Annotated in this window: 62 protein-coding genes (2 of these 62 running past the window's edge); 32 read left to right on the plus strand and 30 right to left on the minus strand. The window is 52.5% G+C overall.

The features are described from left to right. Positions 1–39: the final stretch of a secretin N-terminal domain-containing protein gene (locus tag EJE49_RS10635; RefSeq protein ID WP_124950605.1), read on the plus strand. The gene continues 795 nt to the left of window position 1, outside the view; the window shows 39 of its 834 coding nt (coding positions 796–834); its start codon lies off the left edge, out of view; the stop codon is at positions 37–39. Here the strand turns inward: EJE49_RS10635 and EJE49_RS10640 are convergent. The 4 genes from EJE49_RS10640 to EJE49_RS10655 all read right to left on the minus strand — a co-directional run bounded on the left by EJE49_RS10640 (position 20) and on the right by EJE49_RS10655 (position 3,244). Then, a complete protein-coding gene (locus EJE49_RS10640; protein ID WP_124950607.1) occupies positions 20–310 on the minus strand; it encodes a hypothetical protein in 291 nt (96 codons plus the stop codon). The genes EJE49_RS10635 and EJE49_RS10640 overlap by 20 nt on opposite strands. Positions 311–351: 41 nt before the next feature. Next, positions 352–876, minus strand: a complete 525-nt coding sequence (locus tag EJE49_RS10645) for a TlpA family protein disulfide reductase (RefSeq protein ID WP_124950609.1) — start codon at positions 874–876, stop codon at positions 352–354. Continuing rightward, positions 873–1,490 carry a hypothetical protein gene (locus EJE49_RS10650; protein ID WP_124950611.1) on the minus strand — a complete coding sequence of 206 codons (618 nt, stop codon included), beginning with the start codon at positions 1,488–1,490 and terminating at the stop codon, positions 873–875. Before EJE49_RS10650 ends, EJE49_RS10645 begins: the two co-directional genes overlap by 4 nt. 140 nt (positions 1,491–1,630) lie before the next feature. After that, complete coding sequence (locus tag EJE49_RS10655) at positions 1,631–3,244, minus strand: diguanylate cyclase domain-containing protein (RefSeq protein WP_124950614.1); 1,614 nt, start codon at positions 3,242–3,244, stop codon at positions 1,631–1,633. A 701-nt stretch (positions 3,245–3,945) separates the two neighbouring features. Between EJE49_RS10655 and EJE49_RS10660 the strand changes: the two genes are divergently transcribed. After that, positions 3,946–4,266, plus strand: coding sequence for an Hpt domain-containing protein (locus tag EJE49_RS10660; RefSeq protein ID WP_124950616.1), 321 nt, complete (start codon positions 3,946–3,948; stop codon positions 4,264–4,266). 154 nt (positions 4,267–4,420) lie between these two features. Here the strand turns inward: EJE49_RS10660 and EJE49_RS10665 are convergent, their stop codons facing one another. Further along, positions 4,421–5,047: an arylesterase gene (locus EJE49_RS10665; protein ID WP_124950618.1), complete on the minus strand. Its 627-nt coding sequence runs from the start codon at positions 5,045–5,047 to the stop codon at positions 4,421–4,423. Between EJE49_RS10665 and EJE49_RS10670 the strand changes: the two genes are divergently transcribed. Both EJE49_RS10670 and EJE49_RS10675 read left to right on the plus strand, forming a co-directional pair. Next, on the plus strand, positions 5,046–5,735 hold the full coding sequence (locus EJE49_RS10670) for an ABC transporter ATP-binding protein (protein WP_124950620.1): 690 nt from the start codon (positions 5,046–5,048) through the stop codon (positions 5,733–5,735). The two genes, EJE49_RS10665 and EJE49_RS10670, sit on opposite strands and share 2 nt — an antisense overlap. After that, positions 5,732–8,218: an ABC transporter permease gene (locus EJE49_RS10675; protein WP_124950622.1), complete on the plus strand. Its 2,487-nt coding sequence runs from the start codon at positions 5,732–5,734 to the stop codon at positions 8,216–8,218. The genes EJE49_RS10670 and EJE49_RS10675 overlap by 4 nt, the downstream gene beginning before the upstream one ends. Positions 8,219–8,230: 12 nt before the next feature. Here the strand turns inward: EJE49_RS10675 and EJE49_RS10680 are convergent, their stop codons facing one another. Then, positions 8,231–9,130: a diguanylate cyclase domain-containing protein gene (locus EJE49_RS10680; RefSeq protein ID WP_124950624.1), complete on the minus strand. Its 900-nt coding sequence runs from the start codon at positions 9,128–9,130 to the stop codon at positions 8,231–8,233. Positions 9,131–9,358: 228 nt separating this feature from the next. Beyond that, positions 9,359–9,625 carry a hypothetical protein gene (locus EJE49_RS10685; RefSeq protein ID WP_124950626.1) on the minus strand — a complete coding sequence of 89 codons (267 nt, stop codon included), beginning with the start codon at positions 9,623–9,625 and terminating at the stop codon, positions 9,359–9,361. A gap of 97 nt (positions 9,626–9,722) precedes the next feature. Here EJE49_RS10685 and prfB point away from each other — a divergent pair. Both prfB and lysS read left to right on the plus strand, forming a co-directional pair. After that, positions 9,723–10,827, plus strand: a protein-coding gene (prfB, locus tag EJE49_RS10690; protein ID WP_124950628.1) for a peptide chain release factor 2 whose coding sequence is annotated in 2 segments (ribosomal slippage) — positions 9,723–9,803 and positions 9,805–10,827 — 1,104 coding nt in all. Because the reading frame shifts where the segments join, the coding sequence is not laid out codon by codon here. A gap of 2 nt (positions 10,828–10,829) precedes the next feature. Continuing rightward, on the plus strand, positions 10,830–12,332 hold the full coding sequence (gene lysS / locus EJE49_RS10695) for a lysine--tRNA ligase (RefSeq protein ID WP_124950630.1): 1,503 nt from the start codon (positions 10,830–10,832) through the stop codon (positions 12,330–12,332). A gap of 3 nt (positions 12,333–12,335) precedes the next feature. Here lysS and EJE49_RS10700 read toward each other — a convergent pair whose 3' ends face one another. The 3 genes from EJE49_RS10700 to EJE49_RS10710 are packed head-to-tail and all read right to left on the minus strand — an operon-like array spanning position 12,336 to position 13,771. Then, complete coding sequence (locus EJE49_RS10700; protein ID WP_189941851.1) at positions 12,336–13,100, minus strand: DUF3025 domain-containing protein; 765 nt, start codon at positions 13,098–13,100, stop codon at positions 12,336–12,338. Further along, complete coding sequence (locus EJE49_RS10705; protein ID WP_124950634.1) at positions 13,097–13,363, minus strand: SemiSWEET family sugar transporter; 267 nt, start codon at positions 13,361–13,363, stop codon at positions 13,097–13,099. Before EJE49_RS10705 ends, EJE49_RS10700 begins: the two co-directional genes overlap by 4 nt. A gap of 6 nt (positions 13,364–13,369) precedes the next feature. Next, on the minus strand, positions 13,370–13,771 hold the full coding sequence (locus EJE49_RS10710) for a hypothetical protein (protein ID WP_124950636.1): 402 nt from the start codon (positions 13,769–13,771) through the stop codon (positions 13,370–13,372). A gap of 54 nt (positions 13,772–13,825) precedes the next feature. Here EJE49_RS10710 and EJE49_RS10715 point away from each other — a divergent pair, with 54 nt between their 5' ends. From EJE49_RS10715 to EJE49_RS10725, 3 genes are read left to right on the plus strand one after another with little or no spacing between them, the layout of a single operon-like run. Continuing rightward, positions 13,826–14,500, plus strand: a complete 675-nt coding sequence (locus EJE49_RS10715; protein ID WP_189941853.1) for an ERCC4 domain-containing protein — start codon at positions 13,826–13,828, stop codon at positions 14,498–14,500. Then, complete coding sequence (locus EJE49_RS10720; RefSeq protein ID WP_124950640.1) at positions 14,500–15,621, plus strand: FIST signal transduction protein; 1,122 nt, start codon at positions 14,500–14,502, stop codon at positions 15,619–15,621. The genes EJE49_RS10715 and EJE49_RS10720 overlap by 1 nt, the downstream gene beginning before the upstream one ends. 19 nt (positions 15,622–15,640) lie before the next feature. Continuing rightward, positions 15,641–15,886, plus strand: coding sequence for a hypothetical protein (locus EJE49_RS10725; protein ID WP_124950642.1), 246 nt, complete (start codon positions 15,641–15,643; stop codon positions 15,884–15,886). Positions 15,887–16,191: 305 nt separating this feature from the next. On the opposite strand, the gene rfbA is transcribed toward EJE49_RS10725, so the two are convergent. The 4 genes from rfbA to clpS form a co-directional block, all read right to left on the minus strand. Next, positions 16,192–17,076, minus strand: coding sequence for a glucose-1-phosphate thymidylyltransferase RfbA (gene rfbA, locus EJE49_RS10730; protein ID WP_124950644.1), 885 nt, complete (start codon positions 17,074–17,076; stop codon positions 16,192–16,194). Beyond that, positions 17,073–18,137, minus strand: a complete 1,065-nt coding sequence (gene rfbB / locus EJE49_RS10735; protein ID WP_124950646.1) for a dTDP-glucose 4,6-dehydratase — start codon at positions 18,135–18,137, stop codon at positions 17,073–17,075. The genes rfbA and rfbB overlap by 4 nt, the downstream gene beginning before the upstream one ends. A 71-nt stretch (positions 18,138–18,208) precedes the next feature. Beyond that, on the minus strand, positions 18,209–20,464 hold the full coding sequence (clpA, locus tag EJE49_RS10740) for an ATP-dependent Clp protease ATP-binding subunit ClpA (protein ID WP_124950648.1): 2,256 nt from the start codon (positions 20,462–20,464) through the stop codon (positions 18,209–18,211). After that, positions 20,465–20,773, minus strand: a complete 309-nt coding sequence (gene clpS, locus EJE49_RS10745) for an ATP-dependent Clp protease adapter ClpS (RefSeq protein WP_124950650.1) — start codon at positions 20,771–20,773, stop codon at positions 20,465–20,467. A 246-nt stretch (positions 20,774–21,019) separates the two neighbouring features. Here clpS and EJE49_RS10750 point away from each other — a divergent pair, with 246 nt between their 5' ends. Continuing rightward, positions 21,020–21,223 carry a cold-shock protein gene (locus EJE49_RS10750; RefSeq protein ID WP_087447540.1) on the plus strand — a complete coding sequence of 68 codons (204 nt, stop codon included), beginning with the start codon at positions 21,020–21,022 and terminating at the stop codon, positions 21,221–21,223. A 107-nt stretch (positions 21,224–21,330) separates the two neighbouring features. On the opposite strand, the gene icd is transcribed toward EJE49_RS10750, so the two are convergent. Beyond that, positions 21,331–22,572, minus strand: a complete 1,242-nt coding sequence (gene icd / locus EJE49_RS10755; protein WP_124950652.1) for an NADP-dependent isocitrate dehydrogenase — start codon at positions 22,570–22,572, stop codon at positions 21,331–21,333. A gap of 38 nt (positions 22,573–22,610) precedes the next feature. On the opposite strand from icd, the gene EJE49_RS10760 reads away from it, so the two are divergent. From EJE49_RS10760 to mnmA, 5 genes are all read left to right on the plus strand, one after another. After that, entirely contained in the window at positions 22,611–23,195 is a 585-nt protein-coding gene (locus EJE49_RS10760; protein WP_124950654.1) for a pseudouridine synthase, read from the plus strand. 86 nt (positions 23,196–23,281) lie between these two features. After that, the gene (locus tag EJE49_RS10765) at positions 23,282–23,491 is read left to right on the plus strand and encodes a hypothetical protein (RefSeq protein WP_124950656.1); all 210 of its coding nucleotides are present in this window, start codon (positions 23,282–23,284) and stop codon (positions 23,489–23,491) included. 111 nt (positions 23,492–23,602) lie between these two features. Then, a complete protein-coding gene (locus tag EJE49_RS10770) occupies positions 23,603–24,049 on the plus strand; it encodes an NUDIX hydrolase (protein WP_124950658.1) in 447 nt (148 codons plus the stop codon). Next, the gene (locus tag EJE49_RS10775) at positions 24,046–24,585 is read left to right on the plus strand and encodes a hypothetical protein (protein ID WP_124950660.1); all 540 of its coding nucleotides are present in this window, start codon (positions 24,046–24,048) and stop codon (positions 24,583–24,585) included. Before EJE49_RS10770 ends, EJE49_RS10775 begins: the two co-directional genes overlap by 4 nt. Beyond that, complete coding sequence (gene mnmA, locus EJE49_RS10780) at positions 24,578–25,690, plus strand: tRNA 2-thiouridine(34) synthase MnmA (RefSeq protein WP_124950662.1); 1,113 nt, start codon at positions 24,578–24,580, stop codon at positions 25,688–25,690. Before EJE49_RS10775 ends, mnmA begins: the two co-directional genes overlap by 8 nt. Here the strand turns inward: mnmA and orn are convergent. Next, positions 25,674–26,222 (minus strand): oligoribonuclease, encoded by a 549-nt coding sequence (gene orn / locus EJE49_RS10785; RefSeq protein ID WP_124950664.1) that lies wholly within the window; start codon positions 26,220–26,222, stop codon positions 25,674–25,676. The genes mnmA and orn overlap by 17 nt on opposite strands. Positions 26,223–26,267: 45 nt before the next feature. Between orn and EJE49_RS10790 the strand changes: the two genes are divergently transcribed. Together EJE49_RS10790 and EJE49_RS10795 are read left to right on the plus strand one after the other, a co-directional pair. After that, positions 26,268–27,515, plus strand: coding sequence for a M48 family metallopeptidase (locus EJE49_RS10790; RefSeq protein WP_124950666.1), 1,248 nt, complete (start codon positions 26,268–26,270; stop codon positions 27,513–27,515). A gap of 25 nt (positions 27,516–27,540) precedes the next feature. After that, on the plus strand, positions 27,541–27,849 hold the full coding sequence (locus tag EJE49_RS10795) for a c-type cytochrome (protein ID WP_124950668.1): 309 nt from the start codon (positions 27,541–27,543) through the stop codon (positions 27,847–27,849). Positions 27,850–27,939: 90 nt separating this feature from the next. Here the strand turns inward: EJE49_RS10795 and EJE49_RS10800 are convergent, their stop codons facing one another. Next, a complete protein-coding gene (locus EJE49_RS10800; RefSeq protein ID WP_124950670.1) occupies positions 27,940–28,425 on the minus strand; it encodes a DUF302 domain-containing protein in 486 nt (161 codons plus the stop codon). A 61-nt stretch (positions 28,426–28,486) separates the two neighbouring features. Between EJE49_RS10800 and EJE49_RS10805 the strand changes: the two genes are divergently transcribed. Beyond that, positions 28,487–28,849 carry a winged helix-turn-helix domain-containing protein gene (locus EJE49_RS10805; RefSeq protein ID WP_223246922.1) on the plus strand — a complete coding sequence of 121 codons (363 nt, stop codon included), beginning with the start codon at positions 28,487–28,489 and terminating at the stop codon, positions 28,847–28,849. On the opposite strand, the gene moaE is transcribed toward EJE49_RS10805, so the two are convergent. From moaE to EJE49_RS10830, 5 genes are all read right to left on the minus strand, one after another. After that, a complete protein-coding gene (gene moaE / locus EJE49_RS10810; RefSeq protein ID WP_124950672.1) occupies positions 28,824–29,294 on the minus strand; it encodes a molybdopterin synthase catalytic subunit MoaE in 471 nt (156 codons plus the stop codon). The genes EJE49_RS10805 and moaE overlap by 26 nt on opposite strands. Continuing rightward, the gene (gene moaD / locus EJE49_RS10815; RefSeq protein ID WP_124950674.1) at positions 29,295–29,552 is read right to left on the minus strand and encodes a molybdopterin converting factor subunit 1; all 258 of its coding nucleotides are present in this window, start codon (positions 29,550–29,552) and stop codon (positions 29,295–29,297) included. After that, positions 29,552–30,751: a molybdopterin molybdotransferase MoeA gene (locus tag EJE49_RS10820; RefSeq protein WP_124950676.1), complete on the minus strand. Its 1,200-nt coding sequence runs from the start codon at positions 30,749–30,751 to the stop codon at positions 29,552–29,554. The genes moaD and EJE49_RS10820 overlap by 1 nt, the downstream gene beginning before the upstream one ends. A gap of 87 nt (positions 30,752–30,838) precedes the next feature. Next, positions 30,839–31,396, minus strand: coding sequence for an elongation factor P (gene efp / locus EJE49_RS10825; RefSeq protein ID WP_124950678.1), 558 nt, complete (start codon positions 31,394–31,396; stop codon positions 30,839–30,841). Positions 31,397–31,539: 143 nt separating this feature from the next. Beyond that, positions 31,540–31,992: a NanQ anomerase/TabA/YiaL family protein gene (locus EJE49_RS10830; RefSeq protein WP_124950680.1), complete on the minus strand. Its 453-nt coding sequence runs from the start codon at positions 31,990–31,992 to the stop codon at positions 31,540–31,542. A 160-nt stretch (positions 31,993–32,152) separates the two neighbouring features. Here EJE49_RS10830 and EJE49_RS10835 point away from each other — a divergent pair, with 160 nt between their 5' ends. Then, positions 32,153–32,590: a DUF4426 domain-containing protein gene (locus EJE49_RS10835; RefSeq protein WP_124950682.1), complete on the plus strand. Its 438-nt coding sequence runs from the start codon at positions 32,153–32,155 to the stop codon at positions 32,588–32,590. 47 nt (positions 32,591–32,637) lie between these two features. Here EJE49_RS10835 and earP read toward each other — a convergent pair whose 3' ends face one another. The 5 genes from earP to EJE49_RS10860 are packed head-to-tail and all read right to left on the minus strand — an operon-like array spanning position 32,638 to position 38,899. Further along, positions 32,638–33,744: an elongation factor P maturation arginine rhamnosyltransferase EarP gene (earP, locus tag EJE49_RS10840; RefSeq protein ID WP_124950684.1), complete on the minus strand. Its 1,107-nt coding sequence runs from the start codon at positions 33,742–33,744 to the stop codon at positions 32,638–32,640. Positions 33,745–33,748: 4 nt separating this feature from the next. After that, entirely contained in the window at positions 33,749–36,493 is a 2,745-nt protein-coding gene (locus EJE49_RS10845) for a valine--tRNA ligase (RefSeq protein WP_124950686.1), read from the minus strand. Between the two features lie 31 nt (positions 36,494–36,524). After that, positions 36,525–36,977, minus strand: a complete 453-nt coding sequence (locus EJE49_RS10850) for a hypothetical protein (protein ID WP_124950688.1) — start codon at positions 36,975–36,977, stop codon at positions 36,525–36,527. Between the two features lie 2 nt (positions 36,978–36,979). Beyond that, positions 36,980–37,402, minus strand: a complete 423-nt coding sequence (locus tag EJE49_RS10855; protein WP_124950690.1) for a DNA polymerase III subunit chi — start codon at positions 37,400–37,402, stop codon at positions 36,980–36,982. After that, positions 37,403–38,899 (minus strand): leucyl aminopeptidase, encoded by a 1,497-nt coding sequence (locus tag EJE49_RS10860; RefSeq protein ID WP_124950692.1) that lies wholly within the window; start codon positions 38,897–38,899, stop codon positions 37,403–37,405. 79 nt (positions 38,900–38,978) lie between these two features. Here EJE49_RS10860 and lptF point away from each other — a divergent pair, with 79 nt between their 5' ends. Both lptF and lptG read left to right on the plus strand, forming a co-directional pair. Further along, positions 38,979–40,061, plus strand: a complete 1,083-nt coding sequence (lptF, locus tag EJE49_RS10865) for an LPS export ABC transporter permease LptF (RefSeq protein WP_124950694.1) — start codon at positions 38,979–38,981, stop codon at positions 40,059–40,061. Beyond that, the gene (gene lptG / locus EJE49_RS10870; protein ID WP_124950696.1) at positions 40,058–41,131 is read left to right on the plus strand and encodes an LPS export ABC transporter permease LptG; all 1,074 of its coding nucleotides are present in this window, start codon (positions 40,058–40,060) and stop codon (positions 41,129–41,131) included. Before lptF ends, lptG begins: the two co-directional genes overlap by 4 nt. Here lptG and EJE49_RS10875 read toward each other — a convergent pair. Beyond that, on the minus strand, positions 41,109–41,555 hold the full coding sequence (locus EJE49_RS10875) for an RDD family protein (RefSeq protein WP_124950698.1): 447 nt from the start codon (positions 41,553–41,555) through the stop codon (positions 41,109–41,111). The two genes, lptG and EJE49_RS10875, sit on opposite strands and share 23 nt — an antisense overlap. A 101-nt stretch (positions 41,556–41,656) precedes the next feature. On the opposite strand from EJE49_RS10875, the gene dusB reads away from it, so the two are divergent. Genes dusB through prmC form a run of 10 tightly spaced genes read left to right on the plus strand, consistent with a single transcriptional unit; the run spans position 41,657 to position 53,789 of the window. Next, on the plus strand, positions 41,657–42,691 hold the full coding sequence (gene dusB, locus EJE49_RS10880) for a tRNA dihydrouridine synthase DusB (protein WP_124950700.1): 1,035 nt from the start codon (positions 41,657–41,659) through the stop codon (positions 42,689–42,691). Between the two features lie 20 nt (positions 42,692–42,711). Then, complete coding sequence (locus EJE49_RS10885; RefSeq protein WP_124950702.1) at positions 42,712–42,948, plus strand: helix-turn-helix domain-containing protein; 237 nt, start codon at positions 42,712–42,714, stop codon at positions 42,946–42,948. Between the two features lie 38 nt (positions 42,949–42,986). Next, positions 42,987–44,549 carry a bifunctional phosphoribosylaminoimidazolecarboxamide formyltransferase/IMP cyclohydrolase gene (gene purH, locus EJE49_RS10890; RefSeq protein WP_124950704.1) on the plus strand — a complete coding sequence of 521 codons (1,563 nt, stop codon included), beginning with the start codon at positions 42,987–42,989 and terminating at the stop codon, positions 44,547–44,549. Between the two features lie 12 nt (positions 44,550–44,561). Continuing rightward, a complete protein-coding gene (purD, locus tag EJE49_RS10895) occupies positions 44,562–45,836 on the plus strand; it encodes a phosphoribosylamine--glycine ligase (RefSeq protein ID WP_124950706.1) in 1,275 nt (424 codons plus the stop codon). A 9-nt stretch (positions 45,837–45,845) separates the two neighbouring features. Beyond that, the gene (tsaC, locus tag EJE49_RS10900; protein WP_124950708.1) at positions 45,846–46,367 is read left to right on the plus strand and encodes an L-threonylcarbamoyladenylate synthase type 1 TsaC; all 522 of its coding nucleotides are present in this window, start codon (positions 45,846–45,848) and stop codon (positions 46,365–46,367) included. A 24-nt stretch (positions 46,368–46,391) separates the two neighbouring features. Then, on the plus strand, positions 46,392–47,297 hold the full coding sequence (hemF, locus tag EJE49_RS10905; RefSeq protein ID WP_124950710.1) for an oxygen-dependent coproporphyrinogen oxidase: 906 nt from the start codon (positions 46,392–46,394) through the stop codon (positions 47,295–47,297). Positions 47,298–47,300: 3 nt separating this feature from the next. Continuing rightward, complete coding sequence (locus tag EJE49_RS10910) at positions 47,301–50,594, plus strand: transglycosylase domain-containing protein (protein ID WP_124950712.1); 3,294 nt, start codon at positions 47,301–47,303, stop codon at positions 50,592–50,594. A gap of 13 nt (positions 50,595–50,607) precedes the next feature. Continuing rightward, positions 50,608–51,858, plus strand: a complete 1,251-nt coding sequence (gene hemA, locus EJE49_RS10915; protein ID WP_124950714.1) for a glutamyl-tRNA reductase — start codon at positions 50,608–50,610, stop codon at positions 51,856–51,858. After that, on the plus strand, positions 51,855–52,931 hold the full coding sequence (gene prfA / locus EJE49_RS10920) for a peptide chain release factor 1 (RefSeq protein WP_124950716.1): 1,077 nt from the start codon (positions 51,855–51,857) through the stop codon (positions 52,929–52,931). The genes hemA and prfA overlap by 4 nt, the downstream gene beginning before the upstream one ends. Positions 52,932–52,934: 3 nt before the next feature. Further along, the gene (gene prmC / locus EJE49_RS10925; RefSeq protein WP_223246923.1) at positions 52,935–53,789 is read left to right on the plus strand and encodes a peptide chain release factor N(5)-glutamine methyltransferase; all 855 of its coding nucleotides are present in this window, start codon (positions 52,935–52,937) and stop codon (positions 53,787–53,789) included. Positions 53,790–53,814: 25 nt separating this feature from the next. Here prmC and EJE49_RS10930 read toward each other — a convergent pair whose 3' ends face one another. Beyond that, positions 53,815–54,504 carry a Bax inhibitor-1 family protein gene (locus tag EJE49_RS10930; RefSeq protein ID WP_124950718.1) on the minus strand — a complete coding sequence of 230 codons (690 nt, stop codon included), beginning with the start codon at positions 54,502–54,504 and terminating at the stop codon, positions 53,815–53,817. A 171-nt stretch (positions 54,505–54,675) separates the two neighbouring features. Here EJE49_RS10930 and EJE49_RS10935 point away from each other — a divergent pair, with 171 nt between their 5' ends. Beyond that, positions 54,676–55,494, plus strand: a complete 819-nt coding sequence (locus EJE49_RS10935; RefSeq protein ID WP_124950720.1) for an HDOD domain-containing protein — start codon at positions 54,676–54,678, stop codon at positions 55,492–55,494. On the opposite strand, the gene rlmD is transcribed toward EJE49_RS10935, so the two are convergent. Next, positions 55,491–55,646: the 3' end of a 23S rRNA (uracil(1939)-C(5))-methyltransferase RlmD gene (rlmD, locus tag EJE49_RS10940; RefSeq protein ID WP_124950722.1), read on the minus strand. It continues 1,176 nt past the right edge of the window; only the last 156 of its 1,332 coding nucleotides appear in the window; its start codon lies beyond the right edge, outside the window; the stop codon is at positions 55,491–55,493. The two genes, EJE49_RS10935 and rlmD, sit on opposite strands and share 4 nt — an antisense overlap.

Below are 55,646 nucleotides of genomic sequence, written 5' to 3' on the forward strand. Positions count from 1 at the left end.
ACGCGACGCAGTATCTGGCTCAAGGTCGAGGCGGAGTAACCGCATCATCAAATGCGGCATCGATGGCTTCAATAATCTGATTTAATCGCAGAAAATCCTGTGCCGCACCTTCACCCGCCATAAAACGCCGCCGCAACGGCCCTAATGCATTGACCACCGCAGCTCGCTCTACCGCTGAATGGGGGCTGCTGAGTGCACACCAGTTGTAGATCATGCTGACGACTTCCGCTAAGAAATCATCTGCAGGGATGGGGGTTAGCTGAAACTGGGTACGATGTTGCAGCGCGTTAAGCAGTTCAATATAAGTCATATTGTTGTTTCTTTATCTGAATTCTGGTTACGTCATGCGCGTTAGTGTGAGGGCAGAGATTGCAGAAATGCGAAGTATTCAGCCGATGCCCAGTCGCGCCCCCCTAATGCCAGATAACGCAGATGTCCGGTGGGATCGACAATGAACGTGGAGGGTAATCCCCGTGGCTGCCAGCGTTCTGTCGTCAGGCCGTCTCTGTCCATCAGCGTGTTCAGTTCCGGTGCGACGGTAGGCATGAAGCTAAACACTTCATCATCACTTTCTGCTGTATTCACCAGTACCAAGGCAATGCGCGACCCTTTCAGCTTGTGTTGCAAGGCTTGCAATGTGGGCATCTCACGCCGGCAGGGGCCGCACCATGAAGCCCAGAAATGCACCAGTACCCATTTGCCTCGCAGTGCTTGCAGATTCGTACTCCGGCCATCCATGTTGGATAGCACCAAAGCAGGCGCGGCGCGGCCATCCAGCGTTACCAGTCCTGCGGGGCGTGCGCTGTCCTGAGCCCAGAGTGTCACCGGCAAGAGCCAGCTGATCAATAATAATGTCCAGTTCTGGTATGTTTTCATTTCTGTGCCTCCGGCAGGTCAGTGCATGTTAATGGGCTGCTTTGCAGTGTGACAGGGGTGCCTTGCTTATCTGTGCCTGTGGCAAAGCGCACCGTAACGGTGAAAGCTTCCCCCGGCGGTACCACGACGATATTGCCGCCAGCTGTTTCACCGGGGTAAAGGTCCCGGCTTTCCGGTAATTGTGTCCAGCCAAAGGTGGCGCGGCTCGCTAATGGTATGTGCAGCGCTTCCCAGCGTGCAGCCAATTCATCACGGCTAACGCGTGCTACCCTGGCACCATGCTCTGTTATCAGCTGCCAGTTTGATGGTTCCAGCCAGGCGATGTCCTGACGGTTATTCTGTATGCCAACGGTCAGCAGGCATCTGGATTCCAGTTCACGTATCGCTGCCTCTGGAAATCCCCGGCCAGTATAAAAAGCACGGATCTGATCCGGTGTACGCACTGAAATCGAGAAAGTGATGCCGTTGTTCTGATATGTGTTGCGCTCGGCGGCCCAGGCAGCCGGAACCGACAACAAGTTGCAACAGAGCGCCATGCCGGTAATCGCTGTGTAGCGCGGCCAGTGTTCGATTTTGCGGGAAAGGTGAGTATGTCGCAGGGTGGTCAGGTTCATAATCAATGGGGTCAGGCGCGTGATTGATTTATGTCATCCATACCGAAATGCTGATGACGAATTTGCCCATTATACAAATGAATCTGCGTAGTCCAACACTTCTCTACTGTGGCTGTTTGAATCCTGCCTGTGTGTATTGCTCAGGCTGCTTCAATGATGGAGGGCGTATTTATGGTTTTTTCGGGTGCATTGTAGAGGCGATAGTTGTTTCGGCCATTCATTTTTGCCAGGTACATTGCCTTATCCGCCTGGATCACCAGTGTGGCAGCATCATGGCCATGTTGCGGGTACAGGCTGATGCCGATACTGCAGCTAATCTGCCGGGGTTTCCCTTCCAGTTCAAACTCCCCGGAAATGTCGTGCAGAATTTTGGCTGCAACTTTCTCACAATCGCTTACGCTGCTGATATCCAGGATAATCAGTACAAATTCATCTCCCCCTAGCCGTGCTGCGGTATCACCTTCGCGGATACATTGTTTCAACTGGCTGGCGACTTGTTTGAGTATGGTGTCGCCCGCATGGTGGCCATATTCGTCGTTGATTGGTTTGAAATTGTCCAGATCGATAAACATCACCGCAAACATTTTTCCGTGACGATGGGCCTGGGCAATGCTTTGCGTTAACCTGTCGATCAGCAATAACCGGTTAGGTAGCTGGGTAAGCGCATCGTGCTCGGCCTGATAATGGAGTTGCTGTTCCTTCTTGCTGCGTTCGGTAATATCGATAATCTGCAGTATGAATAACGGATTACCGTCTTGTGTTATGTCGCTAATGTCTATGTCTACAGGAAAGCTTGAGCCATCTGCGCGTAGGCCTAGCGAGCAGTCTTGCGACTGTCTAACTAATTGCATGGCATGGCTGCCTGTCAGGCTGGAGGCGGAATAACCAAACATGCGTTCAACGGCTGGATTGCAGTTCAGGATCTCGCCTTGTGCATTAACGGTAATAATGCCGCTATCCAGACTGCCTAATACAGTTTTGAGCATGGTCTCGCTATTTCTCAGGTGTTTAAACGTTTCCAGAAAAACATAAGCCGCATAGCCTAGGGACAGACTATAGGCGGCGAGGCGCAATAAATGCCAAATCCACCACGTCGCATTCCATATGCTTGAGTAAGGGAAAGCCAGGCCGGCAATTCCGAACATAAAGCTCATTAATGTGAATAACAATGCTTCAGGTGTCCGGTTATCCTTGTAGTGACCGTAAAAGCGTCGCGCTGCGATTAGAAACATGCTCCCCCCGAGCACATTTACCAGCAAAATTTCAGGCGCAAACTGATCGTTCTTAAACGCGTTCGGTAAAAACCCGGTGAAACGGATCAGCAATAAGCCAGTTATGGCAGCAGTAGTGCCGGATATGATTGGCAGCACAAATTGCATATTTTTACCAAAGCGCAGTCTTGACAGATAAACACCCATAAACAGCAGTCCACCAAAAAGCATGGCAAAACCATGTAGCCAGATGAATGTGCTTCCGGGGGCGATTGCTGCATGGAACAGATCAAGCACCCCCATCGCAGAGAGCCCCATGGCAGTGGTAATGCGGTAATTAAACGTGTTGTTGCTATGTAATGCGGATAAAAGTGCAGCAAGCATCCAGGCAGCAAAGACCCCCGCGGTTTCGATAACGGCATGCAGAGGGATGTTTACCCAGCCCCGCTGATTTTGTCCAGAAACAAGCAGCACTGTGATGAAGAACAGTCCCAGCATGATTGCCAGTGTCCAGCATGCTATTTCAGAGCATTTGCGTTTCATGATGCATCCTTGGTGAAATGCCCATCCAGATTCGGCCCGCTAAATAGCGCTATCGCTGCATCATCAAGTTGATCTCAATGGCTAGCGTAGCGACTGCGATAGAAAGATAAGCGTCTGCCGTTTTAGCATTTACTGGAAGATTGTGCTTGCTAGTAATTCTGTGCCCGTTAAGGTTTAAGAAGCAAAAATACTGCCAAACGTAACATGAGCGTCTGTTTGAATTTATATTATTTATAATCAATATGTTATGTTTATTCTGGTTGTGTATGGCCGGCGCTGAACTACATGCAGTGTGCTTTCTGGCGCGCCATGACAAGTTGCCGCGCATTGTTGGTGCATTAACTACTGCCGATTTGGCTGGGCATCGTGTTTTGGCATTCAAGTGGCAAATCCAGCATGCACTATCGTCGTGGTGCTGCAGGTATGACCTGCTTATTGCAGAGATTTCACATCCTTGAGTGTTAATTGAGCGGATTGAGTCATTCTTGAAAAGCAAAGTTAACAATGTTTAACATTTGAACGTACAGTAAAAAATTCAGCATGGGATAATCGCAACGGCGAGGTTCAAGTGCGAGACAGCAAGGATGCCGATGGTGCGTGCTGACTATGCCCGCGCTTACAGGCGCTAACAGATTATCCAAATTGATTTAGCTTGTTCGTAAAGCAACTACACTCAGTGCTGCTATTTTAAAAGGTGTGATATGGAATCAGCTAAAATTATTATCCATGCAGATCCGGATTTGAAAAAACTGATGCCGTTGTTTCTTGACTACTGCCAGCGTGATGTTGACCTGATCAGAGCTGCTTTACCACAAGGGCAATATGAGGCTATTTATGTCACCGGACATAATATGAAAGGCGTCGGCGATAGTTATGGGTTTGCATTTGTGACTGAAATCGGTAATGCGATGGAATTGGCTGCCAGGCAGGAAGATCAAATGAAAATTGGCGATTTGCTGGAACAGCTTGCCGATTATCTTAAACGGGTCGAGGTGGCGTATTCCGGTGATGAAAACGGTTAATTCAGGTCATCACTAACTCGAAAAACTGATTCTGAAAAATCCTGCATACGTTAGGCTGGCATTTCTATTATTTGTATGCAGTCACTGTACTGAAACATCACTTTATCCAGCGCGACGATGTGCTGGCGTGGATGTTGCCTTTTTTACACAAGCGTTAATGCTTCCTGTTTGCTGCCGTTAACAGCGGCAGCAATTCTCTCCATACGTTTTCCATCACTGCACTTTCAGCTGAAGCAACCGGGTGCAGGCCATCGGTCTGGAACAGCTCGGATCTGGTTTCTATGCCGGCTAACAGTGATGGCACTAAGGCGATATGATGGCGTTGTGACAGCGTCACAAATGTCTGCTGGAACTTTACTGTGTAGCTTATGCCATAATTGGATGGCAGGCGTACGCCGACCAGCAGGGTGCGCGCGCCCGATTTGCGGATGAGGGTGATCATCGCGTCGAGATTGGTTTGCATGCTGTTCAGGGGTAAACCGCGTAGCCCGTCATTGGCGCCGAGTGCGAGGATGACGATAGCCGGACGATATTGGGCGAGGGCGGCTGGCAGCCGGGTAAGTCCACCGGCTGTGGTTTCACCGCTGATGCTGGCATTCACTACCCGCCATTTTTGCTGCGAGGCGCTGAGGCGTTGCTGTAATAAATCTGGCCAGGCCTGATGAGCGGCGAGACCATAGCCTGCCGAGAGGCTGTCGCCGAACACCAGTATCACCGGTGCAGCATGTGCCGTACCGGATAGGATGAAGCACAACAACAGCAATAACTTTCTAAAGCCCATGACTACTCCTGCCCATAATTCTATTCTGCATGTCGTTAATCTTGCCAAACAAGTGGTGTTGAACGACGCTGCGCTGACGATATTGCATCCTACCAGCTTCGCCATCCAGCGGGGCGAATCTGTCGCCATCGTGGGTGCGTCCGGCTCCGGTAAATCGACTCTGCTTGGCTTGCTGGCGGGGCTGGATCTGCCGAGCAGCGGCGAAGTATGGCTGGCGGGGCAGTCACTTGGGGCGATGAATGAGGATGGGCGCGCCAGATTGCGCGGTGAATTGATTGGTTTCGTATTTCAGTCGTTTCAGTTATTGCCGACCCTGACCGCGCTGGAAAATGTGATGTTGCCGCTGGAGCTGAATGGCTTGCCTGATGCCAGGAAAAACGCACAACACTGGCTGGAGCGGGTTGGGCTGGCTGATCGTCAGCAGCATCGTGCACAGCAATTATCCGGCGGCGAGCAGCAGCGCGTTGCCATCGCGCGTGCCTTCGCTGTCAATCCGGCGCTGTTGCTGGCGGACGAACCCACCGGCAATCTGGATGCAGATACCGGTGCGCGGGTGATTGATTTGTTGTTTGAGCTTAATCGCGAACAGGGTACTACGCTGGTGCTGGTAACTCATGACAGTCAGCTGGCCGCCCGCTGCAGCCGACGTCTGGCGTTGCATGCCGGGCATCTGGAAGGTCAGGCATGAATATCGTGCGGCTGGCGCTGCGTTTGCTGCTGCGCGATTGGCGGGCGGGTGAACTGCGGGTGCTGGTGCTGGCAGTGCTGATAGCTGTGGCTGGCCTGGCTTCAGTAAATGCCTTTACCGCACGCATGCATCTGGCGCTGAGTCAGGAGAGTAACCGCTTACTGGGGGCGGATCTGGTATTGGCATCCGATCATGCGCTGGCTCCGGCACTGAGCGTTGCGGCACAACGGCGGGGGCTGGTTACGGCACAAACAGCCCAGTTTCCCAGTATGGTGAGTACCGCCAGCGCCAGCAATCTGGCTGAAATCAAGGCGGTAAGCAGCGGTTACCCATTGCGCGGCACGTTACGTATCGCGGACAGTGCATTCGGTGCGGATCGTCCCGTCCGTGATATTCCCCGTCTCGGTACGGTATGGCTGGAGGCGCGGCTGGCCAGTGCGTTACAGCTCAAGCCGGGCGATGCAGTGCAACTCGGTTATAGCCAGCTCAAGGTGGCGGCTATTCTGACCAGCGAGCCGGATCGTGGTGGCAATTTTTTTAATCTGGCACCGCGTTTACTGATGAATCAGCTCGATGTGCCGGCCACCGGTTTGATTACGCTCGGCAGCCGGGTCAATTACCGTTTGCTAATTGCCGGTAAGGGTAATGCGGTAGAGGCTTACCGCACTACGCTGGCAGCGCAGTTGCAGCGTGGTCAGCGCTTGTTGACGGCACGTGATGCCCGACCGGAAATTCGCGATGTGCTCGACAAGGCGGAACGTTATCTGGGGCTGGCGGTATTGCTGGCCGCGCTGCTGGCAGCGGTGGCGATTCTGCTGTCGGCACGGCATTTTTTGCGCCGCCATCTGGATGCATGTGCTTTGCTGCGCTGTTTCGGCGCCAGTCAGCGCACTATCGTTACGCTTTATGCGTTGCAGATTGCGGGGCTGGGCGTGCTGGCAGCAGCGGCGGGGATGGCATTAGGCTATGCCGGGCAAGCGGTATTGGCATCCATACTGGGGCGGCTGGCGCATCTGGATTTGCCGCCAGTTGAACTGCTGCCTTTTTTGCAGGCGGCATTGGCCGGTCTGGTCTTGTTGGCGGGGTTCAGTCTGCCTACCTTATTTATGCTGCGGCGCACGCCGGCATTGCGTATTCTGCGGCGGGATGCGGTGGCAGTTGATGCGCTTGGTGCTGTCAGTTATGTGGCGGGTTTGGCTGCGATGACTGCGCTGCTGTTCTGGCAGGTACGCGATGTGCGGATGACCTTGCTGGTGCTGGCGGGGCTGGCGGCAACTTTGCTGGTGACGGTGTTGTTGTCATGGTGGCTGGTGCTGGCGTCAGGCTGGTTGGGTGCGCGGGGTCATGGCAGCTGGCGGCAGGGCTTGCTTAACTTGCGTCGGCGTTCCGGCAGCAGCGTGATTCAGGTGGCGGCGTTCACGCTGGGCATGCTGGCATTGCTGTTGCTGACAGTGGTGCGTGGGGACTTGTTGAATAACTGGCATTCGACGTTGCCGGCTAACGCACCTAACCGTTTTGTGATCAATATTCAGCCCGATCAGGTAGCGTCGTTACAAGCGTTCTTACGTCAGCATGATTTGGCTGATGCCGAGCTGTATCCGATGATACGTGGGCGCCTGATGGCGATTAACGGGCGGGAAGTGAATAGCGCGAATTATGCTGATCAGCAGACGCAGCGGTTGCTGGACCGGGAATTTAATCTGTCCTATGCCAAACAACTGGATGCTGCGACTGATTTTGTCAGTGGCAGTGGCTGGCGTGAGGCGACTGCTGTACCGCAGTTCTCGGTAGAGCAGGGCATTGCTGACAAGCTGCATCTTAAGCTGGGTGATACATTGCGTTTCGATGTGGGTGGTATGCCGATATCGGCGCGCATTACCAGTTTGCGTAAAGTGAACTGGGATAGTTTTAAAGTGAACTTTTTTGTGGTCGCTAATGCTGCATTATTGCAACATACCTCGGCCAGCTACATCACCAGTTTTTATCTGCCGGCAGCAAAAGTCAGCCTGTTGAATGAGATGGTGCAGGCTTATCCGAACCTGACCGTGATTGACGTCTCAGCCATTATGCAAACCGTACAGGATATGCTGGATCGGGTGAGTGCAGCGGTGCAATTCGTGTTTGTGTTCAGTCTCGCTTCGGGGCTGGTGGTGTTGTATGCCGCACTGGCGGCGACGCGGGATGAGCGTGCGCTGGAAACTGCATTGTGGCGAGTGCTGGGTGCCCGCCGTCAGCAATTGTGGCTGGCGCAGGTCACTGAATTTGCGGCGATTGGCATATTGGCAGGTTTGCTCGCTGCTGCGGGTGCCAGCGCGATCGGCTGGGGGCTGAGTAGCGAGGTATTCAACTTGCCCTATCATGTTGATCCGTTGCTGTGGCTGGTGGCCATGGGTTTGGGAGGCATTGGTGTGGCTGTTGCCGGAGTGGCCGGGTTGTGGGGCATAAGTCGGGTGCCGCCACTGGTGACCTTGCGCGACATTTAGATAGCGGGCGCGTTAGTCGCTGGCGATAGTAGTGTCCCAGATGCGCGTGCAGTTACGCCCGGCTGATTTTGCCGCATACATGGCCTGATCCGCTTGCTGAACGGTTTGTTCCGGGCTGGCATCAGCTTCGAGCAATGCCAGTCCGAAAGAGCCGGTGACGAATATCGGTTTGGGGCCATCATAGGCGACGGCCAGCGTTTGCAGCTTGTGGCGTATGCGTTCTATGGCAGCATAGCTGGTCTGCAGGTCTGTGCCGGGCATGGAAATGAGGAATTTTTCGTGATTTAAGCGGAATACCCGGTCATAAGGCCGTAGCTGATCAACGACATAGCGCACAGCGACTGACAGCGCGCGGTCGCCAATGTCATGGCCGTATGTGTCATTGAGGTGTTTCATGTGATCGAGATTCATCACCGCGATACTGCAGGTTTGAATGTTGCTACGCACTTGTTCTGACAGCTTATGCAGCTCGGTGGTCATCGCGTGTTGTGTTTCAGCACCGGTCAGCGGGTCGCGGTTGTAGAGTATGCCTTCGATTTCCCGTTCCAGGGTTTTGACTTCCAGACGGAACTGTTCCAGACCGATATTGAATTTATCATAGTCGGACAGGGTGATGGTTGCTTCGGTGGTCAGTTTGGTAAGCAATAGCGCGGCTGATTCATGGATATGTTTGTGCGCGGCTCGTAACGGTGCGAAATCTGGATGGTCGCGCAGCGTGGCGGGTGCTTGCTGATAAAACCATAAACCCAGACAGCAATAATGGTGCGCATTGTGCGCCAAATCCCGTTGCTCGCAGGGCAGACGGCCAATAATTGTACGAGTGAGTTCCTTGTGCCATAACTCATGGTTGTACACAGCTTGCTTGAGCTGTTTAAGTGCTGCCTGAAGGACGTCTTCATCAATGTTTAGCATCGCACTCTCTAATTGTTTTAATCAGGTACGTGATGGGTTGCCAACGTTGTTATCATTATTGGATGTAAGGTTTTAATTAAATACTTTATTTTTGTTTTTTACAAGCAGAGTTTGCTTAAACCCGTTCTTGCTATAGATGGATGCTGCGGAATGAGGCTGGGTAGGTTGGCTCAGATTTTGGCGGTGGGCGATGCGGCTAAGTACATGACGACCTTGGTCGTCATATGCTTATTTAGCCAGTGCGCTGCGCAGTAATTCAGCGGTCAGTTCGTTGATGCTGATTTCGCGGGTTTTCGCTAATGTGTTTAATTCGGTAACGAGATCAATGTTGAGTTTGACGGCAAAAGGTACCAGGCCTTGTGCCTGATCAAGCTTGCGCTGCTCACGACGGTCAGGCAATGCGGCATCTGCTGCGGAACGTGTTGGCACCCCGGCTTTTTTCATTTGGTCGTTGATTTTGATGCCGAGGTTTTTGTAGAGGTCGGTTTTTTTCATGATTTTGCCGGTAACGGGGGTAAAGTCGGTATTCTACTCGTGAAGTGTGGGCCATGACGATGTTATAATTCACGGTTTTAAGCACATTGCCCCTATTATGGAAGCCGAACGCCTTAATCAGATAGACTCCCTGTTGACCGACCTGGCTCAACGTACCGTAGAACTTCGGAGGTATCTTTGACTTCGATACCAAGTCAAATCGCTTAGAAGAAGTTAATGTCCTCGCCGAAGATCCGGCGATCTGGAATGATCAAAAGCGCGCCCAGGAACTGGGTCGCGAGAAAAAATCCCTGGAAAACGTCGTATTGACGATACAAAGTCTGGAGCAAGGCTTGCGTGATGGACGCGACCTGTTCGACATGGCGCGCGAAGAAAATGACGACGATACGCTGGAAGCGGTCGGCGAAGATGTTGCCGCGCTGGAAAAGACAGTCGAAGGCATGGAATTCCGCCGCATGTTCGCTAATCCGATGGATCCTAATAACTGCTTTATCGATATTCAATCGGGCGCTGGTGGTACCGAGGCTTGCGACTGGGCGTCGATGTTGTTGCGCCAGTATTTGCGCTATTGTGAGCGCAAAGGCTTCAAGACAGAAGTGCTGGAAGTTTCCGACGGCGATGTGGCTGGCGTGAAGTCGGCCAGTATCAAGGTGGATGGTGAATATGCCTACGGTTTCCTGCGCTCCGAAACAGGTGTGCACCGGCTGGTGCGCAAGTCGCCGTTCGATTCGTCCGGCGGTCGTCATACTTCGTTTGCCAGCGTGTTCGTGTATCCCGAAGTGGATGATTCGATCGAGGTCGATATCAATCCGGCGGATTTGCGTGTGGACACTTACCGCGCCAGTGGTGCTGGTGGTCAGCACATCAATAAAACCGATTCCGCTGTGCGGATCACGCATATTCCGACCGGTATCGTGGTGCAGTGCCAGAACGACCGTTCGCAGCACAAAAACCGTGCCGAAGCCATGTCCATGCTCAAATCGCGCATGTACGAAGCTGAACTGCGCAAGCGTCAGGCCGAACAGGATAAGCTGGAAGCAGGCAAATCCGATGTGGGCTGGGGGCATCAGATCCGCTCTTATGTGCTTGATCAATCACGCATCAAGGATTTGCGTACCAACGTTGAAATATCCAACACCCAGAAAGTCCTCGATGGCGATCTGGATGAATTTATCCAAGCCAGTTTGAAACAAGGGGTGTAAGCATGACTGACAATATTCCAGCCGAACATCAGGACGAGAATCAGATTATTGCCGAGCGGCGCGCCAAGCTGGCTGCGCTGCGCGAGGCGGGAGTGGCGTTCCCTAATGATTTCGAGCGCACCGATTTTGCCGGTGATATTCATGTGAAATATGCCGAGGTCAGCAAGGAGGCGTTGGCCGAGCAGGCGGTTACTGTGCAATTTGCCGGGCGCATGATGCTGAAGCGGGTGATGGGCAAGGCCAGTTTCGCTACCTTGCAGGATATGAGCGGGCGTTTGCAGATTTATCTGAGCAACGATCTGGTTGGCGAGGATATTCACCAGTCCTTCAAACACTGGGATCTGGGCGATATCGTCGGTGCAACCGGCGTGCTGTTTCGCACCAAAACCGGTGAACTGACGGTGCAGGCGCATAGCGTGCGCTTACTGGCGAAATCCCTGCGGCCATTGCCTGAAAAATTCCATGGCCTGACGGATCAGGAACAGAAATATCGCCAGCGTTATGTTGATCTGATGACCAATGACGATTCGCGTCATGTGTTTATTACTCGTTCCAAAATCGTGCAGGCGATCCGTCAGTTCATGATGGGGCATGGCTTCCTCGAGGTGGAAACCCCGATGATGCACCCTATCCCCGGTGGTGCTGCAGCCAAGCCTTTCGTTACTCATCATAACGCGCTGGATATGGAGATGTTCCTGCGTATCGCGCCCGAGCTGTATCTGAAGCGTCTGGTGGTAGGTGGCATGGAAAAAGTATTTGAAATCAACCGTAATTTCCGTAATGAAGGGTTGTCGACCCGGCATAACCCGGAATTTACCATGATGGAATTTTACGAGGCCTACCGTGATTACCGTTACCTGATGGACTTTACCGAAGCGCTGCTGCGTGAAACTGCACGTGTCGCTACCGGCAGCGAGCAAGTCAGTTATAACGGGGTGATCATTGATCTGGGTAAGCCGTTTGACCGCTTGACTATCGTCCAGGCCGTACGTAAATACAACCCTGACTATACCGAAGCGCAGCTCAATGACCGCGACTGGCTGATCAACTGGTTTGAAAGCAACAAAGGTAAATACCGTGCGACCGATGGTCTGGGCGGACTGCAACTGAGTTTCTTTGAGGAAACCACGGAAACGCAATTGATGCAGCCGACGTTCATCATTGATTACCCGGCTGAAGTGTCACCGCTGGCGCGTCGTTCCGATACCCAGCCCGATATTACCGAACGGTTTGAGTTGTTCATGACCGGCCGTGAATTGGCTAACGGTTTTTCCGAGTTGAATGATCCGGAAGATCAGGCCGAGCGTTTCATGGAGCAGGTACGGCAGAAAGAAGCCGGCGACGAAGAAGCGATGCACTACGATGCGGACTACATTCGTGCGCTGGAGTATGGTTTGCCACCGACTGGCGGTTGCGGTATCGGGATTGATCGTTTTGTGATGTTGTTGACCGACAGCGCCAGCATTCGTGATGTGATCCTGTTCCCGCAGATGCGCGCGGAATAAGCGTTACGGTCGAAATACCTGTGTATTTTGATAATACGCAGGCTGGGTATTCTCCGGGGTAACGCCGGGGATGCCCAGCACTGGCAATGCGGCAAATTCGCGCGGCGTCAGCGGCGGATGTTGCAGCAGTTGCTGTGCCAGCAGGCGGTCAAGCTGGTGCTGGCGTTGCGTGTTATCCAGTCCGAAAAAATCTCCCTCCACCATGATTACCTGGCATTTCCCGGTCATGCCGGGATACGGCTGCAGCGCTTTTTCGTAGAGCGCATGGCCCAGCACATGAAATGCCATTTCTTTTTCTACGCGTTCACGATTTACCACAAATAACTCATGCCATTGATGTTGTTGCAGCAGTTGCCATAATGCGGGATCTGCACAGGCGACGATGACCCCGCTTTCATCGAGCAGGGTGAGTGCGTCACGCTGGCGATTGCGCTGCGGGGTGATACCGGCAAGAACGTGCAGTTGATTGAGTGCCGCTTTGCTGTGTGGCCAGATCAGCCAGGCCAGCGCGTTGAAGTAGTCGTGCCAGTTGGATGGCCGGGTAGGAACCAGTCCCGTCCTGGCAATTTGGGCTTCGTAGGCCAGTGCACTGGTATCGGACGAAAACTGTATGCTGAGGCCGGATACATTGCGAATGCCATGCTCTGTGGCAAACTGGTTGAGCTGGTTGGTGTCTATCCAGCCTGCGCTGTGAGTGAGCGCTTGCGGTAATGTGGTTAATGGTGCGAACAGCGGCGAGCGCGCCAGCCAGTCGGGTTGCCAGTTCACGATTTGTTGCGGTGAAAATGAAACTTGAGGATCAGGATGGTGGCTGCCAGTAACAGGGTGATAGCATTGGCGATGATGACCGGCAGCGCGTCGAGATAGATGCCATACAGCAGCCACAGCGCAACACCGGTCATGAAAATGACGAACATGCTGGTGGAGATGTCGTCGGCGTGTTTGGTACGCCAGATCTGCACTACCTGAGGGACGAAAGAGATGGTGGTCAGGGTGCCGGCAGCCAGGCCGACCCAGTCTTGATTGATCATATTGGCCTACCAGTAAGAATATGGGTGATAAGGAGTGAAGAAGGGATCATGGTAGGGATTATACCAAGGGTCGCGGTAATACCGATGCGGTGGTAGCGGAGCTGAGGTCAGGCTGACCTGTGCACCCAGTACCAGTGGCAAGGTATCGGTATTGGCAGGTTGTAGCGTGCCGCTGACCTTCAGCCATTTTCCTGCGCTAAACTGTGCGGGGTCATAATAACCAAATACGCAGGTTTTGAATGTGGCCGGACTGGCGTTGTGTCGCTGCAGTTCAAAACAGGTATCATCTCCTGAACGATACTGGCGGGTAATTTTGCCTGTCCACTCAACAACGGCGCCGCTGGGATCAAACTCTGCATAGCTGTTTTGGGTGATGAGTAGTGCTGTAATAATTAGCCATAGGCGCATGGTGTCGAACTCCGTAGAATAGCGGTTACCAGTATTTAACTTGAGTGCATGATTATGACTGATACAACAACGATTATCACCTACCATCCACGTGAAGAAAAAACCGCAGTGCTGCAACATTGGCAGGCGTATCCGGGCAGCTTTAAAGGTTTGTCCACCCAGAGCACCGAACTGGATTGCGGCGATTATGATCTGGGCGGCGGTGTGGTAGTCGAGCGCAAATCTGCAACAGATTTTACCTTGGCGATTATGGACAAGCGTCTGTTTGGTGAAGTGGGCAAGCTTAAAGCCAGTTACGACCAGCCGATTTATATTGTGGAAGGTGATATTTATGGTGGTCGCTTTCACACCGACCCTATCGTCATTCGCGAGGCGATCGCATGGTTGACGGTGATGCAAGGGATACCTCTGGTGCCCAGCCCGGGCGAAGGTTTCACAGCAGAAATTTTATTCACCATGGCGTCTCAGGCGCAGCATGGTTTAGGTCATCCTATCGTGATGCGTAATGGCAAGCCATTTGACCCGGTCAATGGTCAGCGCTATCTGGTTGAGGGCTTGCCGGGTATCAATGAGGTGATGGCTAAAGCCTTGCTGGATCATTTTGGTAGCGCTGCCGCGGTATTCGCTGGCGAGGTGGATGAACTGGCACAGGTGGCGGGTATCAGCCCGCAGGCGGCTGCGCGCATGCGCAAAGTGCTGGATGCAAAATGGCCGGGGGCTAGCAGATAATGAGCCAGCCATTCGCCTATGCATTTTCCACTCTGGGTCAATGGAGCGAGGCGGTACAGGATTGCGTGCAGCAATTGTTGCCAGTGCGTCCGACCGCAAATCTTGGATTTGTATACGTCACTGATTTATATGCCAACCGTTTGACCGAGATGCTGGCGCAACTGCGTGAGCAAACCGGAATCAGCGAATGGGTGGGTTCAGTGGGTATCGGTGTCTGTGCCACCGGGCACGAGTTTCTGGATGAATCTGCTATCGTTGTGATGCTGGGTGAGTTTCCCGTAGGGTCGTTCCGGGTATTTGCACCAGTGACTGCAGTCGATCAGGTGGTGTCGAGTCTGGATGGCTTCGGGGTGCATGGTCAGCCAGCGCATTATGCGCTGGTGCATGGCGATGCGCGCAATCCTGAAATCCCTGAGTTGATCCAGTCGGTTGCTGCGGGCATGGCGACCGGTTTTGTGACCGGCGGTATCAGCAGCTCGCGCTTTCAATCACTGCAGGTGGCGGATGAGGTGGTGCATGGCGGTTTGTCCGGAGTGATGTTTACTGATGCGATTACGGTGATGACGCGGTTAAGCCAGGGCGTCACACCGATAGGCCCGCGACATCAGGTAACTGCCAGCCATGAGAATATCCTGATCAGCCTGGACGGGCGTCCTGCGCTGGATGTGCTGTATGAGGATATCGGCGAGATATTGGCACGCGATCTGAGCAAGGCTGCCGGTTATATTTTTGTGGCATTGAGTATCCCTGGCTGTGATAGCCGGGATTATCTGGTACGTAATTTAATTGGAGCTGACACGGCAGAGCGTCTGGTTGCGATCAGTGATATTGTGCCGCCTGCCGCTGAAGTGTTGTTTTGCCGACGTGATGCCGGTGCCGCGCAGACAGATATGCTCACTATGCTGCAGGATTTGCAAACAAGTTTGCCTGCAACACCACGCGGTGCGGTATATTATTCTTGTCTGGGTCGCGGTGAAAGTCTGTTTGGTGCCAAATCTGCCGAACTGGAATTGATCCAGCAGGTATTGGGGGATGTGCCACTGGTTGGTTTTTTTGCCAATGGCGAAATTTCACATGATCGTCTGTACGGATATACCGGCGTACTGACGTTGTTTATTTAGTTTTTTAGGAAGATCGATTATGTCTCAAACCCAACAAGAAATTTCCATGCTGCGTAATGAACTTGAGATGCTGATGCGCGAGCGTGATGGTCTGTTAAGGGTCAGCGGTGCAGCGGCGGTATTCGTTGCCGAGCTGGACAGCGAAAAGTTACCAGCAGTTACGCTGGAAGCAGCCGAAATGCTGGCTGAATCCCTGAATGAGTTGACGGAAGATACTTTGCAAGATGCGCTGAATGCTGTGAAAGCGCATATACAAGTAGCCTAGGGGTGTCTGTCTGTTAATTTGTGCTATCTGGCCGAGAAGTGGTTTGTCAGTTGCCGTTTTGATCTTATTTGACAAAGCTGTTGGCGCAGCTATGAATCTGTCCGTTATCGCTGAAGGTGTCGAAACCGACCAGCAACGCTTTTTTCAACTGAAGCACGGCTGTGATGAGCTGCAGTGAGGGGGTATACAGCAAACCCATACCTGCCAATGAGTATGTGGCGCATTAATGCGTATGGGTAGGCTGTAAACTTCAGGTGCTCTTCTTGGGCGAACGCTTCAGGAATGCTGAAGAGTGGGTGCCATGACTAAAATAGCCGTTCATTCAGCATCGCCAGCAGGTATTGGCCATAGCCATTCTTGGCTAGCGGCTGCGCGAGTTTTTCTACCTGAGCGGCATCAATGTAGCCCTGGCGGTACGCAATTTCTTCCGGGCAGGATATTTTCAGACCCTGGCGTTTTTCAATAGTCTGGATAAAAGTTGATGCTTCCAGCAACGACTCATGTGTTCCGGTGTCGAGCCAGGCATGGCCGCGGCCCATGACTTCCACGTGCAGTTGCCCCATGTCCAGATAATGCCGGTTGACGTCAGTTATTTCCAGCTCGCCACGCGGTGATGGCTTGAGGTTGCGGGCAATATCTATGACCTGGTTGTCGTAGAAGTACAGGCCGGTGACTGCGTAGCGTGATTTGGGCTGCAGCGGTTTTTCTTCCAGGCTGATGGCATGACCGGCATCGTTAAATTCTACTACGCCGTAGCGTTCCGGATCATGTACCGGGTAGGCAAATACCGACGCTCCAGTGGGCTTGGCTGATGCGGTGCGCAGGTCGTCGGAGAACTCGTGGCCATAGAATATGTTGTCGCCCAGCACCAGTGCGCTGTTGGCGTTGCCGATGAAGTCTGCGCCGATAATGAAGGCCTGCGCCAAACCGTCTGGCGAAGCCTGCACTGCGTAACTGAGGTTAATACCCCATTGGCTGCCATCGCCCAGCAGTTGCTCAAAACGAGGCGTGTCCTGGGGGGTAGAAATAATCAGGATGTCGCGGATGCCCGCCAGCATCAGCGTGGTCAGCGGGTAGTAGATCATAGGTTTATCATATACCGGCAGCAGTTGTTTGGAGACTGCCTGGGTGACGGGGTATAAGCGGGTGCCGGAGCCACCAGCGAGGATAATGCCTTTGCGTGCGTTCATGATTTGCTTCCGTATTGTTTTTCTACCCAGTGACGATATTCGCCGCTGGCAATGTTGGCAACCCAGTCCTGATTGGCCAGATACCAGGCTACTGTTTTGCGGATGCCGGTCTCGAAGGTTTCTGCCGGCAACCAGCCTAATTCGCGCTGGATCTTGCTCGCATCGATCGCATAGCGTCGGTCATGACCTGCCCGGTCTTTAACGTAGGTCACCAGTTCAGCATGGGGGGTGACTGGCGAATCAGGATGCTGTTCGTCGAGCATGGTGCAAATGGTTTGCACCACGTCGATATTGGTTTTTTCGTTCCAGCCGCCGATGTTGTAAACCTCGCCTACGTGGCCATTGGCCAGCACAGCGCGGATTGCGCTGCAGTGGTCGCCGACATACAGCCAGTCGCGCACATTCAGACCATCGCCGTAAATTGGCAGCGGTTTTCCGGCCAGTGCATTCATCATCACTAGTGGAATCAGCTTTTCCGGGAACTGGTAGGGGCCATAATTGTTGGAGCAATTGGTGGTCAGTACTGGCATGCCGTAAGTGTGATGGTAAGCGCGTACCAGATGATCGGATGCGGCTTTCGATGCCGAATATGGGCTGTTGGGCGCGTATGCGGTGGTCTCGGTAAACGGTGCATCGTCCATGCCGAGAGAGCCATAGACTTCATCGGTCGATACATGCAGGAAGCGAAATTCGGCTTTGGCTGTGTCAGATAACGCACCCCAGTAACCCCGTACAGCTTCCAGCAAGTGGAAGGTGCCGACGACGTTAGTCTGGATAAAATCTTCCGGGCCATGGATAGAACGGTCAACATGGCTTTCAGCGGCGAAATTGATTACCGCGCGTGGCTGGTGTTCACTCAAAAGCCTGGCAATCAGAACCTGATCGCCGATGTCTCCTTGCACAAAAATATGGCGAGGGTTAGAAGCGATGCTCGCCAGGTTTTGCAAGTTGCCTGCATAGGTAAGTTTGTCTAAATTGATGACGGGTTCATCCGTCTCGCCTAACCAGTCGAGGACAAAGTTCGCCCCGATAAAACCGGCACCGCCTGTGACTAAAATCATGTGTATTTCGCTTATTCAAAAAAAGCAGGGTGAGCGAGCTCACCCTGTATGTGATTTATAACCGGGATGGGTTAAATAACAGCCAGTTCTTCAGAATAAATCAATTTCACGCTATCGTTTTCATCAATGTCGACGGTCACTGAACCACCGTTGGCCAGGCGACCAAACAGCAATTCATCGGCCAGCGCGCGACGAATGGTATCCTGAATCAGCCGCGCCATGGGGCGTGCACCCATCAGCGGATCGAAGCCTTTTTTGCCCAGATAGGCTTTGAGCGCATCGGTGAAATGGGCATCGACTTTTTTCTCGTGCAACTGGTCTTCGAGCTGCATCAGGAACTTGTCGACCACGCGTAGGATGACGTCCTGCGATAATGGCGCAAACGATATGGTCGCATCCAGACGATTGCGGAATTCAGGCGTAAATAACCGCTTGATATCGGCCATTTCATCACCAGTCTGTTTCGAAGTAGTAAAACCAATATTGGTTTTAGTAAGTGACTCAGCACCGGCATTGGTGGTCATGATGATGACCACGTTACGGAAATCGGCTTTGCGACCATTGTTGTCGGTGAGCGTGCCGTGATCCATGACCTGCAACAACACATTAAATACGTCAGGATGCGCTTTTTCAATCTCGTCCAGCAACAGCACTGCGTAAGGAGTCTTGGTGATAGCTTCGGTGAGCAGGCCGCCCTGATCGAAACCGACATAGCCCGGTGGGGCGCCAATCAGGCGGGACACCGCATGACGCTCCATGTATTCCGACATGTCGAAGCGTATCAGTTCTATGCCCATGGTATAGGCCAGTTGCCGAGCTACTTCGGTTTTGCCGACGCCGGTCGGGCCGGAGAACAGGAAGGAGCCGATAGGTTTCTGCGGATTGCCCAGGCCGCTACGAGCCATTTTAATTGCAGAGGACAGTGCGTTGATCGCGTTATCCTGACCAAACACCACAGCTTTCAGGTCACGATCCAGCGTTCTCAGTGCATCGCGATCATCGCTGTTAACATGCTTGGACGGTATGCGTGCAATTTTGGCGACGATCTCTTCGATTTCGCGTTTGCTGATGATTTTTTTCTGTTTGGATTTGGGCAGTATGCGTTGTGCGGCACCGGCCTCATCAATGACGTCGATAGCCTTGTCGGGCAAATGCCGGTCAGTGATATAACGTGCTGACAGCTCCGCCGCAGTAGTGAGTGCGGACGCCGTGTATTTCACGCCATGGTGTGCTTCGAAGCGTGATTTCAGGCCGCGCAAAATCGCAATGGTTTCTTCCACGCTCGGTTCGTTCACATCGATCTTCTGGAAACGGCGTGAGAGTGCGTGATCCTTTTCGAAGATACCGCGATATTCGGTGAAGGTGGTTGCGCCTATGCATTTAAGTTGGCCAGACGACAAGGCTGGCTTGAGCAAGTTAGAGGCATCCAGCGTACCGCCAGATGCTGCACCTGCACCAATCAGCGTGTGTATTTCGTCGATGAACAGGATGGCCTTGGCATCAGCATTCAGTTGCTTTAATACCGCTTTGAGGCGCTGTTCAAAATCGCCGCGATATTTGGTGCCGGCTAATAATGCGCCCATATCCAGAGAGTAGACCGTACTGTCTTCCAGCACTTCCGGAATATCTCCCTCGACTATGCGGCGCGCCAGGCCTTCGGCGATGGCGGTCTTGCCGACACCGGCCTCGCCTACCAGTAGCGGGTTGTTCTTGCGCCGGCGGCATAAGGTTTGAATAACACGTTCCAGTTCGCTGTCACGGCCGATGAGCGGGTCTATTTTCCCAGCCAGGGCCTGGACGTTTAGATTCGATGTGTAGCTATCCAGCGCGGAAGCCGGTGCGGCTTCTTCCGTATTTTCCGGAGCTGATTCGCTGCGCTGCGACTCATTTTGCGTTGTTTTGCTGGTGCCGTGTGATATGTAATTGACCACATCAAGCCGGGTTAAGCCCTGCTGTGTCAGGAAATAAACAGCATGGGAATCTTTCTCGCCAAAAATGGCAACGAGCACATTGGCGCCAGTAACTTCTTTCTTGCCCGACGACTGCACATGCAGGATAGCGCGCTGGATGACGCGCTGAAAACCCAGCGTGGGTTGCGTGTCGATGTCTTCAGTACCAGCAACGGTAGGGGTGTGCTCGGCGATGAAATCACCCAGTTGCTGGCGCAAGGTATCGACGTTGACCGCGCAGGCGCGCAAGACTTCCGCCGCTGAGGGGTTGTCCAGCATGGCGAATAGCAAATGTTCGACGGTAATGAATTCGTGGCGTTTTTGCCGCGCATCCATAAAGGCCAAATGCAGACTAACTTCCAGTTCTTGGGCGATCATTTAATTTTCCTCCATCACGCATTGCAGCGGATGTTGATGTTGGCGAGCAAATGCAAGCACCTGAGCGACTTTTGTTGCAGCAATGTCTACGGGGTATAACCCACAAACTCCGCGACCTTCTGTATGTACTTTGAGCATAATTTGCGTGGCTTGTTCATGTGTCTTGTGAAAAAATTGCTGCAGTACATGCACTACAAAATCCATGGGCGTGTAATCATCATTCAGTAGCATCACCTTATGCATAGGCGGTGGTTCGATTTTCGCCTTGCTAGGGGCTAGCAGTGTGTCATCACGATGTCGCGTAGCCATCTGTTCACTTCATTAATTGGTCTATCAAGTCTTCATTTTGACGTCTCAGGCGAATATTTCAAGTATTCGTTTGAAAATAATTAAAAAAACTCACTTTGCGCTTGCAAAATCTTTTTTTCAGGAGTAAAAAGTGCACTGGAGTTTGATATCAAGGTTTCTGCAAGTCTGGTATTGCCGTTGTGCAATCTTGGTTCTCAAATAGTCCTTGGCCGTTTTTGGCCTGTTTTTTTATCAAGGAATGTAACAATGGCAACTGGCACAGTTAAATGGTTTAACGATTCTAAAGGTTTCGGTTTTATTACTCCTGATGACGGTAGCGAAGATCTTTTCGCACACTTCTCCGCTATCAACATGGGTGGTTTCAAAACCCTGAAAGAAGGTCAGAAAGTTAGCTTTGAAGTCTCCCAGGGACCTAAAGGCAAACAAGCTTCAAACATTCAGCCTGCTTAAGTAGCTGTACTGAATCTATAAAGGCGCGGATTTTATCCGCGCCTTTTTTATTTTCTCATTCATATCGTTAGCGCGCAAAATAAGCCGCGCTAACTGATTATCCGTTATTACATCTGAGCGATCATGGCATCGCCAAATGCTGAACATGAGACTTGTGTCGCACCTTCCATTAAGCGGGCAAAGTCGTAAGTAACGGTTTTACTGGCAATGGCCGCTTGCATGGAGGCAATGATCAGATCAGCTGCTTCCAGCCAGCCCATGTGACGCAACATCATCTCGGCGGATAAAATAATCGAACCGGGATTGACGTAATCTTTGCCGGCGTATTTCGGTGCAGTACCGTGGGTAGCTTCAAACATGGCAACGGAATCTGACAGGTTCGCGCCAGGTGCGATACCTATGCCACCGACTTCTGCGGCCAGCGCGTCGGAAATGTAGTCACCATTCAGGTTTAGTGTGGCAATCACATCGTATTCGTCCGGACGCAACAGGATTTGCTGCAGGAAGGCATCTGCGATGACGTCTTTGATAATGATGCCGTTAGGTAGTTTGCACCATGGCCCACCGTCAATCTCGACAGCGCCGAATTCGCGCTTGGCTAATTCGTAACCCCATTTCTTGAAACCACCTTCGGTGAATTTCATGATGTTGCCTTTGTGCACCAGGGTTACCGAGCTGCGGCCATTGTCGATGGCGTATTGAATTGCGCGACGAATCAGGCGCTCACTACCTTCAATGGAGACTGGCTTGATACCGATGGCAGAAGATTCCGGGAAACGGATCTTGTTTACGCCCATCTCCTGTTGCAAAAAGGCAATGACTTTCTGCACTTCGGGTGAGCCGGCTTCCCATTCAATGCCAGCATAGATGTCTTCAGTGTTTTCGCGGAATATCACCATGTCCACTTTTTCCGGGGCTTTGACCGGGCTAGGCACGCCCTCGAAGTAGCGCACCGGGCGCAGGCATACATACAAGTCCAGCATCTGACGCAGTGCTACGTTAAGCGAGCGCATGCCGCCAGATGTCGGGGTGGTGAGCGGGCCTTTGATGGATATGGCATATTCACGAACCGCTTCAACGGTTTCTTCCGGCAGCCAAGTGTCATTGCCGTATACATTGACTGCTTTTTCACCGGCGAAGACTTCCATCCAGGCTATCTGACGCTGACCTTTGTAGGCCTTGGCAACGGCTGCGTCGACGACTTTGCACATCACCGGGGTGATATCAACACCGGTACCATCACCTTCAATAAATGGGATAATGGGCTGGTTGGGTACATTCAGCGTTGCATCGGCATTTACCGTGATTTTTTCGCCGAATGCCGGCAATTTTATGTGTTGATAAGACATAATTTTTCCTAATCTCAAGTCAAAAAAGTTAATCCAATATGCGGCAAGTTATTTTATTTAATAAACCCTATGGTGTGGTTTGCCAATTTAGCCCAGATGGCAAACATCCTACCTTGAAAGATTACATCCCTATTACTGATGTTTATGCTGCCGGGCGGCTCGATACTGACAGCGAAGGTTTACTTATTCTAACCGATGATGGTCGGTTACAGCATCAACTTGCCCATCCCATGCACAAATTACCCAAAACCTACTGGGTACAGGTGGAAGGCGAAGTGACGGATGCCGCTTTGCGAAATCTGGCGCAAGGCGTTGATCTTGCTGATTTTATAACGCAGCCAGCAAGGGTGGAACGTATGGTCGAGCCAGCGCAACTGTGGTCGCGTACGCCACCGGTGCGATTTCGCCAGCTGATCCCGACCAGTTGGATCGCATTGACTATTACCGAAGGCAAAAATCGGCAAGTACGGCGTATGACTGCGAAGGTCGGGTTCCCTACTTTGCGTCTGATTCGCGCGAAAATCGGCGAGTTTGGGCTTGATCAGCTAGCGCCCGGGCAGTATCGCAGTATTGATGAAAACGAAATTTCAGGAATTTTGCAAAAACCTGTCAACCGGAAATAAGATAGTCGCGTTATTTGCTCTGAGGACAAAGAATTTGTCGTCATGCAAAGCAAACTACCGATTATTTAACTTTAAGGATTTCAAAAATGAACAAACTGTTGTCCGCTATCATCGCTGCTGCTTTTGCTGCTGTTTCTTTCTCTGCTGTTGCTGCTGATGCACCTGCACCAGCTGCTGAAGCTGCTAAAACTGAAATGGCTGCGCCTGTGAAGCATAAAGTTAAAAAACATCACGCCAAGAAAAAGGCGACTGCTAAAAAAGAAGCTGCACCAGCAGAAGCACCAGCTGCTAAGTAATCAGGTTTCGTTATATTAAGAAGGCGGGAGAGTATCCCCGCCTTTTTTTATTGCCCATACTTTGCGTGATGCCGTTCTGACAAGGTAAAATCGGATTTTTGCGTGCACATAATGATCTGGAAACCCCATGTGACCGTTGCTGCTGTGGTTGAGCAGGATGGAAAATTTCTGCTGGTGGAAGAGCAAACCTCAGATGGCATTTTGTTTAACCAACCTGCGGGTCACCTCGATGCTGGTGAATCCATTCTTGCTGCTGTCGTACGCGAGACGCTGGAAGAAACCGCCTACCATTTCATACCGGAAGCGCTGGTCGGTATCTATCAGTGGCATCAGGCTGCGCATGACCGCACGTATTTGCGTTTTGCTTTTACCGGCCAGCTTGTTGGTCATGATGCTGAGCGGGTGCTGGATAAGGGAATTATCCGTGCTGTATGGCAAACTGCGGATGAAGCCCGCGCTTTGCAGTTGCGTCACCGCAGCCCGCTGGTGATGGATTGCATTGATGATTATCTTGGCGGAATGCGTTACCCGCTGGCGATGTTACGGCATTACGGATGAGGTACTGGCTGATATTGCTGTGGTTGTGGCCTGTTGCTGGCTGGGCAGTGTCAGTGGATATTTGTTACAACTATGATTGTGCCGTGCATGCCAAGGTGCAGTTGACTAGTACGCAGATGCGTAATGTGCGTGAACTGTTTATTGATGCCACTACGCCTCAGCAGGAACGGTCCGCAGTCTCACTGGCGATAGCATTGCTGGAAGGGGATGCAGCCGAACAGACGCCAACCGGCAATGATAAGGGTGGTAACGTTGCCGATAACGGCGTTGATGGGCGCATGGACTGTATTGATCATGCGCACAATACCACTGCCTATTTGCGACTGCTGCAACGTTTTGGTTTCCTTGCTTTCCATGATGTGCTGGACCCGGTTGAGCGGGCGCCATTATTGCTTAACGCACATTGGGCGGCACAAATAATGGAATCGGCCAGCAGTCAAAAATTTGTCGTCGACACATGGTTCCGCGATAATGGCGCACCCGCCGTTATTTACCCTTTACAAGATTGGCTCCGTGGCGCCTCACCAAATGATTAATTCGAACACCCATATTGTTGTCGGTATGTCCGGCGGCGTCGACTCCGCTGTAACTGCGCTGCTGCTAAAACAGCAGGGTTACCATGTCACCGGTGTGTTCATGAAAAATTGGGAAGATGACACGGATGAGAACTGTCCGGCGCGGCAGGATTTCCTTGATGTGCTGGATGTGGCCGATGTAATCGGTATCGAAGTGGAATCCGTGAATTTCAGTGCGGAATACAAGGAGCGCGTATTCAGCTATTTCCTGCGCGAATATCAGGCGGGACGTACCCCCAATCCCGATGTGCTATGCAATGCAGAAATCAAATTCAAGGCTTTTCTGGATTATGCGATAAGCCTGGGTGCTGAAAAAATCGCAACTGGGCATTATGCGCGTGTGCATGAGCGCAATGGCAAGTTCGAATTGCTTAAAGCTGTCGATATGAGTAAGGATCAGAGTTACTTCTTGTATCGACTGAATCAGGCGCAGCTCTCCAAGTCCATGTTTCCGTTAGGTGAGTTGCATAAAACCGAAGTGCGTAAGCTCGCGGAGCAGGCGGGCTTGCCCAATGCGGCCAAGAAGGACAGCACCGGCATCTGTTTTATTGGCGAACGGCCGTTCCGTGAATTTCTGCAACGGTATTTACCGATCGAGCCGGGTGACATGCGTACGCCTGAAGGGCGGGTGATGGGCCGGCATCAGGGATTGATGTATCACACTATCGGCCAGCGGCAGGGGTTGGGTATAGGCGGGGCAGGCGAACCGTGGTTTGTTGCGGGTAAGGATCTGGCGCGCAACGAACTTATCGTCGTACAAGGCCATGACCATCCGCTGTTATATAGCGCGCAATTCCATGCCGCTGATTTAAGCTGGGTAGCGGGTACAGCACCTGATACAGATCAGGTGTATGCAGCCAAAACCCGGTACCGCCAGGCCGATGCGCCTTGCCACTTGAGTCAGGTCAGCACTGATGCTGCTACGTTTGTGTTTGATGCGCCGCAGTGGGCGGTGACCCCGGGGCAATCCGTAGTGGTGTATCAGGGCGATGTATGTCTGGGCGGCGGGATTATTCAGGGTAACGAGCGTACTGCTACCCTGCCGTCAGTTAATCCAGGCGAATAAAGACTTCGCGATAATGGTTCATCTCGGCGATAGAGTCGTAGATGTCGGACAGCGCTTCGTGTTTGCTGTTTTTGGTGAAGTTTTTGACTATCTCCGGTTTCCAGCGTTTGGCTAATTCTTTAAGTGTGCTGACATCGAGGTTGCGGTAGTGGAAATAATCTTCCAGTTTCGGCATGTAGCGCGCTAGAAAGCGACGGTCCTGGCAAATCGAATTGCCGCACATTGGCGAGATGCGTGCCGGCACGTGTTCCTTTAGAAACTCCAGCATTTGCTGTTCAACAGTGGCTTCATCCAGCGTCGAGGTTTTGACTTTTTCGATCAGGCCGGATTTGCCGTGCGTGCCTTTATTCCACGAATCCATGCCGTCCAGTACTGCATCACTTTGATGTACGACCAGCACGGGTGCTTCGGCTACCGTGTTGAAATGGGAGTCAGTAATGACGAGCGCGATTTCCAGAATCCGATCACTATCAGGCAGTAAACCAGACATTTCCATGTCTATCCAGATGAGGTTGTTTTGATCTTGAGCCATTTTGCTTCCAACGGTTAAAACCTAGATTGTGTCATAATCTGGGACATGAATACATTTACTTTGATTTTTCTAATTGCATTGACGTTGACTACCGGCTTGCGGGCTTGGTTAGCTACACGTCAGATCCGCCATGTCACCCAAAATCGTGATCAGGTTCCTGCTGCTTTCGTTAATCAGATCAGTCTGGAGCAACATCAGAAAGCCGCCGATTATACTGTGGCGAAAAGCCGGCTATCACTGTTGCAAATCGCACTGGAAGTTGTGGTTGTGCTGGGTTTCACCCTGGCGGGTGGTCTGGATTGGCTGGCGCGATTCTGGGCCGGGCATATCGATCAGGCTCTGGTTGCTAATGTGGCGCTGATAGGCAGTGTAATCGTGCTCAGTGGCTTGATTGAGCTGCCGATGGATATGTACCGGAAATTCGGGCTGGAACAGCGTTTTGGCTTTAACACCATGACCGTGCCGCAGTTTTTACGGGATATGGCGTTGCAGTTCGTGCTCGGCGCGATGTTGGGGCTGCCTTTGCTGTTTGCCGTGCTGTGGATTATCGCAACTGCGGGTAGTTACTGGTGGTTATACGCTTGGTTGGTGTGGGTGGGTTTCAATTTGACGATACTGGCTATTTATCCCAATTTTATTGCGCCATTATTTAACAAATTTGAGCCATTGCCGGACGGCGAGCTAAAACAGCGCATCGGTCAGTTACTGCAGAAATGCGGTTTTGCCGCACAGGGCCTGTTCGTCATGGATGGCTCCAAGCGCAGTCGGCATGGCAATGCTTATTTTACCGGCTTCGGTAAGAGCAAGCGTATAGTGTTATTTGACACGCTGATCAAACATTTGCAATCCAGTGAAATAGAAGCCGTGCTGGCGCATGAACTGGGGCATTTCCATCATCGCCACGTGCTGAAGCGTATGGTCTGGGTGTTTGGTATGAGTCTGGCTTTTCTGTGGGTGCTTAATCTGCTGATGACCAGCCCGTGGTTTTTTGCCGGTTTAAATGTTTCGCAAATGGGAGCGGGCGCCGGGTTCGTCCTGTTTTTCATGGTATTGCCCGTATTTACGCTGCCTTTGCAGCCGTTGTCCAGCGTATACTCGCGCAAACATGAATTCGAAGCCGATGCCTATGCGGCGCAGCATGCTGAGGCGGATGATCTGGTAAGTGCATTGATAAAACTGTATCGTGATAATGCGGCGACACTGACGCCAGACAGCTTGTATTCATTGTTTTATGACTCACATCCAAATGCGCAACAGCGGGTAGCGCGTTTGTCAGCTTCCGTGCATAATTAGTAACGCATTTTTAAAAGGAATGAATATGAAACAGCTACTTATTGCATTAGCGTTGGTGAGTGTTTCCAGCGTGTCCGGGGCAGCTACTTTTGAAAAAGGCGACCCGAAGATTGGCAAGGCGCTGGTGGATAAGTCGTGCCAGAGCTGCCATGCATCCATGTTCGGTGGCGATGCATCCAAAATTTACACGCGCGCTGATCATAAGGTTAAAACACCGCAGCAATTGGTGGCGCGCATCAGCGCATGCAATACCAATACCGGTACCGGCTGGTTCCCTGAAGATGAGGCGCATGTTGCTGCATATTTGAACCAGCAATACTACAAGTTCAAATAAAAACGTACAGGCAAGCGATCCTGCTTGCCTGCTGTCCGGCCAGGCGTAGCCAGCGGTAAGAGCGGCTGGCTACTGGCTCGGGTATGCGTATCACATTGCCAGTGATATCCCTTCCTGGATGATATCGTTTAGCAATTTTTCCACTTCGTTGAAGATGGCTTTCGACGCTTGTGCTTTGGCAGTGGGTGGCTTGCGATAGGCTACGTAAATCGTGTCTGGATGCCCAGGCAGGTTGTACACGGCAATGCTGTATGGGCAAAGCATGATATTGCCGGGGTCAGCTGCCATCATTTTGCGTGAAAGCACAGCGCTGCAAAACTCTATCTGCTCGGCATTCAGATAAATTTGCTCGGTAGCACCCAGATCTTTCCCGGTACGATCAAGCATTTCACTGATATGATTGATATGGTTTATTTTTAAGCCGCGCCCTTCTACAGCGGTGACAAGAGAATCGCGAACGCTGCCGAAGTCGCCTTTTGTGGTGTAAATCTTGCTGAAGCTATTTGAATCTGCTGCGCTTGCTGGCAGGCTCATCGCTAATACAAGTAAAACCAGACTGGTTAGAATCGCTTTCATGCTGCACCTCCATAATGATATTTTTCACGTCTAAAATGATACGTACACGAGTGCATGTAAATTGACTATACAAACGGATACGCAAGTATGGGGCAGGGTATGGATAACGCGCAATGGTAAAAATTTCATTGGTCGCGGGCGGGTAGAACTGTTAAAGCAGATTGGTGAAACGGGTTCCATTTCCAAAGCCGCCAAATCCATGAAGATGAGCTATAAAGCCGCGTGGGATGCAGTGGATGCGATGGGCCATGCCTTTGGTGAAGCTATGGTCACTACCAGTACTGGTGGCAAAGGCGGCGGCGGGGCGCAGCTTACCGCGAAAGCGCATCAGGTGATAGCCGCATTTGCGCAGATGGAATTACAGCATGCGGTAATGCTGCAAACGCTGACGGCTGAGTTTAATGCGGCGTTGCGTCAGGCTTAGACCAGCGTTGCGTTGCTGTTTCATCAGTTTCGCGCGCATCTACCCAGCGCGCACCTTGCGGGGTCAATTCTTTCTTCCAGAACGGTGCTCGCGTTTTCAGATAATCCATAATGAATTCACACGTGGCAAATGCGTCGTGACGATGCATGGAAGCGACAGCGACCAGCACAATCTGGTCACTCGGGTATAAGTCACCAATACGATGGATGATGGTGGCATCGATAACCTGCCAGCGTTGTGTAGCCTCGGCCACAATCTCGCGTAATGCCTTTTCCGTCATGGCCGGGTAATGCTCCAGACTCATCGCCGCTACGCTGCTGCCATCGTTGATGTCGCGTACCAGACCGACAAAGCTTGCGACTGCGCCTATCTGCGGCTGATTTGCGCGTAATTCGGCGACTTCGCTGCTGAGGTCGAAATCTTCAGTTTGCACAGCAATTTTCATTTAACCCCCAGTTACCGGCGGGAATATCGCCACTTCATCGCCTACGGCTATGGGGGCGACCATATCCACCAACTCCTGGTTGACGGCGATACGGAAGGCTTGTCCTGGCGCGAGCAGTTCGGCCCAGATGCCGCCGCGGGCGCGCAGCACATCCAGCAGCATCGCGGTCATTACCGCACCCTCCGGCAATTCAACAGTTTCTTCGCTACAGCCGAATTGTTCACGTAACCTGGCGAAATATAGGACCTTGATCTTCATCACAGTACTTCACTAAAGGGGATAAATTTAACCATATCACCAATGCGGATAGTTTGTCCGATGTCCAGATCAACAAAGCCATTGGCCCAGACGGTGGAATTGAGCACGCCTGAACTCTGGTTAGGATAGAGCTGAACTTCGAGTTCGCCATCGGCAGCAATCCGGGTGCGTCCACGGAGGAATTCGCGACGGTCACCCGATTTCAGCCATTCGCTGGCGGCGCGAACTCGGTAAATGGTGGGGCGCAGTTGGGTGGCACCCATGCGCTTGAGGATGAAGGGGCGGGCGAACAGGCTGAAAGTGGCAAACGCGGATACCGGATTGCCGGGTAAACCGATGAAATCGGCTTCGCCAATGCGACCAAACGCCAGCGGTTTGCCCGGTTTCATTGCCACTTTCCACAAGTCTATCGTGCCTAGCTGACTGACGGCGGCCTTGACATGGTCTTCTTCGCCAACCGATACGCCGCCGCTGGTGATGATGACATCGGCCAACGTGGCTGCGTGCTGCAAGGTGGCAATGGTGTCCTTCAAGGTGTCAGGAATCGCACCCAGATCGATCCATTCGCAGCCCAGTGCTTGTATTAACCCAGTCAGTGTATAGCGATTGGAGTTGTATATTTGTCCTGGCTGCAAGGCAGTGCCGGGTTGTGCCAGTTCGTCACCGGTGGAGAAGCTGGCAACTTTCAGGCGCCGGTACACCGGCAGCGTCGCCAGTCCGATCGAGGCAGCCAGCCCCATGTGTGCGGCACCGAGGCGGGTGCCAAGCGGCAGTATCTCGTCACCGGCCATGATGTCTTCGCCGGCACGGCGGATGTTGGCGCCGGGTTTGACCGGCTGTTGCAGGCGGATGTAGTTGCCGTCAACCGTGCAGTTTTCCTGCATGACCACGGCATCAGCGCCAGGCGGAATTGGTGCGCCAGTAAAGATGCGTGCGGCGCTGGCGATCTGCAGCGGTTCGCCGACATGGCCGGCAGCGATGCGTTGTGAAACCAGCAAGGGCTGGTCAGTATGGCATTCGGCGGCGCGTAGGGCATAGCCATCCATCGCGCTATTATCCAGCGGCGGTACGGTGATGGCAGATACCTGGGTAACAGCAAGCACGCGGCCAAGTGACGCTTCGGTGGCAATGGTTTCGGTTGCGGTTAATGCGCGCGCACGATCCAGAAGTTCGCTTAATAGTTGATCTGCAGTCAGCACAGTTACACTCCTTGAAAATAAAAAAAGCAGCCGAAGCTGCTTTCCTGTCAGTTTAACCACCTGGGTTGAGGCAGGCAGTTAAGCTGTTTAGTTTGCGCGGCGTTTGAACTCGTTGGTGCGGGTATCGATTTCGATCTTGTCGCCAATTTCAACAAAGGCTGCCACCGGGATTTCAAAACCGGTAGAGATCTTTGCAGGCTTCAAAACTTTACCGGAGGTGTCACCACGTACGGCTGGCTCAGTGTAAATCACTTCGCGTACAACGGTGTTAGGCATCTCTACTGAAATTGCTTTGCCATTGTAGAACATTACTTCCAGCGGCATTGCATCTTCCAGGTAATTCAATGCGTCGCCCATGTTGTCAGCTTCGATTTCATACTGATTGTATTCAGCATCCATGAACACGTACATAGGATCAGCAAAATAGGAGTAAGTGCAATCTTTGTAATCGAGTTGTACAGATTGAAATTTCTCATCTGCTTTGTACACAGCCTCAGCCGTTGCACCGGTCAGCAGATTCTTCATCTTCATTTTAACGACGGAAGCATTACGGCCAGACTTGCTGAATTCGGCCTTCTGTACAACCATAGGGTCGTTACCGACCATAAATACGTTACCTGCGCGTAGCTCTTGTGCTGTTTTCATCTGATATTCCTGCGAATGGGTATGGGGTAAATAAATTAGTTCGCCATTTTAACCGATACTGGTAAATTTCACCAAACTCGTTGAAAAATAGGCGAGTTCAAGTGTTGATGTGGGGCCTGCTTTTTACGATTCAACTGGCTAGGTTACGGTACGGATGCGATTTTGATGATAATTTTGCGAATCTCGCCCTTGCTGACTAGTGGTGCGTGCGCGTCTTCCGGGAAAAACAGGCAGAAGCTGCCGGCTGGGGTGGCAATCCAGCTGCCTGGTGCATCACTGAAAAACTGGATATCGTGATCGGCACGATAGTCAGCCACGGGTTCATGGCATTCGCGCACCGGCTTCCAGCCCATTTCATCTATGCCTTGCAGCACTAACTGGATGTCGATGTATTTGCGGTGGCATTCCAGTTGAGCCTCACTCCGGCTTCTGCCTGTTGCCGTTTCGGCAATTGCGAATATGTCTTTACCCTGAATCGGGTGCTGCCCGGGTGTCAGTTTTAGCAGGTCGGTGCTGCGCAAAAAATCAAAAGCGACAGGAAACAGTGGATGCAGGGCAAAGTAGCGTTCGGCGTTGGCGAGTGTATCGAGAATCATGGTCAGATTTGTGTGGGTTTGATGGATAGACTCTAGTATTGGCCAACTGATATTGCAAGTGCTGTGTGTTGATAGCAGGCGCACATGTCTATGAGTACTGGCAGAACAATTTATCTGGTCTATATTGGAAATATATCAATAATACTACTGGAGAATGATCATGAAACGCTTATTTATTGCCACTTTGCTGCTTTGCTTGTTGCCTGCCGCACCTGTGATGGCTGAGCAGTTACAGAGATTCGGTAGTTACGAATTACATTACAATGCGATGCCTACCGCTGATTTGGCTCCAGAGGTCGCTAAAGCTTACAACATCGACCGCAGTAAGAATCGCGTGCTGGTGACTATTTCAGTGCTTAAGTCCAGTCGGCTTGGGGTTGCCGGACAGCCGGTATCAGCTGCGCTGGAGGTGAATGCAGTTAACCTGTCCCAGCAATTGCATCAGGTAACAATGCGTGAGATCAAGGAAGGCGCCGCAGTCTATTACATTGGTGATTTTCGCATAACGCCGCCAGACACGCTGAAATTCACGGTGGTAGCTAAACCAGCCGGTGAAAAACAGGGCAATACTGTTGAATTTTCCCAGCAGTTTTTTTAATGTATTGCCATTTGGTAAGTCATTACGGAACAAGCTAATGATCTATATTATTGATCTTTAACCAGATTAATAGCCAGATCAGCTTGCTGAATCAGTTGCTCTACCCAGGCTTCATGATGATACTTAAGCTGTGGATAGGTGCTCTGCCATGCCTGCCAGTTCAACGTGCCGGAGGGTAACTGGTTCCAGCAATGCCAGAAGCTAGTCAGCTGGACGGCACTGCCGCTGTTCAAGCCTCGTTGGTACAGTGCTAAGAATGCATTCAGCTTGGCGTGATGCGCATTGTCGGCTTGCGGATAGATGTGCCAGATAAACGGTTGCCCGGCCCACAGCGCGCGGACGAAGGAGTCTTCGCCACGTACAAAATTCATGTCGCACGCCCATAGCAACTGATCGTAACTGTCCTGATCGAGAAAGGATAGCCGATGCATGGTCAGATTGCCGCGTTGCCATGGTTTATTTTCCCCGAAAAACGCACTGACTTGTGGCGAGAGGCGGCTATCGGGCAATACGCAGCAGATCGGCGTGGGGTTATCAACCCAGGCTTGCAATAATGCTGGCAGTGCCGGGTTTTCGTAACCGAACAGCGATATTTTGCAGGCTGCGGGGTCGGGGGAAATGCCGAGTTGTGTCCAGAATTCACGTTGTGCCGTGGCTGAGGCTTGAAACGCGCGGCGGCGGTCAATCAGGCCGTGTTCCCGCAGCAGGCCGCCGGTGTCAGGGGTGAAGCCGGGAAAGAAGAAGTGTTTTACCAGCGGCAGGCGCGGATGTGGGGAAGGCAGGCGATGACAGCCGGCCACCCAGTCTTCGGCGCTGAGGTATTCGAGGTTGATCCAGCGTGGTTTGACGGCGCTGGCGGCCATGGCTGCGATGTAATTGTCAGGGATGTCGCAGGCAAAAGCTTCGATAACGACATCAGCGATTTCGACATCAGGAAAGTCGGCTGGCCACAGGCATACCTCCACACCACACAGGGTTTGGCGCAGCGCACCGGAGTCAATGCCCGGGTACAGCGCTGCCAATGGGTGCAGGTCATCCACCCACAGACGCACGTTGATGCCATGCTCAGCTACCAGTTGCCGCGCCAGCCGCCAGGTCACTGCGATGTCGCCATAGTTGTCTATGACGGTGCAGAAAATATCCCAGCGTGGCATGCGCTTACTTGGCGATCAGGCGGTGCAGCTGATCCTGCACCTTGTTCAACGTGGCTTTGAAGTCCGCCATGCGCTGTTTTTCCTGATCCACCACTGCCGCCGGCGCGCGATCGACAAAACTGGCGTTACCCAGCTTGGCTTCACATTTGTCGACTTCACCCTGCAGGCGGCTGATTTCTTTTTGCAGACGCGCTGTTTCGGCTTCGCGGTCGATTTCTACCAGCAGCATGAGCTTGGTGTCGCCGACGATGGCGACTGGCGCATCACCTTCCGGCAGTTCGTTGTGGATCTTCACTTCGCTGAGTTTGGCCAGTGCGGCAATGTACGGGGCGAAGCTGTTGAGCATGTCGGCATCACCCGTCATCGCCAGCGGTACTTTGACAGCCGGGGACAGGCTCATTTCGCCACGCAGACCGCGAGTGGCGTTGATGATGTCCTTGAGCAGAACAATGCGGCTATTGGCGGTGGCGTCGATCTTGGCGGTGTCTGCCAGCGGGTAAGGCTGGGTCATGATGCTGCCGCCGGATTTGCCGGTCAGCGGCGCCACGGTCTGCCACAGTTCTTCAGTGATGAACGGAATGATAGGGTGGGCCAGGCGCAATGCGGTTTCCAGTACGCGCACCAGGGTGCGGCGGGTGGCGCGGGAGGCGGTATCGTCGCCGGCCTGCAGTTGCACTTTGGCCAGTTCCAGATACCAGTCGCAATATTCGTCCCAGACGAATTCATATACGGCGCGTGACGCCATGTCGAAACGGTAGTCGGAGAACGACTGGGCCATGCTCAGTTCGGCCTGTTGCAGGCGGCTGATGATCCAGCGGTCAGCGTCGCTGTAGGTCAGCGGCAGGCTCTCGTCGAGACCGACATCCTTGCCATCGCAGTTCATCATCACGAAGCGGGTAGCGTTCCACAGCTTGTTGCAGAAATTGCGGTAGCCGTCGGCACGCTGCAAATCGAACTTGATATCGCGGCCATGGGTGGCGAGGCTGGCAAAGGTGAAGCGCAGCGCATCGGTACCGAAGGCCGCAAAACCATCCGGGTAATCGGCGCGGGTCTGTTTGGTGATGCTGGCAGCCTGCTTGGGATTCATCATGCCGGTGGTGCGCTTGGCGATGAGGTCTTCCAGCGCGATACCGTCAATCAGATCGAGCGGATCAATCACGTTGCCCTTGGATTTCGACATCTTGTTGCCATGGGCGTCGCGCACCAGTCCGGTAACGTAGACTTCGCGGAACGGTACCTTGCCGGTGAAATGCAGCGACATCATTACCATGCGCGCAACCCAGAAGAAAATGATGTCAAAGCCGGTGACCAGCACCGAACCGGGCAGGAATGCATCCAGTTCGGGTGTTTTGTCCGGCCAGCCCAGTGTGGAGAATGGCCACAGCGCAGAGGAGAACCAGGTGTCGAGCACGTCTTCGTCGCGGGTGATGATTTTGTCGCCGGCTTGCTGTTGTGCTTCGGCTTCGGTGTGGGCGACGTAGATGTTGCCGTCTTCGTCATACCAGGCCGGGATGCGGTGCCCCCACCATAATTGGCGTGAGATGCACCAGTCCTGGATGTTTTCCAGCCACTGGTTATAAGTGGAAGTCCAGTTTTCCGGCACGAACTTGAGCTCGCCGGATTTGACCACTTCCAGTCCCTGTTTGCCCATTTCCGCCATCGCTACAAACCACTGGTCGGTGAGCATGGGTTCGATTACTGCATTGGTACGGTCGCCGCGTGGCACCATGAGTTTGTGCGGTTTGGCATGGGCGAGCTGGTTCTTGTCATGCAGTTCGGCCAGCAGTTTTTCGCGGGCAACATAGCGATCCAGTCCCTGATATTCGGTCGGGCACAGATCATTCATTTTCGCGTCCAGCGTCAATACGCTGATCGGTACCATGTGATGACGGGCACCCACTGCATAGTCGTTAAAATCGTGGGCTGGCGTGATTTTGACCACGCCAGTACCGAATGCCGGATCGACGTAATCGTCGGCAATCACCGGAATGCTGCGCTCGGCGATGGGCAGACGCACATGGCGGCCGATCAGGTGCTTGTAGCGTTCATCTTCCGGATGCACGGCCACAGCGACGTCACCGAACAGGGTTTCCGGGCGGGTAGTGGCGACTTCGACAAAGCCGTCTTCGCCTTCGATGGCGTAGAGGATATGCCACATGAAGCCGTCTTCTTCGGTGGAGACGACTTCCAGATCGGATACGGCAGTGCCCAGTACCGGGTCCCAGTTCACCAGGCGTTTGCCGCGGTAAATCAAGCCTTCGTTATACAGTTTGACGAATACGTCGGAAACAGCAGTGGACAAGCCATCATCCATGGTAAAGCGTTCACGGCTCCAGTCACAAGAGGTGCCAAGGCGGCGCATCTGGCCGGTGATGGTGGAGCCGGACTGCGCTTTCCATTCCCACACTTTGTCGAGGAAAGCGTCGCGGCCGAGGTCGTGACGGGAGATATTCTTGGCATCAAGCTGGCGCTCTACGACGATTTGCGTAGCAATACCGGCATGATCGGTACCTGGCTGCCACAGGGTGTTATCACCCTGCATGCGGTGGTAGCGGATGAGCGCATCCATGATGGTGTGCTGAAAAGCGTGCCCCATGTGCAAGGTGCCGGTGACATTGGGTGGTGGCAGCATGATGCAGTAGGCAGGCTGGTTGGTATCCATGCTCGGCTTAAAATAGCCGGACTGTTCCCATTGTTGGTACCAGCGTTGTTCTATGTCGCGGGGTTCAAAGCTTTTAGCGAGTTCCATGATGCAGGTTCGTGTTGGGTAAAACGTCACATTATACCGAATCGTCAGCCCGATTGAGTGGAATCCCGTGGTGTGCGAATTCTTTTACCAGTGCTTCGTGAATGATGTTTTCGATATTGATGGTGAGTTGTGGCAGCAGCAGCGCCAAGGTTTCGTCCATGGCTTGCTGTAGCCGAGGTGCAATCAGTTGATTGACCTGGGTTTGCAGTTGCATGTCGACAGCGCTCAGCACTTGTAGGGCGATTTGCTCGACGGTATCGGCGGATACGCTGGCGGGTGCCGGTACAGCCTGCGCTGGAGGAGTCTCTGGCTGTGGGTCATGAAATACGGCATCGCCCAGTTTGACAATATCGGTGAGGATAGGGAAGGTCATGGCGGTGTCGCAGTCAGGAATGACCAGGGGGGTAACATCGGACACAGCGTTGGTGGGGGCGTGGTACTTACCCATCAATGCCTGCATTTTGTCGAGTAAAGGCTCTTCCATGATTATTTTTTGCTCATGTCGTGATTGGTTAACGCATAACCACGCTGTTTGTAAAATATCCAGCGTTGTCGTGCTGTCTCGCGGTCTGTCTCGTCAAGGCTGACAATTTCTATCAGGCGCTCGAAGCGGCTGAAGAAACTCGGGGTGGTGTCATTCAGATTAATGAGTACATCCGTGTGGCTCAGGTCGCCGATATCTGCACCTAATACGACCGGGGTCTGTGCTGCATGTGCGGCATCTGTGGCACAGTGCGGCAGAAAGCCGGTGGCTGGTGCGGCCCACAAGCGCTGGTCGATATCGGCCAGGATTTGCGCATCTGTGCTGTGTATCATTACGCTCAAGCCCTGGCGGTAGGCCTTGTTTACCAATGACCGCGCCAGCTCGAGTTTGTCCGGCGCGTTGGAGTAGAAATCTACCCGGGTCATTTAGCTGGCTGCCCGTTTGCTCAGGAAGTGCGTCAGTAACGGTACGGGGCGTCCGGTACCGCCTTTGTCCTTGCCGGATTTCCATGCGGTGCCGGCAATGTCCAGATGCGCCCAGTTGTATTTCTTGGTGAAGCGCGACAGGAAGCAGGCCGCGGTGATGGAGCCGCCGGCGCGTCCGCCGATATTGGCGATGTCGGCGAAATTGCTGTCGAGCTGCGGCTGGTAGTCATCCCACAATGGCATACGCCAGACGCGGTCGTGTGCGGCGACACCGGCTTGCTCGATTTCGCTGACCAGTTCGTCATTGTCACTGAACAGGCCGGAAGCATGATGGCCCAATGCAATCACGCAAGCACCGGTGAGGGTGGCGATGTCGATAACGACTTCAGGGTCGAAACGCTCTGCGTAAGTCAATGCGTCACATAGCACCAGACGGCCTTCGGCATCGGTGTTGAGGATTTCGATGGTCTGGCCGGACATGGAGGTGACAATGTCACCTGGTTTGACTGCCATGCCGTCTGGCAGGTTTTCGCTGGCGGGAATGATGCCAATGATGTTAAGCGGCAGTTTCAGTTCAGCAGCGGCACGCAAGGTGCCGAGCACACTGGCTGCACCGCACATGTCATATTTCATTTCGTCCATTTCGGCACCCGGTTTGAGTGAGATACCGCCGGAATCGAAAGTGATGCCTTTGCCTACCAGCACCACAGGTTTCGCACCTTTCTTGCCGCCGTTGTGGCGCAAGATGATGAGTTTGGGTGGCTGGCGACTACCCTGGGCAACAGCGAGAAGTGAGCCCATGCCCAGTTTTTCCATGTCCTTGCGTTCCAGAACTTCGCATTTGAGCGGGAATTCCTTGGCCAGGCTTTGTGCCTGTTCGGCCAGGTAGGTTGGCGTGCAGATGTTGCCGGGCAGGTTACCCAGATCTTTGGCAAGTTCTACGCCAGCAGCAATGGCCCTGGCTTGAGCCAGTGCGGCCGTAGCGATTTTGGTATAGGCCGGAGCAACATTGAGGATCAGTTTCTTCAGTACTTTGCCACTTTCTTTGGCGTCGTCTTTTTTGCTTTTTAATTTGCCGGGCTGGAAGCGTTGCGCATAAGCTGCGAGCACAGTCTGTTCTATCTTCCAGGCGATGTCGCGGCCGGCGACAACTTCGTCGAGCAGATACAGTGCGGCGCTGGTTGCGCCGGTGCTGTTCAGGCCGCTCAGCGCGGCGTTGATGCTGGTGAGGAAAGCTTTGCTGTCGAACGCATCGGCTTTGCCGAGACCGACCAGCAGTACGCGCTCATTGCCCAGTTGCGGCACGTGATGCAGTAATAATGTGCTGCCAACGCGACCGTTCATGTCACCCGTTGCCATAATTTTGGATAAATAACCCTGACTTGCGCTATCCAATTCTTGTCCGCTAGCGGATAATTGGCGGGATTCAAATACACCGATAACAACACAGGCGGCGCGTTGTTTTTCTGGTTGAGTGTTTTTTATGCTAAATTCCACGGGGGGGCTCCTGCGTATGAGTGAATACCCCCATTATTTGCAGTCTTCCGTTAAAAGTCAAAACTAAGAAAAAATTACCATGCTTTTTCGCCGCGCCTTGATGCGTGAACTCATTTTTAATTACCTCGGTGTGTTTCTGGTGCTGCTGACCATTACCCTGACGACGTTGTTTATACGTCTGCTGGGTGAAGCGGCGCGAGGTGAGTTGGCGGTAGAAGCGGTGCTGGCGTTTCTGGGATTCGGCGTATTCAATTTCCTGCCGCTGCTGCTGTCGTTAACTTTGTTTATTGCCATCATCATGGCTGTGTCCCGCGCCTATCGTGAAAGTGAAATGGTGGTGTGGTTCAGTGCGGGGCTGAGTCTGACCGCTTGGATACGACCAATTCTGACTTTTGCACTGCCGGTGGTGCTGGCCATCGCTGTGTTGAATCTGGCGGTAATTCCCTGGGCGTTGAGCAAAAAAGATGAATTCAGGCAGTTGCTGAATAATCGTGATGAGTTGTCGGTGATAGCGCCCGGCATGTTTACCGAATCCAAGCAGGCGGACAAGGTGTATTTTGTCGAAGGTCTGGCCAGCAATGGCACGCGCGTCAAGAATGTGTTCATGCAGTCGGTGGAGAATCACACACTGGGTATCACCGTCGCACAGGAAGGGCATCATCAGCAATTGAGCAATGGTGAACGTTATCTGGTGCTGGAGAATGGGCGGCGTTATGAGGGGGTGCCGGGACAGGCCGATTATAAAGTGGCTGAATTCGGCCGTTACTGGATGCGCCTTGAGCCGCAGACGGTAGCGCTGCATCGTGATTTCGGCGCCAATGCCTTGCCGACACTGGAATTGCTGCAACATCCCACCGCAGTGAATCTGGCGGAATTCATATGGCGTTGCGGCTTTCCGATTAGTGCAGTGATACTGGCATTGCTGGCGATTCCGTTAAGCTTCGTTAATCCGCGTGCCGGGCGTTCCTTCAGCCTGATTCTCGCGCTGTTAATCTTCGTTATTTATAACAATATGCTGGGTATTATCGAAGCCTGGGTGGCGCAGCAGAAACTATCCTTTATCGCTGGTCTGACCGGTGCACATCTGGTGATGGCAACGATCATGGTGCTTATGTTCTATCAGCGGCTGACGGTGCGCAAATTGCTGTGGTGGCGCAAATGAAGATTATTGTTCGCTATCTGGCTACGGAAGCGCTGACAGCTTCGTTGTTTGTGTTCACTGCGCTGATGACGTTATTTGCGCTGTTTGATCTGATCAATGAGCTGGATTCGCTGGGCAAGGGTGGGTATGGCTTCTGGCGCATTCTGCTGTATGTCACGCTCAGCGTGCCGGGCCATCTGTATGAGTTGCTGCCGGTAGCGGCGTTGATCGGTACGCTGGTGGCATTGTCGCGGCTGGTGGAGAACTCAGAGTTCACCATTATGCTGGTGTCGGGTTTGTCGATGCGGCGCATTGCCGGCTACCTGATGCTGATAGGTTTGCTGTTTACGGCGTTGACGCTGGTGTTTGGCGAGATCATCGCGCCTGCCAGCGAGCGCTATGCCGAACAAATGAAATTGAAAGCGACCAATGCGCTGGTGGCGCAGGCATTCCGTTCCGGTTTATGGGTGCGTGATGATCATGACTTTATCAATGTGCGTGAAGTGACGCCGGATGGGGGTTTGCGTGATATCAATGTATACAGCTTTGATGACCAGTTTCGCCTGCAGCGGATATACCGTGCAGCCAGCGGCGAGTTTGTGCAGGGGAGTGTCTGGCATTTAAAGCAGATCGATGAAACCCGCTTCACAGCATCCGGAATTAGCGTTGCGCATACTGCGGAAAGTCAGTGGCAGTCGGTATTGACGCCCAGCATCATGAATGTGTTGCTGGTGGCGCCGGAGAAAATGTCAGCGATGAATCTGTGGGAATATATCCAGCATCTGCATGCGAATAACCAGCCCAGCAAACGCTATGAAATTGCATTGTGGAGCAAGCTGATTTATCCGTTTGCCGCACCGATCATGATCCTGCTGGCGTTGCCGTTTGCTTATCATCGCCCACGTGCAGGGTCGGTAAGCACGCGGGTGTTTGCCGGGATCATGCTGGGATTAGGCTATCACTTGTTTAACCGGCTGTTTGCTTACATCGGTCTGCTTAACGATTGGCCTGCGCTGATGAGCGCTATCGTGCCCACCATCGGCTTCCTGCTGCTGGGTATCGTGCTGCTCAGGCGGGTTTCTCGTCAGTAACCAGGCGTGTGCCAGCTAGCCGGTCATGCAGAAATTGACCGTCGCGATCAAAGAATGCCCATATTTGGGTGATGCCGATCAGCCAGCTAAAAGCGAAACGTATTAAAGCGGTACGTAAATCCAGTTTTTCACCATTCACTTTCACCACATGTATATGCCATGTTTTCATGGCCAGCGACTGTCCGCGCATCCAGAACCAACTGAAATAAGTAGCCATAATTACTATTATATAAATGTCTAATAGCGCATTAAACAAAGGTGATTGTGATGTGTGCGTTATTACATCGACTGTATTGTGAGTTAAATATGCAAGATAATAGAAGATGCCGGCAGAAATAAACACTACGGCTGCTAATAGGAATATTTCATAAATCATTGTGGCAAAGCGTTTCCAGATTCCTGCGGTAGGTAGAGGCGTGTTCATACAATCGTCATTGAAATTACAAAGACGATATTATCCATCAATTTTGCGTGGAACGGGTTTAGCGTATAAAATGAGCGGCTATTTTATGGTTTCACCCATCTATGCGTATTGGTAACTACACCCTTAAAAATAATCTCATCGTTGCGCCTATGGCAGGCGTGACAGACAGGCCATTTCGCCAGTTATGCAAACAAATGGGCGCAGGGATGGCTGTGTCCGAGATGGTGACTTCCAACTCCTTGTTATATGGCTCGGCTAAAACGCAGCGCCGTGCCAATCATGACGGTGAAGTTGATCCGATTTCGGTGCAGATTGCGGGCTCTGATCCGGCGATGATGGCTGAAGCCGCGCGGCACAATGTGGATCGTGGCGCGCAGATTATCGATATCAATATGGGTTGCCCCGCCAAGAAAATCTGTAACGTGATGGCAGGCTCGGCTTTGCTGCAGGATGAACCCTTGGTGGCGCGCATACTGGCTGCGGTTGTGGCGGCAGTGCCGAATGTGCCGGTGACGTTGAAAATCCGTACCGGCTGGGACAAGCAGCACAAAAATGCATTGACGATATTGAAAATTGCCGAGGACAGTGGCATACAGGCGCTGGCCATGCATGGTCGCACCCGGGCTTGCGGTTATACCGGCCAGGCTGAATATGACACCATTGCTGCAGTCAAGGCGATGGCGCGGATTCCGATTATTGCCAATGGAGATATTACCACTCCGGAAAAAGCGAAACTCGTGCTCGAATACACGGGTGCCGATGCTGTCATGATAGGCCGTGCGGCGCAGGGACGGCCATGGATATTTCGTGAGATCGAGCATTTTCTGCTGACCGGTGAGCACTTGCCACCACCTGAGGTGGAAGAAATACATCGGGTGCTGACGGACCATATGCACGATTTATATGGGTTCTATGGTGATCAGTCTGGCTTGCGCATCGCTCGCAAGCATATTTCCTGGTACACCAAAGGCCTGCACGATTCAGCTATTTTCCGGCATGAGATGAATCAGTTGCAAACAGTGGACGAACAGGTGGCGGCTGTGGATGATTTCTTTGATCGTTGCCGTGCACGTGGTAAACATCTCGATTATGTGGCTGACGAGGTTGCAGATGATGCAACAACGCTGGCAGCATAACCAATCAGGTAGGGGATTCAATGAATAAAGAGAACGAAATCGCAGCGTGTGTGCAACGCGCAATGGATACCTATTTTCAGGATCTGGATGGTGAAATGCCATCCGGTGTCTATGACATGGTACTGGCGTGCGTGGAACAGCCGCTTATTGAGAAGATACTGCATTTTTCTCAGGGCAATCAGACGCGTGCTGCAGAATATCTGGGCATCAACCGCAATACCTTGCGCAAAAAAATGGCACAGTACGGCATACAGTAATTGACTGCGTCCCATCATTTAATCATTCAGGATCCAACATGGCTTATATAGAACGCGCGCTGATCAGCGTGTCTGACAAAACCGGCGTACTCGCGCTGGCTCAGGGTTTACGTGAACACAATATCGAAATCCTATCGACTGGCGGCACCGCCAAAATGCTGGCTGAGCATGGCATTCCCGTCACTGAAGTGGCTGACTACACCGGTTTTCCGGAAATGCTGGATGGGCGTGTGAAAACCCTGCATCCCAAAATTCACGGCGGTATCCTGGCACGACGTGATCTGGCTGAACATGCAGAGGCTGTGCGCCGTGCTGAAATCGGTTATATCGATCTGGTAGTGGTGAACTTATACCCATTCAGTCAGACAGTTGCTAAGGCGGATTGCACGCTGCCGGATGCGATCGAAAATATTGATATTGGCGGCCCGACCATGGTGCGTTCTGCGGCAAAAAATTATCAGCACGTTGCGGTCGTTACCGACCCTGCGGATTATGCGCTGGTGCTGAGTGAGCTTAAGGCAACGCATGGTTCGCTGTCCACCGGTACCTGCTACGATCTGGCGCGCAAGGCGTTTTCGCATACCGCGCAATACGACAGCGCGATCTCGAATTATTTGACTGCGCGCGAGTTGGATGGCGAACAGGCGGAATTTCCTAGTCGTTTGAATCTGAATTTTGAGCGCGTGCAGACCATGCGCTATGGTGAGAATCCGCATCAGGCAGCTGCATTTTATCGTGACCTGAATCCGGTGGCCGGCAGTCTTGCGCATTACACCCAGCTGCAAGGCAAGGAATTGTCCTATAACAATATTGCCGATAGTGATGCAGCCTGGGAATGCGTCAAGACGTTTACCCAGCCGGCCTGTGTCATTATCAAGCATGCCAATCCGAGTGGTGTTGCCGTGGCGCATGATGCGGTAAGTGCTTATCGCCTGGCGTTTGCAACCGATGCCAGTTCAGCATTCGGAGGCATTATTGCGTTTAACTGCGAAGTGGATGAAGTGGCGGCGGAAGCGGTGTCGCAGCAGTTCATGGAAGTGTTGATCGCACCGGCATATACTGCGGCTGCACGCGAAGTACTGGTAAAAAAGGTCAACGTACGCGTATTGACTGTGCCGCTGGCACATGAAACCAACGCGCTGGAAATGAAGCGTGTTGGTGGTGGCTTGCTGGTGCAGACTGCAGATGATTTTAATATCACTGTGGATGACCTGCGTGTGGTGACCGATATACATCCAAGCGCACAGCAAATTCAGGATATGCTGTTTGCGTGGCGGGTAGCGAAATTTGTGAAATCAAATGCTATTGTGTTTGCAGCAAATGGTCAGACATTGGGTGTAGGTGCCGGGCAAATGAGCCGAGTGGACTCAACCAAAATCGCCGTGATCAAGGCAGCCAATGCCGGTCTGCCTCTGGCGGGTTGTGCTGTCGCTTCAGATGCCTTTTTCCCGTTCCGCGATGGCCTGGATGTACTGGCTGAAGCGGGTGCAAAAGCTGTGATACAGCCGGGCGGCAGCGTGAAAGACGCAGAAGTGATTGCGGCTGCTAACGAACACGGTATTGCGATGGTCTTCACCGGGCATCGGCATTTCCGTCATTAAATCAGGACTCACATGAATATTCTCGTTATAGGTTCAGGTGGACGTGAGCACGCACTGGCTTGGCGCCTGGCGCAATCGCCGCGTGTTTCTAAAGTATTTGTGGCGCCGGGTAATGCCGGTACCGCAGGTGAGAAAGAACTTACCAACGTGCCGATTACCTCGATTCCATTGCTCTTGGAATTTGCCAAACGTGAGCAGGTTATATTGACCGTAGTGGGGCCGGAAGCCCCGCTGGCTGCGGGTATCGTTGATGCTTTCCGTGCCGAAGGCCTGAAAATATTCGGCCCTACTCAGGCTGCCGCACAGTTGGAAGCGTCGAAAGATTTTGCCAAGGCGTTTATGCAGCAGCATGGCATCCCGACAGCCAAATATCAGACTTTTTGTGATATTGCAGCCGCTCATGCCTATATCGACGCCAACGGCGCACCCATTGTGGTCAAGGCCGACGGTCTGGCTGCGGGTAAAGGTGTGGTGGTGGCGCAAACACTGGCAGAAGCGCATGAAGCTGTGGATATGATGCTGCAAGGCAATCAGCTGGGTGATGCCGGTGCACGGGTGGTGATAGAAGAGTTTTTGTCTGGCGAAGAAGCCAGTTTCATCGTGATGTGTGATGGCGAGCATGTGCTGCCATTAGCCACCAGTCAGGATCATAAGCGTATTGGTGATGGTGATACCGGCCCGAATACCGGCGGCATGGGCGCGTATTCGCCTGCGCCGGTGGTAACGCCGGAGATTTATGCCAAAACGCTGCGTGAAGTCATCGCGCCAGTGATGGCGGGCATGAAGCAGGCCGGTACGCCATATACCGGATTCCTCTATGCCGGTTTGATGATAGATGAAGACAACAACATTAAAGTGCTGGAATTTAATTGCCGCATGGGCGATCCCGAGACACAGCCTATTATGTTGCGTCTGAAATCGGATCTGGTGATGCTGATGGAGCACGCCGTTAATGGCACATTAGACACCGTTGAAGCTGAGTGGGATCGACGTACCGCGTTGGGCGTGGTGATGGCTGCGGCCAATTATCCGGACACTCCGCGCGCTGGTGACGTGATTGTCGGCTTGCCTAAGGATGAAGAAGATTTTCATGTTTTCCACGCGGGTACGAAACTGCAGCAGGAACAGGTGGTAACCAGTGGTGGTCGCGTGCTGTGCGTTACGGCTCTGGGTGACAGCGTAAAAATTGCACAGCGTCGCGCATACGAAATAGCCGATCAGATTCATTTTGCAGGCAGTCAGATGCGTCGGGATATCGGTTATCGTGCGATTGATCGCAAGAAGTAAGTAACTGTTTTGAAAAGACTAGCACCGCATCGGGTAATTGCCTACCCCACTGAGTCTTGTTATGGCTTGGGGTGTAACCCACGCTCGCGGCGGGCCGTGTTGCGGATATTAAAGCTTAAGCGTCGTCCTCAGGCTAAGGGTTTGATATTGATTGCTTCACATGCGCAGCAACTGGTGCGGTATGTGAGCAAGCCGGCATTGCAGGCCGCTTTGGCGAGTGGTTTCTGGCCTGGCCCGGTTACCTTGTTGTTGCCGGCTGCGAAACAATGCCCGATTTGGCTGAAGGGTCGTCACCAGAAGATTGCGGTGCGCATGACCGGACATCGGCCAGCCGCAAGATTGTGCAGCAGATTCGGCACGGCATTGGTTTCTACCAGCGCCAACCGTAGCGGGCAAAAAGCATTAAAGCAGGCGCGCCATGTACAGCATGCTTTTGGTCAGCAGGTACAGGTGATACGCGGTAAAATTGGTAAAGCTAATCGCCCTAGTGTTATCAGGGATTTGGCAACGGGTCAGATTTTACGTCATTGAGATTTTAATCATGGGGATGCCGGAATGGATACGATAGCAGTCAAAGAGTTTCTGCTGGAATTACAGGAGCTTATCGTTGAGCGTATCGAGCAGGTGGATGGCAAGACATTTGTGCGTGATACCTGGGATCGTCCGGAAGGTGGCGGCGGCATAAGTTGCGTGATTGAGAATGGCAATGTGCTGGAACGCGGTGGTGTGAATTTTTCCCATGTGTTCGGCGCCAATTTGCCGCCATCAGCGTCAGCCGCTCACCCGGAAGTTGCCGGCAGAAGTTTTGAAGCCATGGGCGTGTCTCTGGTGTTCCACCCACGTAACCCATACGTGCCGACCGTGCATTTTAATGTGCGCTTTTTCATGGCGACCAAGCCCGGTGCTGAGCCGGTGTGGTGGTTCGGTGGCGGTATGGATTTGACGCCGTATTACGGTTTTGAAGAAGATGCGGTGCACTTTCATCAGATGTGCCATAACGCGCTGGCACCGTTCGACAGCAGTTATTACCCGCGTTTCAAAAAATGGTGTGATGAGTATTTCTTCCTCAAGCATCGCAATGAACCGCGTGGCATCGGCGGCATTTTCTTTGACGATTTTTCCGCAGTGGATTTTGATCATAGTTTTCAGGCTGTACAAAGCGTGGGCGATCACTTTTTGTCGGCGTATGTGCCGATCCTGGAGCGTCGTCAGGACATACCTTACACCGAACATGAACGGGACTTTCAGGCGTACCGTCGTGGACGCTACGTAGAATTCAATCTGGTGTATGACCGCGGCACTTTATTTGGCTTGCAGTCGAACGGACGCACCGAGTCGATATTGATGTCAATGCCGCCGGTGGCAAAATGGGCTTACCAATGGCAGCCGGAACCGGGAACACCGGAAGCGCGTTTGTACAGTGATTTCATCATAGGCAAGGACTGGCTGGGTAATAGCTAAAGCATGGCATCTAAACGCGTTTATTATTTTGTTGCAGGAACTGGGGTCGTTATCGTCAGTGCATTGGCGGGATTTCTCGCCTGGGAGTTTACGACTTCGACACTGCAAGCGAAATATCTGGCTGAATATGCAGCCAAAATGCATTATCAGGTTGATAACGGTGCGAGTAATGCCATTCGTTTTCCGCATCAAGGGCCGTCGGATTTGCGTTTAGGCTATGCCAGCTTGCCTGGTATAACCAAGCGCCTTGCCGAACAAGGCTTTGAGATACAGCGTCAGGCACGGATCAGTCCGGGCATGCAGCAAATGGCGGATGAAGGCTTGAATCTGCCCTATCATGAAAAAGACCAGGCAGGTCTGCGGCTGACCGATGCTACCGGCGCGGTCATATTTGATAACCGTACGCCCCAGCGTGTGTTTGCGGACTTTAAATCGATTCCACCCCTGTTGCGCGATAGCTTGCTGTTTATTGAAAACCGTGAACTGTTGTCTACGGATAATCCCAAGCGTAATCCTGCCGTGGAATGGGACCGATTGGCGCAAGCTGTGCTGGACAAGTTGATCCAGTTTATTAATCCATCACATGATGTTCCCGGCGGTAGTACGCTGGCTACGCAGATCGAAAAATACCGTCATTCCGCGGATGGTCTGACGCTGACCGTGCAGGACAAATGGCAGCAAATGGCTTCGGCGTCGGTACGGGCCTATCTGGATGGCGAAAACACGCAAGCCGCCCGCCAGCGTCTGGTGCTGGATTATCTCAATACCGTCCCGCTGTCTGCCGCTCCCGGTTTTGGTGAAGTTATCGGCTTGCCGGATGCGCTATGGGCCTGGTATGGGCTTGATTATCAAACTGTATCCGGGTTGTTGCAGGCGAATCATGCGGATGCCGCCACCGGCAATGCCTACAAGCATGTACTGTCGTTGCTCATCGCCCAGCGCAAGCCGTCGTATTATCTGAATGTAAATCACAAGGCGCTGGAAGACACCACCAATATTCATTTGCGCTTGTTGGCCAGAGAGGGTGTGATCAGTCCGGCATTGCGGGATGTGGCATTGCAGGCACCTCTGACATTTAATATTAAACGGCCATTGCAAAATCGTGCATTCATCGAACAGAAAGCAGCGAACGCAGTACGTTCACGACTGGCGAATTTGCTGGGTGTGCAGAAGCTCTATGATCTGGACCGCTTTGATCTGACCGCGGATAGCACTTTGAATGCGGCTGCGCAAAAAACCGTCAGCCAGTTCCTGCTGAGTCTGAACTCGACCGAGGGCGCTGAGAAAGTCGGCATGTATGGCAGAAACCTGCTAAGTCCCGAGAATGATCTGAGTAAAATTATTTACAGTTTTACCCTGTATGAAATTTCGCCTAATGGCGCATTGCTGCGAGTTCAGGCTGACAATCTGAATCAGCCGTTTGATATCAATAAAGGTGCAAAACTCGATCTGGGCTCAACCGCCAAATTACGTACCTTGATCAGCTATCTGGAAATAGTCAGCCAGTTGCATCAGCAATATGAGACTTTAACAACCCGGCAGTTGGTTGATGTGGCAAAAGAGAGCCATGACACGATTTCTATCTGGGCAGCAAATTACTATCTGAACAGCCAGGACAAAACGCTGGCAACTATGCTGGAAGCCGCGATGGCGCGGCATTATTCTGCAGATCCTTCCACCATGTTCTTTACCGGTGGAGGGTTGCACCGTTTCGTCAACTTTAATAAGGATGACAACGGGCGCAATATGGATTTGTGGGAAGCGACACGCAATTCGGTGAATCTGGTCTATATCCGTTTGATGCGTGATATCAGCCTGTATTACATGGCACAGACTCCCGGTGTCGCGGGCAGGATACTGGAAGATGCTAATAATCCGGCCCGCCGTACCTACCTGGAACGCTTCGCTGATCGCGAAGGCCAGGAATACCTGTTGCGTTTTTACAAAAAGTACCGCGGGCAGACGCCACAGCAGGTTACGGATACCTTGCTTGATGGCCTGCATCCAACCCCGCGCCGTCTGGCGGCAGTATTCCGCTATCTTGCACCAAATGAGGATCTGGCCAACTTTGCCAAATTCTTGCGTAGCCGTACCCCGGATAGCGTTGATCTGAGCGACCGCACGATATTGGCCCTATATGCACAATATGCGCCGAATGCCTTTTCTCTGGCGGATCTGGGTTATATTGCGCAGGTTCATCCTCTGGAATTGTGGCTGGTAGGTTATTTGCGCAGCCACCCGAATACGACGTTTAGTGAAGCCGTAGCGGCAAGCCGTGATCAGCGTATCGCTGTCTACAACTGGCTGTTCAAAACCAGCCGTAAAAATGCGCAGGATCAGCGCATACACAGTCTGCTGGAAGTAGAGGCTTTTGAGAAAATCCATCAGGACTGGAAGCGCCTGGGCTACCCATTCGACAGCCTGGTGCCTTCTTATGCAACAGCAATAGGCACATCGGCTGATCGGCCGGCAGCCCTGGCTGAGTTGATGGGGATAGTGGTGAATGATGGCGTGCGCTTACCGGCGGTATCGATAGAGAAACTGCATTTTGCTGCCGGTACGCCTTTCGAGACGGTGTTTGTACGCAAGCAACCACAGGGTGAGCGCTTGTTGCCTGTGGAACTGACCCGTGTCGTGCGCCGTGCGTTACAGGGAGTGGTCGAGCAGGGCACCGCCGGACGACTCAAGGGGGTATTCAAGGATGCGGATGGCAATCCGATTGTCATGGGAGGTAAAACCGGCACTGGCGATCATCGCTTCGACACCTTTGATGCCAGCGGTAACGTGGTGACTTCTCGCGTAGTGAATCGTACCGCGACCATGGTGTTTTATATAGGTGACCGATTCTTCGGTACGATGACGGCAATAGTGCGTGGCGAAGAGGCCGCTAAATATCGCTTTACCAGTGCCTTGCCTGCACAATTAATCAAGGCCATGAGCCCGCAACTGGCCCCCGTGCTGGCGCCACTTAATATCAAGCGTCCACAGAGTGAACCTGCGCCGGTTGTGAGTGAACCAAGCGAAGTGCCGGATACTCCGGAGCAGGGTAAAGCAATACCAGTCGCACCTGCTGAACCGGTTGTCATGCCGGAGCCTGCGGTGAACCCCAAGTCAGCCTTGCGGTTGGATGCTGAACTCAAGCCAAGAAAAGCCAAAGAAAATGTAGTGACACCTAAGCCAATTCCTTTGCCGCTCCCGGCTAATGTTGCACCTGTGATTGAAAAACCAGTTGCCCCTGTGCAGCAACCGCCCGCACCAATAGAAGAGCGTCGCCCTAATGCGGGCGAGGCGTATTGATTCGAGTCTGACTATGCATTTGTTGGCGTTTGGCATCAATCATCAAACAGCACCGCTGCAAATTCGGGAGCAGGTGGCTTTCCATGCAGAACGCATGGAAGCGGCTTTACGTGATTTCATCAAGACCGGCACGGTGAAAGAAGCGGCGATATTGTCGACCTGTAATCGTACGGAAATTTACTGCAATGCCGTGGATCAGAATGCGGCGCTTGACTGGCTGGCACATTACCATAAGTTGAGTCGGGTCAGTATTGACCCCTATTTATATACTCTGCCGAGTTCCGAAGCGGCACGGCACGCGTTTCGTGTCGCGTCGGGGCTTGACTCGATGGTGCTGGGTGAGACCCAGATTCTCGGGCAAATGCGCCAAGCTGCCAAGATTGCCGAGCAGGCTGGTACGCTTGGTATCGTGTTGCATAAGCTGTTCCAGCATACATTCGCCGTAGCAAAAGATGTACGTACATCCACCGAAATCGGTGCGAATTCAGTGTCAATGGCAGCCGCTGCAGTACGTTTAGCTGAACGTATCTTCCCCAGCATTGCCGAGCAGAAAGTGCTATTTATCGGTGCAGGCGAAATGATAGAGTTGTGTGCGGCGCATTTCGGTGCCCGTAACCCTAAACATATCATGGTTGCCAACCGTACCGTTGCGCGTGCACAAGCCTTGGCTGATCGTTATCGGGGCTCGGCCATTGCATTGCATGAATTGCCCGATCACCTCGCCAGTTACGATATTGTGGTCACCAGTACCGCCAGCCCGTTGCCGATATTGGGTAAGGGTATGGTGGAACGGGCATTGAAAGCACGTCGCCACCGCCCCATGTTCATGGTGGATCTGGCTGTACCCCGGGACATTGAAGCCGAGGTAGGTGAACTGGCCGATGTGTTTTTATACAGTGTCGATGATCTGGGCAGTATCGTGAAACAGGGTCTGGACAGCCGTCAATCGCAAGTCGGCCAGGCAGAAGCCATCATCGAAGCCAGTGTGCAGCAATTCCTGCACTGGATGGATACCCGTGAGCTGGTACCGACAATACGCAGTTTGCGTGATCAGGCAGAACGCATGCGCCGGCATGAAGTTGAACGTGCCGTCAAACTGCTGGCTAGAGGCGAATCTCCTGCGCATGTGCTGGATGTGCTGTCACGTAGCTTGACCAATAAATTTTTGCATCATCCCACTCACGCACTTAACCATGCCGGCGATGACGAGCGCCAGGAACTGGTGGCGTTATTATCGCGGCTTTACTCGCTGCACCAAGAATGAAACTCACACTATTGAATAAACTCGCTCAGCTGACTGAGCGACTCGACGAGATTGATCGTTTGCTGGCCGTGGAAACGGTGACTAGCAATATGGATAATTATCGCAAACTGACCCGCGAGCACGCTGAGATATCCCCCGTTGTGGCCTTGTATCGCGCCTACACGCAAACGGAGGTTGACATTGCTGGCGCTACCGAAATGCTCGGTGATGCCGAGATGAAGGAGTTGGCAGAGCAGGAGATTGCTGAAGGTAAAGGCCGTTTGCTTGAACTTGAGACCCGGCTGCAAACCGAGTTGCTGCCTAAAGATCCTAATGATGAGCGCAATATTTTCTTGGAGATTCGCGCGGGTACCGGTGGCGATGAATCTGCGCTGTTTTCGGCAGACCTTTTTCGCATGTATACGCGCTATGCTGAGCGGCAACGCTGGAAGGTGGAAATCATCTCGGAAAGCATGAGTGAGCTGGGCGGATATAAAGAGGTGATTATAAAAATCATCGGTCGTGGTGCGTTCTCGCGCTTGAAATTTGAATCTGGTGGCCATCGCGTACAGCGCGTTCCTGCGACTGAAACGCAAGGTCGTATTCACACCTCTGCGTGTACCGTGGCGGTGATGCCAGAGGCAGATGAGGTTGCTGAGGTGAACCTGAATCCTGCTGATTTGCGTATTGATACTTATCGCGCTAGCGGTGCCGGTGGTCAGCATATCAACAAGACCGACTCGGCGGTACGTATTACGCACATGCCCACAGGCATAGTGGTCGAATGCCAGGATGATCGCTCACAGCATAAGAACAAGGCGCAGGCACTGTCCGTGCTGGCTGCACGCATCAAGGATAAGCAGTTGCGTGAGATTGCATCCAAAGAAGCGGCTACCCGCAAGTCATTAATCGGCAGCGGTGATCGCTCCGAACGTATTCGTACCTATAATTTCCCGCAGGGCCGTATTACGGATCATCGTATCAATCTGACCTTGTATAAAATCGATGCGATTATGGATGGCGATCTGGATGAATTGCTAGGTGCTCTGGCTACCGAACATCAGGCCGAACTACTTGCAGCGATGGGCGAGTAAGCCGTGTCGGATATAGCGAGGATTTTGCAGCAGGATCAGGCGAAGCTCGTCGCTATGTTGGGATTGTCGGCAATGGATGCGCGATTTGAAGCGCAGTTGCTGATGGCACAGGCACTACAGGTGAATCGCTCGTGGTTGCTGGCGCATGCGGATGAGAAGCCGCCAACCGCAGCATATACGCGCTATCAGCACATGCTGGATCGGCGTCTGCAAGGCGAACCGGTCGCCTATATTTTCGGTGAGAAAGAATTCTACGGGATTACCCTGAGCGTTACTCCTGATGTGCTGATTCCACGTCCAGAGACTGAGTTACTGGTCGAGCTGGCACTGGTACAAATTCCGGTTGCAACTCCTTGCAGCGTGCTGGACTTAGGTACCGGTAGTGGCGCGATTGCAATCAGTCTGGCAACACTGCGCCCACTCGCCAGTATTGTTGCGGTTGATGCGAGTGCGGCTGCACTCCAGGTGGCGCAAGCTAATGCTCGACGGCTGGGGCTGGCTAATATTCAATTTATACTCAGCGACTGGTGGCAGGATGTACCTGCAACACCATTGTTCGATGTGATAGTCAGTAATCCTCCCTACATTGCCGATGCGGATAGCCACTTGCAGGAAGGTGACTTACGTTTTGAACCCATTACAGCACTAGCCGCAGGCGCTACGGGGCTGAAAGATCTGGTCAGTATTATCAACCGTGCACCGCAATATCTGACAGCTACAGGCATGCTGCTACTAGAGCATGGTTATGATCAGGGTGAAGCAGTGCGTGGTTTGTTAAACGGGGCTGGGTTTGATGCAGTGGTGACGCATCGCGATCTGGGCGGTGTGGAGCGGGTGAGTATGGGGCAGCGGCGTTAAAACGCAGTGCTGCCCCGTTTAAAGCTTAATCGCGATTACCGGCCAGTGCCATGAGCAGGTTGAGCAGGTTTACGAAGATGTTGTAAATATCCAGATAAATTGCCAGTGTTGCCATAACGTAGTTGGTTTCGCCGCCGCGCACTACCTGGCTAACGTCATACAGCAAGTAACCGGCGAAAATCATGATGGCGATCGCTGAAATGGCCAGTGATGCAGCAGGAATCTGGAAGTAGGCATTGGCCAACGATGCCAGAATCAGCATCACCAGTCCAACCATCAGGAATTTCCCCATGAAGCTGAAATCCTTCTTGGTCACCGTGGCAATAGTGGCAAGCGTGAAGAAAATCGCTCCCGTACCGCCTGCTGCCATACCTATCAACTGTGCGCCATTACGGAAATGCAGAGCCGCTTGCAGGATAGGTCCCAGCATTAAACCGAAAAAGAAAGTTACGCCCAGCAGCAGTACTACGCCTAATGCGTTATTGCGGTTGGCGCTAATGCCCATGAACATACCGAACATGACAGCCAGCATGCCTATCATGGATAGAACCGGATGTTGTGCCATGAACGCAAAGTTGAGGCTCAAACCCATGTATGCCCCGATTACGGTCGGGATCATGGTCAGGCCTAACATCATATAGGTATTGCGTAATACCTTATTTTGCGCTGATTCAAGTTGCGTTGAACTGTTTGCCAGTTGAATTTCGGGTTGCATATCTACCTCACAATTAAAAACATATTCATACAGTAGACTATAGCAGGACGACTAAAGTTGCAAGTAAAGCTGTATATGAACTGCATTAGCAGAATAAGCTTAGGTTTTTGATTTTTTGTACGATAATCAGTATATTATTTATCCATAACTATAAGTTTGGCGGTGGTCAAAATGGAACAAAAAATCAGTGGGCTGGAAAACTGGATCAAGTTCTTTGAAACAGCCGATATTCCCATACTTAAACGTACTGTGCGAGATTTGGCCGTGTTGCAGGAGGATGCCGAGAACCTCAGTGTGCGCGGCGTTACGGATGCTATCGCCCACGATCCGCTGATGACAGTGGTGCTGTTGCGTTATTTGCAGCAGCATAAACGCAATACTCAACTGAACGAAGTAGTACAGATTGAACAGGCTTTGATGATGTTGGGTATGCAGACTTTTTTTCAAAAGGTGGAGCCCAAGCTGGTCATCGAGGATATGCTGCATGGCAATCTCATTGCGCTCACTCATTTATTGCAAACCGTGCGCCGTGCCACTCAGGCAGCGCACTACGCCAAGGATTGGGCGGTACGATTACAGGATCTGCATTTTGATGAAATCCGCATCGCGGCGTTATTGCATAATTTTGCTGAGATACTGATGTGGTGCTATGCGCCTGAACAGATGACGCAGGTACGTGCTTTGCAACAAAAGGATAAGGCACTGCGTAGTCGGGATGCCCAGAAACAAGTGTTGGGCTTCAAGTTATCCGACATGCAAATGGCGCTGGCAAAGTCATGGGGTTTGCCGGAATTGCTAATCGGCTTCATGAGCCGTGAGGATAGTCAGCAGCGCAATATGCGTAACATTGTGCTGGCAATTAATCTGGCAAGGCATGCGGCAAATGGCTGGGATGATGCGGCGTTGCCGGATGATTATAAGGAAATCGGGGCTATGCTCAACATGCCCGCACAACAGGTAGAGCACCTGGTACGCGGGCAAGTCGTTTAGCTACGTTCAAATACCGCAATGGATTCCACGTGGGCAGTGTGCGGAAACATGTTGGCAATGCCGGCGGCGCGTAACTGATAGCCTTTCTGGTGCACCAGTACTTCAGCATCACGTGCCAGCGTGGCGGGGTTGCATGACACATAGACGATGCG

This window comes from Sulfuriferula thiophila (assembly GCF_003864975.1).
GTDB lineage: Bacteria > Pseudomonadota > Gammaproteobacteria > Burkholderiales > Sulfuriferulaceae > Sulfuriferula > Sulfuriferula thiophila.

Coding starts and splice junctions, on each gene's coding strand:
- EJE49_RS10640 (WP_124950607.1), bottom strand. CDS start 310: ATGACTTATATTGAACTGCTTAACGCGCTGCAACATCGTACCCAGTTT.
- EJE49_RS10645 (WP_124950609.1), bottom strand. CDS start 876: ATGAAAACATACCAGAACTGGACATTATTATTGATCAGCTGGCTCTTG.
- EJE49_RS10650 (WP_124950611.1), bottom strand. CDS start 1,490: ATGAACCTGACCACCCTGCGACATACTCACCTTTCCCGCAAAATCGAA.
- EJE49_RS10655 (WP_124950614.1), bottom strand. CDS start 3,244: ATGAAACGCAAATGCTCTGAAATAGCATGCTGGACACTGGCAATCATG.
- EJE49_RS10660 (WP_124950616.1), top strand. CDS start 3,946: ATGGAATCAGCTAAAATTATTATCCATGCAGATCCGGATTTGAAAAAA.
- EJE49_RS10670 (WP_124950620.1), top strand. CDS start 5,046: ATGACTACTCCTGCCCATAATTCTATTCTGCATGTCGTTAATCTTGCC.
- EJE49_RS10665 (WP_124950618.1), bottom strand. CDS start 5,047: ATGGGCTTTAGAAAGTTATTGCTGTTGTTGTGCTTCATCCTATCCGGT.
- EJE49_RS10675 (WP_124950622.1), top strand. CDS start 5,732: ATGAATATCGTGCGGCTGGCGCTGCGTTTGCTGCTGCGCGATTGGCGG.
- EJE49_RS10680 (WP_124950624.1), bottom strand. CDS start 9,130: ATGCTAAACATTGATGAAGACGTCCTTCAGGCAGCACTTAAACAGCTC.
- EJE49_RS10685 (WP_124950626.1), bottom strand. CDS start 9,625: ATGAAAAAAACCGACCTCTACAAAAACCTCGGCATCAAAATCAACGAC.
- lysS (WP_124950630.1), top strand. CDS start 10,830: ATGACTGACAATATTCCAGCCGAACATCAGGACGAGAATCAGATTATT.
- EJE49_RS10705 (WP_124950634.1), bottom strand. CDS start 13,363: ATGATCAATCAAGACTGGGTCGGCCTGGCTGCCGGCACCCTGACCACC.
- EJE49_RS10710 (WP_124950636.1), bottom strand. CDS start 13,771: ATGCGCCTATGGCTAATTATTACAGCACTACTCATCACCCAAAACAGC.
- EJE49_RS10715 (WP_189941853.1), top strand. CDS start 13,826: ATGACTGATACAACAACGATTATCACCTACCATCCACGTGAAGAAAAA.
- EJE49_RS10720 (WP_124950640.1), top strand. CDS start 14,500: ATGAGCCAGCCATTCGCCTATGCATTTTCCACTCTGGGTCAATGGAGC.
- EJE49_RS10725 (WP_124950642.1), top strand. CDS start 15,641: ATGTCTCAAACCCAACAAGAAATTTCCATGCTGCGTAATGAACTTGAG.
- rfbA (WP_124950644.1), bottom strand. CDS start 17,076: ATGAACGCACGCAAAGGCATTATCCTCGCTGGTGGCTCCGGCACCCGC.
- rfbB (WP_124950646.1), bottom strand. CDS start 18,137: ATGATTTTAGTCACAGGCGGTGCCGGTTTTATCGGGGCGAACTTTGTC.
- clpA (WP_124950648.1), bottom strand. CDS start 20,464: ATGATCGCCCAAGAACTGGAAGTTAGTCTGCATTTGGCCTTTATGGAT.
- clpS (WP_124950650.1), bottom strand. CDS start 20,773: ATGGCTACGCGACATCGTGATGACACACTGCTAGCCCCTAGCAAGGCG.
- EJE49_RS10750 (WP_087447540.1), top strand. CDS start 21,020: ATGGCAACTGGCACAGTTAAATGGTTTAACGATTCTAAAGGTTTCGGT.
- icd (WP_124950652.1), bottom strand. CDS start 22,572: ATGTCTTATCAACACATAAAATTGCCGGCATTCGGCGAAAAAATCACG.
- EJE49_RS10760 (WP_124950654.1), top strand. CDS start 22,611: ATGCGGCAAGTTATTTTATTTAATAAACCCTATGGTGTGGTTTGCCAA.
- EJE49_RS10765 (WP_124950656.1), top strand. CDS start 23,282: ATGAACAAACTGTTGTCCGCTATCATCGCTGCTGCTTTTGCTGCTGTT.
- EJE49_RS10770 (WP_124950658.1), top strand. CDS start 23,603: ATGATCTGGAAACCCCATGTGACCGTTGCTGCTGTGGTTGAGCAGGAT.
- EJE49_RS10775 (WP_124950660.1), top strand. CDS start 24,046: ATGAGGTACTGGCTGATATTGCTGTGGTTGTGGCCTGTTGCTGGCTGG.
- mnmA (WP_124950662.1), top strand. CDS start 24,578: ATGATTAATTCGAACACCCATATTGTTGTCGGTATGTCCGGCGGCGTC.
- orn (WP_124950664.1), bottom strand. CDS start 26,222: ATGGCTCAAGATCAAAACAACCTCATCTGGATAGACATGGAAATGTCT.
- EJE49_RS10790 (WP_124950666.1), top strand. CDS start 26,268: ATGAATACATTTACTTTGATTTTTCTAATTGCATTGACGTTGACTACC.
- EJE49_RS10795 (WP_124950668.1), top strand. CDS start 27,541: ATGAAACAGCTACTTATTGCATTAGCGTTGGTGAGTGTTTCCAGCGTG.
- EJE49_RS10800 (WP_124950670.1), bottom strand. CDS start 28,425: ATGAAAGCGATTCTAACCAGTCTGGTTTTACTTGTATTAGCGATGAGC.
- moaE (WP_124950672.1), bottom strand. CDS start 29,294: ATGAAAATTGCTGTGCAAACTGAAGATTTCGACCTCAGCAGCGAAGTC.
- moaD (WP_124950674.1), bottom strand. CDS start 29,552: ATGAAGATCAAGGTCCTATATTTCGCCAGGTTACGTGAACAATTCGGC.
- efp (WP_124950678.1), bottom strand. CDS start 31,396: ATGAAAACAGCACAAGAGCTACGCGCAGGTAACGTATTTATGGTCGGT.
- EJE49_RS10830 (WP_124950680.1), bottom strand. CDS start 31,992: ATGATTCTCGATACACTCGCCAACGCCGAACGCTACTTTGCCCTGCAT.
- EJE49_RS10835 (WP_124950682.1), top strand. CDS start 32,153: ATGAAACGCTTATTTATTGCCACTTTGCTGCTTTGCTTGTTGCCTGCC.
- earP (WP_124950684.1), bottom strand. CDS start 33,744: ATGCCACGCTGGGATATTTTCTGCACCGTCATAGACAACTATGGCGAC.
- EJE49_RS10845 (WP_124950686.1), bottom strand. CDS start 36,493: ATGGAACTCGCTAAAAGCTTTGAACCCCGCGACATAGAACAACGCTGG.
- EJE49_RS10850 (WP_124950688.1), bottom strand. CDS start 36,977: ATGGAAGAGCCTTTACTCGACAAAATGCAGGCATTGATGGGTAAGTAC.
- EJE49_RS10855 (WP_124950690.1), bottom strand. CDS start 37,402: ATGACCCGGGTAGATTTCTACTCCAACGCGCCGGACAAACTCGAGCTG.
- lptF (WP_124950694.1), top strand. CDS start 38,979: ATGCTTTTTCGCCGCGCCTTGATGCGTGAACTCATTTTTAATTACCTC.
- lptG (WP_124950696.1), top strand. CDS start 40,058: ATGAAGATTATTGTTCGCTATCTGGCTACGGAAGCGCTGACAGCTTCG.
- EJE49_RS10875 (WP_124950698.1), bottom strand. CDS start 41,555: ATGAACACGCCTCTACCTACCGCAGGAATCTGGAAACGCTTTGCCACA.
- dusB (WP_124950700.1), top strand. CDS start 41,657: ATGCGTATTGGTAACTACACCCTTAAAAATAATCTCATCGTTGCGCCT.
- EJE49_RS10885 (WP_124950702.1), top strand. CDS start 42,712: ATGAATAAAGAGAACGAAATCGCAGCGTGTGTGCAACGCGCAATGGAT.
- purH (WP_124950704.1), top strand. CDS start 42,987: ATGGCTTATATAGAACGCGCGCTGATCAGCGTGTCTGACAAAACCGGC.
- purD (WP_124950706.1), top strand. CDS start 44,562: ATGAATATTCTCGTTATAGGTTCAGGTGGACGTGAGCACGCACTGGCT.
- hemF (WP_124950710.1), top strand. CDS start 46,392: ATGGATACGATAGCAGTCAAAGAGTTTCTGCTGGAATTACAGGAGCTT.
- EJE49_RS10910 (WP_124950712.1), top strand. CDS start 47,301: ATGGCATCTAAACGCGTTTATTATTTTGTTGCAGGAACTGGGGTCGTT.
- hemA (WP_124950714.1), top strand. CDS start 50,608: ATGCATTTGTTGGCGTTTGGCATCAATCATCAAACAGCACCGCTGCAA.
- prfA (WP_124950716.1), top strand. CDS start 51,855: ATGAAACTCACACTATTGAATAAACTCGCTCAGCTGACTGAGCGACTC.
- EJE49_RS10930 (WP_124950718.1), bottom strand. CDS start 54,504: ATGCAACCCGAAATTCAACTGGCAAACAGTTCAACGCAACTTGAATCA.
- EJE49_RS10935 (WP_124950720.1), top strand. CDS start 54,676: ATGGAACAAAAAATCAGTGGGCTGGAAAACTGGATCAAGTTCTTTGAA.